The sequence below is a fragment of the Paenibacillus stellifer genome (assembly GCF_000758685.1).
Taxonomy (GTDB): Bacteria; Bacillota; Bacilli; order Paenibacillales; family Paenibacillaceae; genus Paenibacillus_AQ; species Paenibacillus_AQ stellifer.
The window spans coordinates 5,122,672-5,180,342 of sequence record NZ_CP009286.1 but is presented as its reverse complement, the minus strand read 5'-3'; the positions used below and the strand labels follow the sequence as shown (position 1 = coordinate 5,180,342).

The 57,671-nt window shown below is 53.5% G+C and carries 43 protein-coding genes and 2 riboswitches (1 of these 45 running past the window's edge); of the genes, 18 read left to right on the top strand and 25 right to left on the bottom strand.

The features are described from left to right. Nucleotides 1–11 precede the first annotated feature (11 nt). From PSTEL_RS23795 to PSTEL_RS23785, 3 genes are all read left to right on the top strand, one after another. The gene (locus PSTEL_RS23795; protein ID WP_038699195.1) at nucleotides 12–1,364 is read left to right on the top strand and encodes a murein hydrolase activator EnvC family protein; all 1,353 of its coding nucleotides are present in this window, start codon (nucleotides 12–14) and stop codon (nucleotides 1,362–1,364) included. A 116-nt stretch (nucleotides 1,365–1,480) separates the two neighbouring features. Next, a complete protein-coding gene (locus PSTEL_RS23790) occupies nucleotides 1,481–2,935 on the top strand; it encodes a S41 family peptidase (protein WP_038699194.1) in 1,455 nt (484 codons plus the stop codon). Between the two features lie 250 nt (nucleotides 2,936–3,185). Beyond that, nucleotides 3,186–4,589 (top strand): PDZ domain-containing protein, encoded by a 1,404-nt coding sequence (locus tag PSTEL_RS23785; protein ID WP_425415286.1) that lies wholly within the window; start codon nucleotides 3,186–3,188, stop codon nucleotides 4,587–4,589. Between the two features lie 387 nt (nucleotides 4,590–4,976). Here the strand turns inward: PSTEL_RS23785 and PSTEL_RS23780 are convergent, their stop codons facing one another. Next, nucleotides 4,977–5,951 carry an AraC family transcriptional regulator gene (locus PSTEL_RS23780; RefSeq protein WP_038699192.1) on the bottom strand — a complete coding sequence of 325 codons (975 nt, stop codon included), beginning with the start codon at nucleotides 5,949–5,951 and terminating at the stop codon, nucleotides 4,977–4,979. 184 nt (nucleotides 5,952–6,135) lie between these two features. On the opposite strand from PSTEL_RS23780, the gene PSTEL_RS23775 reads away from it, so the two are divergent. Beyond that, nucleotides 6,136–7,524, top strand: a complete 1,389-nt coding sequence (locus tag PSTEL_RS23775; protein ID WP_038699190.1) for an MFS transporter — start codon at nucleotides 6,136–6,138, stop codon at nucleotides 7,522–7,524. A gap of 98 nt (nucleotides 7,525–7,622) precedes the next feature. Here the strand turns inward: PSTEL_RS23775 and PSTEL_RS23770 are convergent, their stop codons facing one another. Together PSTEL_RS23770 and PSTEL_RS23765 are read right to left on the bottom strand one after the other, a co-directional pair. After that, nucleotides 7,623–8,270, bottom strand: a complete 648-nt coding sequence (locus tag PSTEL_RS23770; RefSeq protein ID WP_038699188.1) for a response regulator transcription factor — start codon at nucleotides 8,268–8,270, stop codon at nucleotides 7,623–7,625. A gap of 36 nt (nucleotides 8,271–8,306) precedes the next feature. Continuing rightward, the gene (locus tag PSTEL_RS23765) at nucleotides 8,307–9,464 is read right to left on the bottom strand and encodes a sensor histidine kinase (protein ID WP_052098917.1); all 1,158 of its coding nucleotides are present in this window, start codon (nucleotides 9,462–9,464) and stop codon (nucleotides 8,307–8,309) included. 261 nt (nucleotides 9,465–9,725) lie between these two features. Between PSTEL_RS23765 and PSTEL_RS23760 the strand changes: the two genes are divergently transcribed. Genes PSTEL_RS23760 through PSTEL_RS23750 form a run of 3 tightly spaced genes read left to right on the top strand, consistent with a single transcriptional unit; the run spans nucleotide 9,726 to nucleotide 12,985 of the window. Then, on the top strand, nucleotides 9,726–10,661 hold the full coding sequence (locus PSTEL_RS23760) for an ABC transporter ATP-binding protein (protein ID WP_038699186.1): 936 nt from the start codon (nucleotides 9,726–9,728) through the stop codon (nucleotides 10,659–10,661). A 13-nt stretch (nucleotides 10,662–10,674) separates the two neighbouring features. Then, nucleotides 10,675–11,844, top strand: a complete 1,170-nt coding sequence (locus PSTEL_RS23755) for an ABC transporter permease (RefSeq protein WP_038699184.1) — start codon at nucleotides 10,675–10,677, stop codon at nucleotides 11,842–11,844. Then, the gene (locus PSTEL_RS23750) at nucleotides 11,837–12,985 is read left to right on the top strand and encodes an ABC transporter permease (protein ID WP_038699182.1); all 1,149 of its coding nucleotides are present in this window, start codon (nucleotides 11,837–11,839) and stop codon (nucleotides 12,983–12,985) included. Before PSTEL_RS23755 ends, PSTEL_RS23750 begins: the two co-directional genes overlap by 8 nt. 24 nt (nucleotides 12,986–13,009) lie before the next feature. Here PSTEL_RS23750 and PSTEL_RS23745 read toward each other — a convergent pair whose 3' ends face one another. From PSTEL_RS23745 to PSTEL_RS23735, 3 genes are all read right to left on the bottom strand, one after another. Beyond that, nucleotides 13,010–13,675, bottom strand: a complete 666-nt coding sequence (locus tag PSTEL_RS23745) for a hypothetical protein (protein ID WP_038699180.1) — start codon at nucleotides 13,673–13,675, stop codon at nucleotides 13,010–13,012. A gap of 406 nt (nucleotides 13,676–14,081) precedes the next feature. Next, entirely contained in the window at nucleotides 14,082–15,377 is a 1,296-nt protein-coding gene (locus PSTEL_RS23740; protein WP_038692930.1) for an IS110 family RNA-guided transposase, read from the bottom strand. Between the two features lie 94 nt (nucleotides 15,378–15,471). Next, nucleotides 15,472–15,993, bottom strand: a complete 522-nt coding sequence (locus tag PSTEL_RS23735; protein ID WP_052098914.1) for a copper amine oxidase N-terminal domain-containing protein — start codon at nucleotides 15,991–15,993, stop codon at nucleotides 15,472–15,474. 396 nt (nucleotides 15,994–16,389) lie between these two features. Between PSTEL_RS23735 and PSTEL_RS23730 the strand changes: the two genes are divergently transcribed. Continuing rightward, on the top strand, nucleotides 16,390–17,223 hold the full coding sequence (locus PSTEL_RS23730) for a helix-turn-helix domain-containing protein (RefSeq protein ID WP_038699178.1): 834 nt from the start codon (nucleotides 16,390–16,392) through the stop codon (nucleotides 17,221–17,223). A 411-nt stretch (nucleotides 17,224–17,634) separates the two neighbouring features. Then, nucleotides 17,635–20,634, top strand: a complete 3,000-nt coding sequence (locus tag PSTEL_RS23725; RefSeq protein ID WP_038699176.1) for an efflux RND transporter permease subunit — start codon at nucleotides 17,635–17,637, stop codon at nucleotides 20,632–20,634. Nucleotides 20,635–20,799: 165 nt separating this feature from the next. On the opposite strand, the gene PSTEL_RS23720 is transcribed toward PSTEL_RS23725, so the two are convergent. Together PSTEL_RS23720 and PSTEL_RS23715 are read right to left on the bottom strand one after the other, a co-directional pair. After that, nucleotides 20,800–21,609: an alpha/beta fold hydrolase gene (locus PSTEL_RS23720; RefSeq protein WP_218917568.1), complete on the bottom strand. Its 810-nt coding sequence runs from the start codon at nucleotides 21,607–21,609 to the stop codon at nucleotides 20,800–20,802. Nucleotides 21,610–21,627: 18 nt separating this feature from the next. Continuing rightward, nucleotides 21,628–22,122: a DinB family protein gene (locus PSTEL_RS23715; RefSeq protein WP_038699174.1), complete on the bottom strand. Its 495-nt coding sequence runs from the start codon at nucleotides 22,120–22,122 to the stop codon at nucleotides 21,628–21,630. 144 nt (nucleotides 22,123–22,266) lie between these two features. Between PSTEL_RS23715 and PSTEL_RS23710 the strand changes: the two genes are divergently transcribed. Together PSTEL_RS23710 and PSTEL_RS27775 are read left to right on the top strand one after the other, a co-directional pair. After that, nucleotides 22,267–23,220: a helix-turn-helix transcriptional regulator gene (locus PSTEL_RS23710; protein ID WP_038701581.1), complete on the top strand. Its 954-nt coding sequence runs from the start codon at nucleotides 22,267–22,269 to the stop codon at nucleotides 23,218–23,220. A gap of 24 nt (nucleotides 23,221–23,244) precedes the next feature. After that, nucleotides 23,245–23,433: a VOC family protein gene (locus PSTEL_RS27775; RefSeq protein ID WP_156995949.1), complete on the top strand. Its 189-nt coding sequence runs from the start codon at nucleotides 23,245–23,247 to the stop codon at nucleotides 23,431–23,433. A gap of 233 nt (nucleotides 23,434–23,666) precedes the next feature. Here the strand turns inward: PSTEL_RS27775 and gcvPB are convergent, their stop codons facing one another. From gcvPB to gcvT, 3 genes are all read right to left on the bottom strand, one after another. Beyond that, nucleotides 23,667–25,124 (bottom strand): aminomethyl-transferring glycine dehydrogenase subunit GcvPB, encoded by a 1,458-nt coding sequence (gcvPB, locus tag PSTEL_RS23705; RefSeq protein ID WP_038699172.1) that lies wholly within the window; start codon nucleotides 25,122–25,124, stop codon nucleotides 23,667–23,669. Beyond that, nucleotides 25,121–26,473 (bottom strand): aminomethyl-transferring glycine dehydrogenase subunit GcvPA, encoded by a 1,353-nt coding sequence (gene gcvPA / locus PSTEL_RS23700; RefSeq protein WP_038699170.1) that lies wholly within the window; start codon nucleotides 26,471–26,473, stop codon nucleotides 25,121–25,123. The genes gcvPB and gcvPA overlap by 4 nt, the downstream gene beginning before the upstream one ends. Before the next feature lie 205 nt (nucleotides 26,474–26,678). After that, nucleotides 26,679–27,788 (bottom strand): glycine cleavage system aminomethyltransferase GcvT, encoded by a 1,110-nt coding sequence (gene gcvT, locus PSTEL_RS23695; protein ID WP_038699168.1) that lies wholly within the window; start codon nucleotides 27,786–27,788, stop codon nucleotides 26,679–26,681. Nucleotides 27,789–27,924: 136 nt separating this feature from the next. Then, nucleotides 27,925–28,023: riboswitch (glycine riboswitch) on the bottom strand. A gap of 3 nt (nucleotides 28,024–28,026) precedes the next feature. Then, nucleotides 28,027–28,132, bottom strand: a riboswitch (glycine riboswitch). A gap of 220 nt (nucleotides 28,133–28,352) precedes the next feature. On the opposite strand from gcvT, the gene gcvH reads away from it, so the two are divergent. Continuing rightward, complete coding sequence (gene gcvH / locus PSTEL_RS23690) at nucleotides 28,353–28,745, top strand: glycine cleavage system protein GcvH (protein ID WP_038699166.1); 393 nt, start codon at nucleotides 28,353–28,355, stop codon at nucleotides 28,743–28,745. Nucleotides 28,746–28,968: 223 nt separating this feature from the next. On the opposite strand, the gene PSTEL_RS23685 is transcribed toward gcvH, so the two are convergent. The 3 genes from PSTEL_RS23685 to PSTEL_RS23675 form a co-directional block, all read right to left on the bottom strand. Then, nucleotides 28,969–29,607 carry a hypothetical protein gene (locus PSTEL_RS23685; protein ID WP_038699164.1) on the bottom strand — a complete coding sequence of 213 codons (639 nt, stop codon included), beginning with the start codon at nucleotides 29,605–29,607 and terminating at the stop codon, nucleotides 28,969–28,971. Between the two features lie 210 nt (nucleotides 29,608–29,817). Then, complete coding sequence (locus PSTEL_RS23680; RefSeq protein ID WP_038699162.1) at nucleotides 29,818–30,666, bottom strand: flagellar motor protein MotB; 849 nt, start codon at nucleotides 30,664–30,666, stop codon at nucleotides 29,818–29,820. After that, nucleotides 30,663–31,442: a flagellar motor protein gene (locus PSTEL_RS23675; RefSeq protein ID WP_052098911.1), complete on the bottom strand. Its 780-nt coding sequence runs from the start codon at nucleotides 31,440–31,442 to the stop codon at nucleotides 30,663–30,665. The genes PSTEL_RS23680 and PSTEL_RS23675 overlap by 4 nt, the downstream gene beginning before the upstream one ends. Before the next feature lie 141 nt (nucleotides 31,443–31,583). Here PSTEL_RS23675 and uvrB point away from each other — a divergent pair, with 141 nt between their 5' ends. After that, entirely contained in the window at nucleotides 31,584–33,575 is a 1,992-nt protein-coding gene (gene uvrB / locus PSTEL_RS23670) for an excinuclease ABC subunit UvrB (RefSeq protein ID WP_038699160.1), read from the top strand. Nucleotides 33,576–33,718: 143 nt separating this feature from the next. On the opposite strand, the gene PSTEL_RS27770 is transcribed toward uvrB, so the two are convergent. After that, the gene (locus PSTEL_RS27770; RefSeq protein WP_156995948.1) at nucleotides 33,719–34,150 is read right to left on the bottom strand and encodes a hypothetical protein; all 432 of its coding nucleotides are present in this window, start codon (nucleotides 34,148–34,150) and stop codon (nucleotides 33,719–33,721) included. Nucleotides 34,151–34,525: 375 nt separating this feature from the next. On the opposite strand from PSTEL_RS27770, the gene uvrA reads away from it, so the two are divergent. Then, nucleotides 34,526–37,399: an excinuclease ABC subunit UvrA gene (gene uvrA / locus PSTEL_RS23665; RefSeq protein WP_038699158.1), complete on the top strand. Its 2,874-nt coding sequence runs from the start codon at nucleotides 34,526–34,528 to the stop codon at nucleotides 37,397–37,399. A gap of 226 nt (nucleotides 37,400–37,625) precedes the next feature. Here uvrA and PSTEL_RS23660 read toward each other — a convergent pair whose 3' ends face one another. The 3 genes from PSTEL_RS23660 to rfbA all read right to left on the bottom strand — a co-directional run bounded on the left by PSTEL_RS23660 (nucleotide 37,626) and on the right by rfbA (nucleotide 40,951). Then, nucleotides 37,626–39,257 (bottom strand): nitrite/sulfite reductase, encoded by a 1,632-nt coding sequence (locus PSTEL_RS23660; protein ID WP_038699156.1) that lies wholly within the window; start codon nucleotides 39,255–39,257, stop codon nucleotides 37,626–37,628. Between the two features lie 233 nt (nucleotides 39,258–39,490). Further along, nucleotides 39,491–40,051 (bottom strand): dTDP-4-dehydrorhamnose 3,5-epimerase, encoded by a 561-nt coding sequence (gene rfbC, locus PSTEL_RS23655; RefSeq protein WP_038699154.1) that lies wholly within the window; start codon nucleotides 40,049–40,051, stop codon nucleotides 39,491–39,493. A gap of 21 nt (nucleotides 40,052–40,072) precedes the next feature. Continuing rightward, nucleotides 40,073–40,951, bottom strand: a complete 879-nt coding sequence (gene rfbA, locus PSTEL_RS23650; protein WP_038699152.1) for a glucose-1-phosphate thymidylyltransferase RfbA — start codon at nucleotides 40,949–40,951, stop codon at nucleotides 40,073–40,075. A 296-nt stretch (nucleotides 40,952–41,247) separates the two neighbouring features. Between rfbA and PSTEL_RS23645 the strand changes: the two genes are divergently transcribed. The 3 genes from PSTEL_RS23645 to PSTEL_RS23635 all read left to right on the top strand — a co-directional run bounded on the left by PSTEL_RS23645 (nucleotide 41,248) and on the right by PSTEL_RS23635 (nucleotide 46,234). Continuing rightward, on the top strand, nucleotides 41,248–43,797 hold the full coding sequence (locus PSTEL_RS23645) for a U32 family peptidase (RefSeq protein WP_038699150.1): 2,550 nt from the start codon (nucleotides 41,248–41,250) through the stop codon (nucleotides 43,795–43,797). Between the two features lie 331 nt (nucleotides 43,798–44,128). Next, entirely contained in the window at nucleotides 44,129–45,028 is a 900-nt protein-coding gene (gene galU, locus PSTEL_RS23640; protein ID WP_038699148.1) for a UTP--glucose-1-phosphate uridylyltransferase GalU, read from the top strand. A 111-nt stretch (nucleotides 45,029–45,139) separates the two neighbouring features. Further along, nucleotides 45,140–46,234, top strand: coding sequence for a glycerol dehydrogenase (locus PSTEL_RS23635; RefSeq protein ID WP_038699146.1), 1,095 nt, complete (start codon nucleotides 45,140–45,142; stop codon nucleotides 46,232–46,234). A gap of 89 nt (nucleotides 46,235–46,323) precedes the next feature. Here PSTEL_RS23635 and PSTEL_RS23630 read toward each other — a convergent pair whose 3' ends face one another. From PSTEL_RS23630 to PSTEL_RS26515, 6 genes are read right to left on the bottom strand one after another with little or no spacing between them, the layout of a single operon-like run. Then, nucleotides 46,324–48,783 carry an O-antigen ligase family protein gene (locus PSTEL_RS23630; RefSeq protein WP_038699144.1) on the bottom strand — a complete coding sequence of 820 codons (2,460 nt, stop codon included), beginning with the start codon at nucleotides 48,781–48,783 and terminating at the stop codon, nucleotides 46,324–46,326. Between the two features lie 31 nt (nucleotides 48,784–48,814). After that, entirely contained in the window at nucleotides 48,815–49,786 is a 972-nt protein-coding gene (locus PSTEL_RS23625; RefSeq protein ID WP_038699142.1) for a glycosyltransferase, read from the bottom strand. A gap of 12 nt (nucleotides 49,787–49,798) precedes the next feature. Further along, entirely contained in the window at nucleotides 49,799–51,070 is a 1,272-nt protein-coding gene (locus PSTEL_RS23620) for an ABC transporter ATP-binding protein (RefSeq protein WP_038699140.1), read from the bottom strand. Between the two features lie 17 nt (nucleotides 51,071–51,087). Next, on the bottom strand, nucleotides 51,088–51,876 hold the full coding sequence (locus PSTEL_RS23615) for an ABC transporter permease (protein ID WP_038699138.1): 789 nt from the start codon (nucleotides 51,874–51,876) through the stop codon (nucleotides 51,088–51,090). A gap of 28 nt (nucleotides 51,877–51,904) precedes the next feature. Beyond that, on the bottom strand, nucleotides 51,905–55,159 hold the full coding sequence (locus tag PSTEL_RS23610) for a glycosyltransferase (protein WP_156995947.1): 3,255 nt from the start codon (nucleotides 55,157–55,159) through the stop codon (nucleotides 51,905–51,907). Continuing rightward, nucleotides 55,125–56,291, bottom strand: coding sequence for a class I SAM-dependent methyltransferase (locus PSTEL_RS26515; protein ID WP_156995946.1), 1,167 nt, complete (start codon nucleotides 56,289–56,291; stop codon nucleotides 55,125–55,127). Before PSTEL_RS26515 ends, PSTEL_RS23610 begins: the two co-directional genes overlap by 35 nt. A 201-nt stretch (nucleotides 56,292–56,492) precedes the next feature. On the opposite strand from PSTEL_RS26515, the gene PSTEL_RS28045 reads away from it, so the two are divergent. Next, a complete protein-coding gene (locus PSTEL_RS28045; RefSeq protein WP_169744624.1) occupies nucleotides 56,493–56,714 on the top strand; it encodes a hypothetical protein in 222 nt (73 codons plus the stop codon). A gap of 239 nt (nucleotides 56,715–56,953) precedes the next feature. Here the strand turns inward: PSTEL_RS28045 and PSTEL_RS23600 are convergent, their stop codons facing one another. Then, nucleotides 56,954–57,671, bottom strand: the 3' portion of a protein-coding gene (locus PSTEL_RS23600; protein WP_038693644.1) for an IS4 family transposase. It continues 635 nt past the right edge of the window; only the last 718 of its 1,353 coding nucleotides appear in the window; its start codon lies beyond the right edge, outside the window — the gene reads right to left on this strand; the stop codon is at nucleotides 56,954–56,956.

Genomic DNA, 57,671 nt, shown 5'->3' with positions numbered 1-57,671 from the left:
GGGAACGCGAGTTGAAAAAGATAGCCGCCGGATTAGCCTTACTGCTGTTGTCCGCCGTTATGTTCCAGCCCTCTGAAGGATATGCCAGCAAAACGAGCATCACCGAAATCGACAAGCAGCTGAAGGCGCTGCAGCAGAGTGCCAAGGACGCCAAAGCCCAGCAGGAAAAAGCAGCCGCCCAGGGCCAGGAGGCTCAGCATTACAAGAACAAGACCACACAGAATCTGCAGGTTGTGCTCGGCCAGATCGAGCTGGTGAAGGGTGAAATGACCCAGATCTCCACCAAGATTGACAATACCGAGAAATCGCTGAAGACGACGGCGGCCGAGCTGGACGCTGCGCAGGAACGGGTCGAATCCCGCCAGAAACTGATTGAGTCCCGGGTGCGTCTTATGTATACGGACGGTACGGTGTCCTATCTGGATGTCCTGCTCTCTTCGACAAGCTTCTCCGACTTTCTGACCCGCGCCGACTCTCTGAAGACGATCGTGGATCAGGACCAGGATCTGCTGGAGCAGCACAAGCGGGACGAAGCGACTGTAACAGCCAAGAAGAAGGAACTGGAAGGGCAGTACGCGCTGGCCAAGCAGCTGTACACCGATCTGGAATCCCAGCGCAGCGTCCTGAAGGATAAGGAAGCCGAGAAGCAGGAACTGATCGCTTACTACGATAAGGCGATCGATGACGCCGAGGATATCACTCAGGAGCAGAACGCCAAGCTTGTTCAGCTCGCGAGCCAGCGCGCGGCGCTTGAAGAGCAGAAGGACAAGATCAAAGCGGAGGAAGCGGCTCGCAGAGCGGCTGCTGCCAAAGCGGCAGCGGCCAAACGCGCGGCGGAAGAGGCCGCACGCAAGGAGGCCGCCGCCAAGGCAGCCGCTGCTAAGGCAGCGGAAGCGCAGACGGTGGCCAGTTCCTCCGATGATGAAGCGGAGCATGGCGGCGATGACAACAGCGGCACTTACGCAAGCGGCAGCGGCCCGCTGCTGCTGCCTGTCGGCCAGGCGCGGATTTCGTCGCCGTACGGCTACCGGATCCATCCGGTGACAGGCGTGCGCAAGCTGCATACCGGCGTCGACTTCGCCGTGCCGCAGGGCACGAATATCCACGCCGCGGAAGCCGGTACGGTTATCGTGGCGGAATGGTGGAGCGGCTACGGCTACACGGTGGTGATTGACCACGGAGGCGGCATGTGGACGCTGTACGGACATATCCGCGAAGGCGGCATCAAGGTCAGCGTGGGCGACCGCGTGGAACGCGGCCAGACCATTGCGGAATCGGGCGCGACCGGACGGGTGACGGGTCCGCATCTGCACTTTGAGGTGCGGATCGACGGAACGCCGGTCGACCCTATGGACTATCTGTAATTTGACGGCCCCATAAATATTATGGGGCCGTGCGGCATATACTGGAAGTCATACCGATCTCTGCGGGATTGACCTACAGACCGGCGGGATGGACAAGAAGGGACGGTGAAGGCTTCATGTTAAAGAAGAGTACGGCGGCCATCATGATTGTTGCCGCCCTCCTGTGCGGCAGCCTGCTGACGCTCGCTGCGACCGGCACAATCTTTACGGGACAAGCCGTTGGAGAGAGCGCGGCGCCGGCGGCAGCAGCCGGAGGCGGACTGAAGCAGAGCGAAGCGAACAAGCTGGGCACGGCGCTCACTCTGATTGAAGGGAATTATTACAAGGATGTGGACCGCAGCAAGCTGATCGACGGAGCCGTGAACGGCATGATGGAGGCGCTCGGCGATCCATATTCCAACTATATGGCCAAGGAGACGGCCCAGCAGTTTGAAGAGAGCATTGAAGGCTCCTTCAGCGGCATCGGCGCCGAGGTCGCCTCGGATAACGGCAAGGTAGTTGTCGTGTCGCCGATTAAAGGTTCTCCTGCGGAGAAGGCCGGCATTCAGGCGAAGGACGTTATCGTCTCGGTGAACGGGGAATCCTTGCAGGGGCTCGACCTGAACGATGCGGTCGCCAAGATCCGCGGACCGAAGGGCAGCACGGCAACGCTCGTCGTTCAGCGGTCCGGCTCATCGCAGCCAATGACCTTCAATATCAAGCGCGATGACGTCAAGCTGGAGACGGTGTATGCCAAGATGGAGAACGGAGGCGTTGGCGTCATCGAGATTACGCAGTTCTCGATGAACACAGCAGACCGTTTCAAGGAAGAACTGTCCAAGCTGGAGAAGCAGGGCATGAAAGGACTCGTGATCGACGTCCGCAACGATCCCGGCGGCGTGCTGCCGGTCGTAATTGAAATTGCCGAGCAGTTCGTGCCGAAGGGCAAGACCATCGTTCAGGTGGAGAACAAGGCGAAAGAGCGCGAGGAGACGAATTCCAAGGGCAGCGGCAAGGATTACCCGGTCGCTGTGCTCATGAACAAGGGCAGCGCCAGCGCTTCCGAAATTCTCGCAGGCGCCCTGCAGCAGTCGGCGGGAGCGAAGCTGATCGGCGAGAACTCCTTCGGCAAAGGCACGGTGCAGACGAGCTTTGAGAAGCAGCTCGGCGACGGCAGTCTGCTGAAGATCACGATTGCCAAGTGGCTGACACCGGACGGCAGCTGGATTCACGGCAAGGGCATCAAGCCGGATATCGCGGTGGCGCAGCCGGATTATTTCTCGGTGTCGCCGATCAACAAGAGCGTGACACTGCAGTATAACAGCAACAGCTCCGATGTGAAGAGCGCGCAGATCATGCTGGCGGGACTCGGCTACAAGCCGGGCCGCAAGGACGGATATTTCGACACCGCGACCAAGGAAGCGGTCAAGAAATTCCAGAGCGCGTCGAAGCTGACAGTTACCGGCGCTATTGACGCCAAGACGGCAGAAGCGCTGGAGACCGCTCTGATCAAGGCAATTCAGAGCCCGGTTAACGACAATCAGCGTAATCGGGGCATTGAAGAGATCCGCAAGGAAATCGCAGCGAAATAACGTTCAGGCTGCAGCAAGCCTGCGGCTTATAAGACGGCCTCCCCTTCTACAGGCAGAAGGGAGGCCGTCTTTTTTGCGCGGAAGGAAGGACATAGCGGTTCGCCCGGTGAATTGCTAGAGGGGAGAGAGTGGAAGAAAGCGCCTGTTTTTTTCTGACCGGGAGGCCTGTCTTTGTTCTCCCGATTCCTTTAGAATAGATAAAGAACCCGCACTTCAAGGTGCGGCAGCCCAAAGGAGCGTGACGATCGGTTTGAATGATCTGCTGGATCTGCTGGCAAGCTTGGGGAATGCCGCGTTGCATATGCTGACGCAGCCTTTTTATTATATCGCCGTGTTGTTTCTGTTTCTGTATTACCGCAGACAGACGCTGCAGGAGCGCAGGCTTATTCATGTGAAGCTGCATGCGGCGGGCAGCGAAGTATGGCGCGCACTCTGGAGCGGCCTGGTTGTGGGCCTTGCGGTGTCGGCGGCCGCCATTGCGCTTGGCGTTTCGGTATCCACTCCGGGGGTTCTCTGCATTTGGGCGGTAAGCCTGCTGCTGCTCCTGATTCGGGTGCGGTATTTCTGCTTCGCATATACGATCGGACTTCTCGGGGTCCTTCAATACATACTCTCCTGGCTGCCGGATTTCCGTCCTGCCGGATTTTGGGGCGAGACCATCATGGCGGTCAGAGGTCTGGATATTCCCGCCCTGCTCGTGCTGGCAGGCATCCTGCATCTGGCGGAAGCGCTTCTCGCCAGATGGCAGGGCCGGGGGCTGGCGACGCCGCTCTTTCTGGACGGCAAGCGCGGCCGGGTTGTGGGCGGCTACCGGTTGGAGGCGTTCTGGCCGCTTCCGCTGTTCCTGCTGATTCCGGCAGGCGGTCATGCGGCAGCGCTGCCTTGGCACAGCCTTCTGGGCGGCGGCCTCGGCATCGTATCGCTGCCCGTGGTCATCGGGTTCAGCGAGTGGACAACGAGCATGCTGCCGGGCCGCAAGAGCGCCCGCGTCTCAGGACGGCTGCTGCTGTATGCCGCCGTCCTGACCGGTCTCGCGCTGCTCGCGGACTGGTGGAGCCCGCTCACGCTCCCGGCGGCGCTCGCCGCTCTGCTGCTGCACGAAGGCCTGGTCTGGTACGGCGCTCTTGAGGAGCGCCGGGGCAGTCCCTTCTTCGTGCATCCGGATGCCGGCCTCATGGTGATGGCCGTGCTGCCGGGCAGTCCCGCGCATGAGCTGGGCATTCTGCCCGGCGAGGTGCTGCTCAAGGTCAACGGTCAGGCGTTGACCGGACAGGCGCAGCAGCTGCATGAGGCGCTGCGCCGGAGTCCCGCGTTCTGCAAGCTGGAGGTGCAGAACGCGGCGGGCGAGAGCAAATATTTGCAGCGCGCCATTTACGACGGCGACCATCATCTGCTGGGCGTCATTCTGGCTCCCCAGCCGGATGAGGACACGACCGTGCCGGAGAAGCCGGCGGGACTCATCGGCATCGCGGGCCTGAAGACGGGCGCGCGCCGGAAGCGGCAGGGGGCGGAAGAGCTTCCGCCCCGGATGCACTCGGCGGCCCGGATGCTGGAGCCGGTGCAAGCTCCTCCGCCCGAGCCGGAGCTGCCTGCTGCGGGTGAGCGCCAAGGCCCGGCACCCGGAGCGGGCAGCCCGGAATCGGCGAAGGGCTGAAGGCTAAGGGCTGCCGAGCGGCAAGAGCGGCAGGCCGGAGCCACTGGCCAGTCACTAGCCGAGTCACTAGCCGCCCGGAGTCGCTATCCGTGCCGTCTCAGGCTCGTCCTAAGCCGCAAGCAGAGACTTCATTCTCAGAACCAATCCTCAGATTAAATTGGCCAAGGTACTGGCTCCGATACTAGCTCCGATACGATCACAAGAAAGCCCGGATTTCCGTATCCACTTACGGAAATCCGGGCTTTCTGCCGCGCAGACAGGGCCGTGCCTCAACATGAACGTCTCAAGCAGCGCCGGAATTGCATTGGCCTCCGTAGCACGGATGCATGGATGCAGCGGGGAATGCCAGTGAGGAAGGCAGCGAGGAGTACATGTGCGTTTCCCCGCCTATGAATCCATCAGGTTCGTGACGGGATACTGCCTTTGCCTAATCTCCCGAATGTCTCTAAGGGGAGGCAGGCCGAACAGCCGCCGGTATTCACGGTTGAACTGGGTCGGGCTTTCATAGCCGACCTCCCGCGCTGCGCTCGTGGCATCCATCGCTTCGCTAAGCATCAGGCGCCTGGCTTCCTGCAGGCGAATGCTTTTTTGATATTGCAGCGGCCCCAGTGTTGTGACCTCTTTAAATTTATGGTGAAGTCCCGAGATGCTCATGTTGCTCATCCTGGCCAATTCGGCAACCGTGAACGAGCTGGCGTAATTGTCCCTGATCCAGCCGATTGCTTTGCCAATTCCGTCTCTCTGCTGAGTGAAGAAGGTCATCTGTAGAAAAAGATGGCCGCTGCATCCCGTCAACAGATGGTAGATCATTTCACGTTTAATCAGATTCCCCAGAAAGACAGCGTCTTGATGCCGGTCGGGCAGTTTCATCAAACGGATGAACGCATCGAGCAGAGCGGAGTTGCTCTTGCCGACAAATGCCGCTTTATGCGCCTGGGTTCGCTTGGGCTTGTCAGCGATTCCGGCCTCCATAATTACCGAAGCAATCTCCTGTGTGGACAGATCGACGCGAAGACCGATGTAGGGGGACTCTGATGTGGCGTGAACGGTCTGTCCGGATGCAGGCATATCGATCAATGAGGTCACATAATCTCCCGCATGATAATAGATGATATCCTGGCCCAGATAGAGTTTCTTGCTTCCTTGCAGAATAAGGCAAAAGGAAGGTGTCAATACGCCATGTCTCAGCATGGTTGGACTGCTGCGCTTCACAATCGAAAGAAAAGGCAGCATCGTCGAATTATGGCCTTCTCTGATTTCCTTTTTTATCACCATGTTGAGCAAATCACCTAGCTTCTCCTGATCCGCCAGATCAGTCCCGGCATCTTCGCCTCCGGCAGGTCTCCCCTTGTTCTCCGGCAATGGTTCCACCCCGCTCTCATTAGCCCCACTATTTAATATCTGAAGCATAACATGTGCAATGAATGATAATATACCTTTTTGCAGTTCCAGGCAATAATCGGGCAGGAATGGCCTACTTCGCACGGGGGATGGCAGAGATAATAGGACTTGAGTCTTTGAGTCATAACCCGAAAGGAAGATTGAGATGCAGTCCACTAAATCGATCATGTTAACCATCATTGTTGCTTGCCAGCTTATGGTTGTGCTGGATTCGTCCGTTATGGTTACCGCGCTGCCCGAAATTGGCCGGACCCTTCATCTGACGACCGCCAACCTGACCTGGGTGCAGAACGCCTATATTTTAGCCTATGGAGGCTTCATGCTGCTGGGTGCCAGGGCGGGGGACATCATGGGCAGAAGAAGGATATTCCGTGCAGGAATTGCGTTATTTACGGTTGCTTCCCTGCTCGCAGGGATGGCACAATCCGCCGAATTTCTCCTGGCAGCAAGAGCTCTGCAAGGACTGGCGGCAGCGATGGCGACCCCGTCCACATTGGCCCTGCTGTCTGTGAGCTTTGTGGAGACGAAAGAACGGTCACGAGCCATCGCCATCTACAGCGCGGTGTCCGGGGGAGGCGGCAGCGTCGGCTTGATTCTGGGTGGAATGCTGACCGAGTGGATTTCCTGGCGGGTTGGAATGTTTATCAACGTCCCCATAGGAATTGCCCTGCTGATCATCATCCCGAAATATTTGCAGGAGACGCAGAAGAGAACAGGACATTTCGATTTGCTCGGTGCCGTACTGTCCGTTACCGGCATGACTTCTTTGGTATTTGGATTTGTTCAGGCGGCCGCCGCCGGATGGCATCATACCGTCACTTTGGCGCCTTTGGCAGCAGGCATCGTCTTGATGGCAGGATTTGTTGCGGTGGAAGCCCGGGCGAAAGAGCCGATCATACCGCTTCGTCTATTTAGCAGCCGTGAGCGCTCCGGGGCTTATCTTGGAAGATTTTTGTTCATATGCGGCAATTTCTCGTTATTCTTCTTTATCCCGCAATTCCTGCAGAACGTTCTCGGTTTCAGCTCCTTTGAATCCGGCCTTGCCTTTGTGCCTTTCACGGGTGTGCAGTTCGGGATGATGTATGTGATGCCATGGCTGGTGTCCAGATTCGGAAGTGTAAAAATACTCATATCCGGGCTGGTCATCGCCATTCTCGGTACAATATGGTGCAGCCAAATTTCAACCGGAACTTCATTCTTCCCGAATATGTTCCTCCCGTTAATCTTGATGGGCATCGGTGCGGGAATGGTATTTCAGCCGCTTACCGCCTTTGGCCTGACAGACGTAGATCCGGGCGACTCGGGCGCGGCTTCCGGCTTAATCAATGTTGCGCACCAAATCGGGGCTTCGATGGGACTGGCTGTCCTGAGTACGGTCTTTGAATCTGTATACCGGTCCTCATCGCCTTCTGCGGAGCAGTTCGCCCACGCCGCTTCGATTGCTGTAACCGGTTCGGCAGTCTTTTTGACAACGGCTCTGCTTGTAACTCTTCTCATGCTGTTCCGGCCCGCCGCGAAGCTGCGGAGCGAATGACCGTTCCCCAAGCATGAGGCTGCGCCGGCCGGTCCATGTATTCTCTATTGCGGTGAAAAAGGGCGCGTCGCCGCTTCCCATTTTTCCGATAACCCGCCTCAACGCCCGTTCTTCAAATAAAAAATCGCGATCTGCGTCCGGTCCCGCAGCTCCAGCTTGCTCAAAATTTCGGTTATGTAGTTCTTGACCGTTCCTTCGCTCAGAAACAGGGAGGCGGCGATTTCTTTGTTGGTATGCCCTTCCGCGATCAGCGACACGACCGCCTGCTCCGTCTGCGTCAGGCCATAGGATTCCAGCGGGCGGGCAGGCGCCGCGGCGGGCGCCGGCGGCTGCAGAAGGCCGGTCAGCTTGCGCGCGATGTCGGGATGGATCAGCATGCTGCCGGCATGCACTGTCTTGATTCCCTGGATGATCCGGTCCGGGGGAATATTCTTGAGCAGATAGCCGCTGGCTCCGCCTCTCAGCGCTTCGATGATATATTCGTCGTCGTCGAAGGTGGTCAGCATCAGCACCGAGGTCTGGGGAAATTGCGCGCGGATCTGCCGGGTTCCCTCTACGCCATCCACGCCGGGCATCCGAATGTCCATCAGCACCACATCCGCTTCCGTTCCGTCGCCAAGCAGCTTCAGCGCTTCGCCTCCGTCGCCGGCCGTTCCGGTCACCTCAAGCTCCCCGTCAAGGCCCAGCAGCACCTTCAGGCTCTCCCGGATGAACGAATCGTCATCGACAATCATGACTTTAATCAAGCAAGCCACACTCCTTTATGTAGAACTCTTATAGCATTACATCACTTCATTCTGCTTATAGACCGGAATCCGCGTGATGACGGTGAACGGATAGGCCGCCACGATTTCGAGACTGCCGCCGATAAGGCGGGTGCGCTCGTCCATGCCCTGGAGTCCCATTCCGCCGTTCGGCCGGGAATCGCAGGGGGCTCCGGTCTCCGGCACGCTGCCGTTATTCCAGACTTCCAGGACGACTTCGGCCTCCCGGTAAAAAAGCCGGATGCCAACCTCGGTTGCATGTCCGTGCCGCAGCCCGTTCGTTATGGCTTCCTTTGCATTTTTGTACAGGACGACCTGCTGGCTCGGATAGAGCGGATACGGCGTACCTTCCACATCGTAAGAGGTGCGGATGCCGGTGTCGCGTCCCGTTACTTCAAGCAGGAGGTCCAGGGCATATGCGCCTTCAAGACGGGGCTCCCGGCCGATGCGCCTTACTGCGGTCCGCAGTTCGTCCATGGCCTCCGCCAACTGGTCGCGCACCTGGTACATCATCGACAGGCCTGCTTCCGGTGCGGACGGAAAGGTATGCAGCGCGGCTTCCATCATCATTTTGACCCGGATCAGCCGGTGTCCGATGTCGTCGTGAATTTGCCGGCCGATGCGCACCCGCTCTTCGGACTGGGCGGCGGTTTCGACCTGGGCGGTGAACTGGAGCAGCCGGCTGCGCGCTTCATCCAGCTCGAAATGCTTCCTGCGCAGCTCATCGTAGAGCATCATCATCTCCTCCTGCCCCCGGCTGGCGGCAGCGAGCTGCAGACACAGCACAGCGGAAGTCAGGAAGCCCAGGTTGATCCAGGCGCGTTCCAGCGGATCAGCATGCAGGAATACTGCGTTTAGGGCGGCCAGATGAGCGGCGCCAAGCAGCAAATACACCGGCCGGAAGCGCATGCGGGAGTAGACGAGCAGCGAGGACAGGGAAGGGAACACCATCAGGCTGCCGTAGCGGCTGCACAGCCAGACGGAATACAGCATTTCCGCTGCGGCGGCTGCCGGGACGAAGCGTTCCGGCAGCCGGCCCCCCATTGTCGCAATAAGCAGAAGGATCAGCAAATGCAGTGTAAAGAGTCCATAGTCGGTATACTCTCCGATATACATGAAGAGAAAAGCGGGCACGACGATCAGGCCGTACCGGAGAAAGCTAAGAGGTTTGTTCAAATCTCAATCTCCCACCCTTTTTGAACGACAAGAATAAATAAGCTGTCCGCTTCATCAAGTCTTCTTCGCCAAACGCACGGCGTTTACCCGAACGAGCAGGCTAGTGAGCCATGACTTGCTGCTCTTTATAGCATACCATGACCCGGCCTTTTGCGAAGAGATGACTTAAGTCACCTCCCCTTCATGACCTTCCGTACCTTCGCGGCAGAACGCGGTGTCGTACAATACAGACATGAAGCATATGAGATGGGAGAGTTGACAATGGCACTTGCAGAACTGACCGATGTGGTGAAACGATATGACAGCAAGCTGACGGTGGATCATGTGAACCTGAGCATTCAGGAAGGAGAAATTTTCGGGCTTCTCGGTCCGAACGGTGCGGGCAAGAGCACCACGATCAGCATGCTCTGCGGCCTGCTGAAGCTGGATGGAGGCAGCATTGCCGTCGATGGAGTTTCGGTGGAGAAGCAGCCGCTTGAGGTGAAGAAGAGAATCGGGCTGGTCCCGCAGGACCTGGCCCTGTATGAGAATATGACAGCGGAGGAGAACGCCATGTTCTTCGGCAAGCTGTACGGCCTTCGCGGCAGGCTGCTGAAGGAGCGGGTCTACGAGGCGCTGGCTTTTACCGGTCTGTCGGACCGGGCGAAGGATAAGCCGTCCACCTTCTCCGGGGGGATGAAGCGTCGCCTGAATATCGCCTGCGCGATCATGCACCGCCCTAAGCTGATCATCATGGATGAGCCGACTGTCGGAATTGATCCTCAATCGCGGAATCATATTCTCGAATCGGTCAAGACGCTGAACAAGATGGGATCGACCGTCATCTATACAAGCCACTATATGGAGGAAGTCGAAGCGATCTGCGACCGGGTGGCGATTATGGATAAAGGCCATATTATCGCTTGCGGAACGGAGGGGGAGCTTAGAGAACGGGTATCCCATGTGGAGAGAATCGTCATCAGAGCCGGCAATATCACACCCGAACTGCTCGGTGAGCTTGGGCGGCATCCCCGTATCACCCGGGTGGAGACGGAGGATGATAAGGTCAGCCTGTCCTTGCCTTCCTCTCAAAGCGAGCTGCAGGATATTCTGTATATTTTCGCCAAGCACGAGGGCGTCATTCAATCGCTGCAGATCGAAGAGCCCGACCTTGAGACGCTGTTCCTCAGCCTGACGGGCCGGACGCTGCGGGATTAGGAGGAGAAGAAGAATGTCAAATATATGGACGATTGCCAAGTTCGAGCTTCAGCGGCAGTTCCGCTCCCGGGCGATGGTTATCAATCAGTTTCTGCTGCCGATCATCTTGATCTTCCTGCTCGGAACGGCGCTGTCGGGCGTGGTCGGACAGGGGAAGGACATCACGATTGATCCGGTGCATGTCGCCATTGTCGACGCCGCCGGGTCCCAGGCCGTGCAGTCACAGCTTGTGGCTGAACTGCTGAAAGCGCCGGAAGCGGCGAAGGTGATTATTCCCGAAACGGTGAAGAGCCGTTCGGAGGCGGAAGAGGCGGTGCGTGCGGGCAAATACGGATACGCCGTTGTGGTGCCGGCCGGATTCGATCAGCAGGTGAAGAGCGGGAAGGATGCCAAACTTGAATATATCCTGGGCAAGGACCGGACCGACAATATGGTAGCAGGAACTGTATTCGACAACTTCCTGAGCCAGATCAACTACTCCCAGGCGGCGGCCCTCACACTTGGACCGGCAGCTGTCCCGGCTTCTGCGGCAGACGGCGGAGCGGAGTCCGCGGTCGTCGGAAAATTGAATGATAAAGGGCGGTCTTATACCGCCTCGCAATATTACGCGGCCTCAATGCTGATCATGTTCCTGCTGACCTGCGGACAGACAATGATCAGCAGCTTATACAGCGAGAAGGATAACCATACGCTGTTCAGACTGAATTCCATGCCGTTGAAGGGCAGCGAGCTGTTCATGGGCAAAATGCTGGGCATGGGTCTGATCTCGGTGGTGCAGAGTGCGGTAATCATTATCGCGACCCATTTTTTGTTCGGCGTCTATTGGGGCAACCGTCCGCTCGCGCTGGCGCTGGTCTGCCTGCTCGTCATCCTGATTTCCCTGATGCTGTCGGTGGTTATTGCGATGACGGCTTCCAATGCGGCGACGGCCCGCAACATCTCCATGATCCTGACGGTGCTGATGACCTTCATCAGCGGCGGCATGACCCAGCTTCCGGATTCCTGGGTGAATACGGGCGGTGCTTTTTCCGTCAATCATTGGGGCATGAAGGGAATTCTGAAAATGATGCTGGAGTCTCCCTGGGCGCAAATATCGGGCAGCATCGGCATGCTGGCGGCTATAAGCGGCGGGCTTCTGTGCATTGCCTTCATCTCTTATCGAAAGGTGGGTTATCATGCGTAACATTTGGACGATAGCTGTAAATCTGGTGAGACGGATGATCGGCCAGCGCAGAGGTCTGATGACATATCTGATTATTCCATGCATTATTATATCCGTCATTATCTCCCTGACCGGCAATGACGGCTCTGGCAAGGATGCGGTGCTGTACAGCAATCTCGATACCGGACCGGCGGGCGCCCATGTCATTGCGGAGCTGGAGAAGACAGGGGATTATCGCCTCGTGAAGCAGAACGGCGGGCAGGAGGTCAAGCAAGGGATTATCGACGAAAAGGGGCAGGCGGGCCTCATCATCCCGGCCGATTATACGGCGAAGCTGCTTGCCGGCGGGCAGTCCCAGATTCAGATCTATGAGCTCAAGGCATCCGAAACGTCCGTTACGCTGAAAATGAAAGCCTCGGAGCTGGGGGACCGCCTCCGCGTACTCGCCTCCGCCGCAAGCCAGGCTTCGGGAGGCACGGCGGAAGTCCGCCTGGCGTCGGTGCTTGAGCAGGCCGGCAAACATCAGGTGGGCAGCGTCCGTACCGACTACAATTTGTATCCGCGCACCGGAATGGATACGGTGACCGGGTTTATGCTGATGTTCCTCATGGCGATGGTTACCAGCTCCGTATCCTTCATCATGGATGACCGCAAGCAGCGGACCATGATGCGCATGTACAGCGCTCCGGTCCGCTCCTATGAAATTGCGATCGGCAATTTCCTGGGCAGCCTCACGGTCGGTATCATCCAGGTCGCAGCAGTGCTTGCAATTGCCCGCTTCGGACTGGGGTACAATTTCGGCGTGCCGATGTCGATCTATTTCCTGGCCCTTGCCGGATTCATGCTGGTGTCCATGGGACTCGCCAGCACGGCGGCCGGACTGATCCGCAACCCGAACAACACGGGCATGCTCAACGCGCTGATTCTGACGCCGACCTGCATGCTGGGCGGCTGCTTCTGGCCGATCTCGATCATGCCCGATTACATGCAGAAAGCCGCGAATTTCGTCCCCCAGAAATGGGCGATCGAAGCCGCCGAGCTGGCCGCGACGGGCAGCGGCTGGAGCGAGCTGTGGCTGCCCTTCGCCGTGCTCGGTCTGATGGCTGCCGTTCTGCTGGCCATCGGCTCGGCCATCCTGCGTCCCAGCGAGGCAGCCATTTGACGACAGATGCTCAGGCGGCTCCCGTTACAGCTTCTCCGCCGTGAGCAGATACGTAACTTCAATCTTCCAGGCGCCATCCTGCAGCTTATGCAGGACGGTAACGGAGGTGGAGCGGTTGTCCTGGAAATCAGGCCCCTTCACCTTCTTCGTCGTCTGAGCGGCATACACGACGGCTTCGTCTGCGGAATATTTAATGATTTTGGCGGAATCCAGCGTGTAGGACAGATCGTAGAGCTTGAAGACCTGGCTGTAGGATTCCTTGGACATTTCATATGCCGGGGAGTCCGGATCGACATCTGCCAGCACGGCATCCAGGTTCTCGGCATTGCTGTTCTTGAAGTTGTTCCGGATTACCGTCATGATGGCGTCAGCGTCCCCTTGCGGCACCGCCGGAGCCGCGTTCAGCTCATCCTGGGCAAGCTGGTACTTCACACCGGTAATTTGCAGGCTGCTGATCTTCCAGCTGCCTCCGGCCTTCTTCAGTTGATACACATATTCAGCCGTTTCATCCGGCAGGAACGGTCCATCTGTTGTATGGCAGGATTCGACAGTCTGCACCGTCGCTTCATCCGCGCCCAGCTTCACAATATCCAGCTTATCGACAGACAGGCTCTGATCATAGGTCGCCATCTGTTTCTTGATCTGCGGACCGATGGAGGCCAGCGGCGAATCCGAAGCGATCAGGCTCATAATTCCGTCGTAATCCTCCCACTATAAATTAATAAAATCTCTTGTTTACTCACTCTTTCTCGGATTTTCACTCATTGACAGATCGAGAGATGGAGAAGTCATGTAAGGATGACATTATTTTCTGGAGGAGCCGGTGGCGGGAATAGAGGTCGGGGGATTATTTCCAACCCTTAGATAATTCCTCTGATCGCACCTTGGATATCCACACCTTCTTTTGACGGCTTACCCTCCCATGTCACGCTGGGTCTTAGCCCTTACATTCCTTCGTTCTGCCTCTCAAAAGGTGGACGCCGTTTCTTGCTCCTTTACAGGGTCGTTGCCCTTATGGAATAATTCCTACGGCTGCTCCGTGCTTCCGTTGTCTTGGCTCATTCCGGTCCGGCGGTAAACATGAATTCGGTTTGGCTTAAGCTGCCATCTGTAACTGAGCCTGACGCACCGGCCCTAACACGTCGTTTGCGTTGTACGGAACCTGCTTGGTTCCGAGCGTATGAAGCACGCGAATGAGCTTCCCACACAAGGCTACAAGGGATTGCTTTTTCTTGAGCGGATTTTGACTTCGCTTGGTGAAATACTGGTGCAGTGCCTTAAACTCGGCGTTCTTTGCCACCATGGGCATCACCGCCCGGAACAGCAGCGCCCTTAGGCGTGCGCGTCCACGTTTAGTAATACTGGATTTGCCCTTTTTCTTTCCCGAACTGTTCTCCTTGAGGTTTAGTCCGGCGAGCCGAATAATCTGCTGTCCATGCTCGTAACCGCTCAGATCCCCGACTTCGGCGAGAAACCCTGCCAACGTAACTACGGCTACGCCCGGAACGGTAAGCATCTCTTTCGTTCCCGGAATTTGAGCAAGGAGACGTTCCACCTCGGCCAGAATCTCTTCGAGTTGTCTGGCGAACATCTCATACTGCTCCAGAAGCGTCTTGATCTCCACTTTCGCTCCGGGAAGTCCTTCCGTAAGCCCGATGGAACGCCTCGCCGTTTCCATGAGGTGCAGCGCTCGTTTCGCCCCTACGGCTCGTTTTACGTCTTTTTTCCACCGCTGGACAATGGCCTCTGTGCCCATCTCTACGATTTCTCCTGGCGTTGGAAACTCGCTAAGCGTAATGCGTGATGCCTTGCCTTCCCAGTCTTTGAAGACCTGCGTGTACTCCGGAAAAAAGCGGTCCAGCCAGTTCTGCACCCGTCTTTGCACCTGCCCGAAGTTCACCATGATCTTCTCCCGAAGATTCATGAGAATCCGCAGGTCGGCGTAAACGCTCGTTGGCAGTTTGGGCTCGCTGTACTTCCCGTTTCGCACCAAATCGGCAATGACCTTGGCATCTTTATAGTCATTTTTCGTGGGTGAATTGTCTTCCAGTTCTTTGCTTTTGTGTACGTGATGCGGATTCACAATGACCAAAGGAATGCCCTGCCGCCCTAAATATTCCGCCAGCGTAAACCAGTAGTGTCCGGTGGGCTCAATACCGAAGAGGACGTCACTCTTGGCATGCTCCTGCTGAAGCTCCTTCATCCACTGAACCAGTTGCTCGAGTCCGGCACGGGTATTAGAGAACACACAATCCTTACCCAGTTCGATCCCTCGAAAGTCTATGGCGCGAGCCACATGGGTATCTTTGGCGATATCTGCGCCGACCACGAGGGTATTTTCGGAAATTCGGGTGATTCGTTGATTCTGTTTCTTCGATTGTTTATACTTCATGATAGAGTGCCTCCTATGCTGAAATTGTTCTTTGGTCGGAACGTTTCCCAGTATACAGAAGGCGCTTTTTTCATTCAAACCTCAGATTAATTCATTACAGGAATGGCTCCTTGTTGGAATAGTCCTCATACTGCTTGAAGAAAGCGGTGATTTCCTTCTCCCCGTCAACCTGAACTGAGTTCTGACTGCCGGGGAGAATGGAGACAAGGCCTTGCTTGGCGTCCCACGTTACGGAACCGCCTGCGGCTTCTCCGATGAAGCGCAGCGGCACATAGACGGTGCCGTCGATCATTTTCGGGGCAGAGGTTAGAGTCCGGGCCACGCCGTTCAGGCTGGCTTTTTTACTTCCCAATTGCAGCTTGATCAGGAGTCCGTCTTTGGTGCCGGTAATGGAGCCTGATTTCGCGTCAAAGACGACCTGCAGGCCAAGCTTCTCGAACACGGGCCGCAGCGGAACGAGGATCGAGCCGTGATCCTGTACCGGAGCATGGCCTTTCAGGTCCAGGGTCTGCTGGTCCACTTTGACGGTAATGGAAGCAGGGGCGGCTGCCGCGCTGAGACTGATCATTCCGGACAGCATGACTGTTGACAATAAGACGGGCAAAGTCTTTTTCATGCATCATTTCTCCTTGTTTCGGCTGCCCCGGAGGGAGCCGTGATATTATTGGCAGAGCCAAGCTTACTGCAAGTGTCAGCTGGCTACTATATCCAGCACTGCATATTTACATTCCGTTAAATATGCGCTATGATGATTCATTTGTCTTTATTTGGGAATGAGGCTTTATGGACAGCGATGTCGCCGTCACTGAAACATCATTGAAAAGTAAAAGTGGGGATGTTATATTTTCGATTAGGAAATGCTGGAATTAGACTTTTTATGTCGCTTTTTGGGATATTATCAGATGATAAAATGTAAGGAAGGACCGGGATTTGGCTTCGCTAAATTCGGAGATTCCAAATTGTAGCGGATTCAAGGGATACGGTTAGATCAGGATAGATGAGGGATATATAGATGAGCGCTGGGATCTGGAGCGGCAAGAAGGGGTACTGGTATACGGTTGATGAAATGACGGAAGAGGAGAGACGCTCGTTCGGGCATGCGGTAACGGATGAGACACACCCCGCCGGAACCCTGCACCGGCTTGCGGATGCGCTGTGCAGCCCGTTCAGGCTGCCCCCTGACAGGATGGTGGAGACGCTGCGGGATGAAATCGGTGGAATCGCCTCGTTTATCCCGATCCCCTTTGCCGCTTTTTTGACGGATGAGCACGGGTTCATTCTGGATGTGATTTCGCATTCCCTGCCGTTTCGGGTCTCGGGCCTTGAGGTGGGGTACAACCTGGCCAAAGGCAGCTGCGGGCTTAATGCCGTTTCGCTCTCTATGGAGAAGAACGGTATCGGAGTCGTCCGGGGCGATGAGCACACCCTGCCGATCTTCCGGAACTGGAATTGTGTGAGTGCGCCGCTGGAATGGAACGGGGACATCCGCGGGTACATCGATCTGTCATTTGAGAGCGACTGCCGGGTCGAATTTGCCATTCCCTTCGTCAAGCTGCTGTCGCTCAATGCGGCCTCCCGCCTTATGGTAGAGGAACGCGTCCTGCATGAACGCCGAAAGGAGCATCTGGAGCCCCTGTTTGAGGAGTTCCGGCTGTCTCCCCGGGAGAAGGAAATAGCCCAGGCCTGGATGGCCCGCAAAAGCGCCCTGTATATCGCCAATGAACTCGGGATCGCCGAAGGGACAGTCCGAAATATGGTCCGCAGTATTTATACGAAAATGAATGTAGGCGACCGCTGGCAGTTCATGAGCAAGCTGGCGCCGCCGAGAAGCGAATACCGCAATTAACCGCCGAAAGGCGGTTTTTTTAAAATATAAGACTGTATAAGTTGATGCTTACAATAGGTCTTCTATTTCTCGGTAAATGCACGGCGCCAAAAGGACGCCGTCAGGCGTTTATCCTTGGTAGGTATGGGTCGGCCGGAAGAGTTCCGGTTGGTCCTCCGCCTCCCCCTCGATATGGCGAAATAATCGCTACAGAAGGCCTCGGCAGCTGCGTTTTTGCAGCTGTCTGCCGGGCGGCTAGTCTTTGGCAGGGGAAAGGCTCAGTCTGGAGGCTGAGTGCCAAACCATGCGCAGGGCCGTTTTTCCAGTCGGCAAAAGACACTAAACTGAATCCGTAAAGAAGCGAATCGTACACAAGATATTCAGACAGATCAGCTTCGCAAAATACCGGGGAGTGGAAGGAGCAATCAGTATATGGAAAGGTTAACCAAATGGGCTTTTGGCAACAAGGCGGCCGCAGGGCTGCTGATCGTCATGGCGCTCGTCGTGGGAGTGATGAGTTACACTTCGCTGCCGATGGAATTTATGCCGGAGGCGGATAATCCGCAGGTGACGATTACGACGCTTGCACCGGGGCAGAACGCCCAGGCTATGGAGGAGAATGTGACGAAGCCGATCGAGGCCGCTGTCAATTCGGTAAAGGGCAAAACGGAAATGACGTCTTCATCCGGAGACGGCTATCAGCAGGTTAACATTAACTTTGATTCCAAGACAAATATGAAGGATGCTACGCAGGAGGTGCAGAAGGCGATAGATGCCCTGCAGTTCCCGCAGGGAGTGATGCGGCCCTTCGTGCTGCAGCTGAACACCTCCATGATTCCGGTATCCGAAATCACGCTGTCCTTTAAGGACGGAATCAACGAGGATACGCTGAATAAGGCGGAGACGGTCATCATTCCAGAGCTTCAGAAGATTGAGGGAGTCTCCAGCGTCTCGCTGTACGGCAAAACCTCGCCGCAGGTGTCGGTGAAGCTTGATCCGACGCGCATGGCGGCCAAGGGAGTCAGCATCGCCCAGGTAACGGGCCTTCTGCAGGGCCGCAGCGTCTCGGCTACCATCGGGGAGCAGACGATCGGCGGACAGACAGGAAACGTGGGCATCGTCTCCCAGATCGACAGCGTCGATACGCTGAAGGCTCTGCCTGTCACGGCGGGAGTGAAGCTTGCCGATATCGCATCGGTGCAGGTAAGTGCCGATCAGGAAAGCGTCAGCCGCTCGAACGGCAAGGATGTGCTGTTCGCGATCGTCATGAAGGAAGCGAACGCCAACGCGGTCGATGTCGGGAATAAGGTTGAGGATACCGTCGACAAGATCAACAAAGACGTGGAAGGCGCGACGGCGGAAGTGGTATTCAGCACGTCGGGCATGGTCGTCGATTCCGTCAACAGCATGATGCGCGAGGTGCTGCTCGGAGCGCTGTTCGCCACAATTGTCATCCTGATCTTCCTGCGCAACTTCCGCGCGACGCTGGTTACGATCATTTCCATTCCGTTGTCGCTGGCCGTTACGCTGTATCTTCTCGATGTTTCCGGCATCACGCTGAACATCATTACGCTTGGCGGTGTGGCCGTGGCGGTCGGACGCCTCGTGGACGACAGTATCGTGGTTATCGAGAACATCTACCGCAGATTGCAAAAAGAGCCGTTCTCCATCGAGATGATGATCTCCGCAACGAAGGAAGTGGCAGGCGCGATTACAGCTTCCACCATCGCAACGGTGGCGGTGTTCCTGCCGATGGGTCTGCTTCGGGGCAGCCTGCAGGCGTTCCTGCTGCCCTTCGCCCTGACGGTTACCTATTCGCTGCTGACCTCGCTGGTCGTGGCCTTGACCGTCGTTCCGCTGCTCAGCTCCCGGCTGTTGCGGAATACGTCCATGAAGGAGCATGAGCCTTCAAGATGGTTCAGCCGGTTCCTGGAATGGAACCTGAACCGCAAGTGGGTGTCGCTGTCCATCGGACTCATCGTGCTGATCGGCTCGATCGCTGCCTATGTGAACATGCCGAAAGGCGCGCTGGACGCGTCCGACGCCAGCTTCATATCGGTTGAACTGAAATATCCAAACGACACTCCGGTCTCCGAGGTGCTGGCACAGGGCAAGAAGCTGGAGCAGGCACTGATGAAGCAGTCCCAGGCCGAGACCGTGCTGATGCAATCGGGGAACAGCTCCGACGCCGCCAAATGGGGAAATGTCAGCTCGGTGACGGCTGTTGATTTCACAGTAGCGATGAAGAAGAACGCTGACTCTGAAGCCTTTGTCAACACAGTCCGGGGACTTCAGAGCTCATATCCCGGGGCTACGCTTACCGCCAGCGCGCAGAGCATGATGGGCTCAAGCTCTACAAGTGAATATGTTGACATCACCGGCGATGATCTGACCAAGATTACAGCGGTGGCGGATCAGGTCATGACCAAGGTCAAAACCATCGACGGCGTCCGCAAAATATCCAGCAACATGGAGGATACGAAGCCGGTCTTCTCCTTCCGCGTCGATCCGGCCCAGGCCAACGCGCAGGAAATCGCCATGCAGCTGTCTGCGGTGCTGAATCCCGTGCCGCTCGGCCAGATGGAGCTGAACGGAGCCCCCGCGGCGGTCGTCATGGCGCCGATTGCACAGCCTGCTTCTCAGCAGGATCTGGAGAAGCTGACCATCATGACTTCGGAAGGGCCGAAGGCTCTGTCTTCCCTGGCGAAGCTGGAAGTCAAGGATGAGCCGGCCATGCTGTACCACAAGGAAGGCAAGCCTTATGTGCGGATTACGGCTGATGTCGATCCGAAGAAGGTATCCGAGATCGGCGCCTCCATCAAGAAGGAGACGGACGCCATCACGCTGCCTACCGGCGTGAACCTCTATGCAGGCGGCGCCTCCGCCGACCAGTCAGGCGACTTCAAGGATCTCGGCATGACCGCCCTGATCTCCATCGGCCTCGTCTATCTGATCATGGTGGTTACCTTCAAGACGCTGCGTGCTCCGCTTGCCATCATGTTCTCGCTGCCGCTCGCTGCTATCGGCGCCGTGGTCGGCCTGCTGATCTCGGGCGTTACGCCGGACTTCACCGCTCTGTTCGGCGCATTGATGCTGATCGGCATCGTGGTCACGAACGCCATCGTGCTGATCGACCGCGTCAAGCATAACGAGGCGCATATGACGATCCGGGAAGCGCTGCTGGAAGCGGCCGGAACGCGGATGCGGCCGATTCTGATGACGGCCATCGCCACGATCTGCGCCATGCTGCCGCTCTTGTTCGGCCATTCCGAGCAGGGCAGCATCGTCTCCCAGAGCCTCGCGATCGTCGTGGTCGGCGGTCTCACCGCCGCCACCGTGCTGACGCTGATCGTCGTTCCGGCGATCTACGAGCTGTTCTACTTCCGCCGGTCGGCCCGCCAGCGCAGACAGGCGCTGAAACAGGCCGCATAATAAAAACCGGTGTAACCATAATGGTCACAACCAGAACCGATGCAACCAGAACTGACGCAGCTAGAGTCGGTGCAACCAGAACTGACGCAGCTAGAATCGGTGCAACCAGAACCAAACCGGCATAATGTTAAAGCCCGGTCCCTTGAAGGGGCCGGGCTTTAACATTTAGTCCGCCGTCCCGAGGGATTGCAGGAAGCGGGTCACTTCCTCCAAATAGCGGACCGGATTGTCGAAATGGATGGCATGGCCGGCTTCGATATGAACCAGCTTCGTGTTCGGTCTTCTCGCAGCCATGTCCTCCGCCATTTCGAAGCTGAGGCATGAACTTGACGTGCCGTGGAGCAGCAGGGCGGGGCAGTCCGTCGCCAGCCAGTCCTTCCAGTGGTCGCCGTTCAGGAGCTTCTGCGACGTCACCATGTCTTCGGGGACAAATGGCAGTCCCCAGCCGTCTTCATACTCTCTCATGGAGTATGCAAAAGCCGGTCCGAGCCGGCCCATCGCCTCCACCAATGCCTCCTTGGTCGGCATCCGCTGCGGCCAGTTCAGCACAAAGCTTAAATCGTCATTTACCGCCGCGCCGATATCTTCAATGATCAACGCCGTCACTAACTCGGGGCGGCGGGCGGCCATCCGGTAGGCGACGACGCCGCCGAGCGAGTGGCCGAGCAGGATGACCCGGTCGAGCCCCAGATGCTTCAGCAGCGCGAGAAGATCGTCGACATACCGGTCATTCTCGTAGCCGGCCGGCTGCTCCGACTCGCCGTGGCCACGCTGGTCAAGGGCAATGATGCGATACTCCCCGGCAAGGGAGGAGGCGAGCCCCCGGGCGAACAGGCCTTCATTCATATGGCCGTGCAGCGCGATCAGCGGCTCGCCGCTTCCGCCGAAATCGAGGTAGGACAGCACGGTGTCCGGACGTTTCAAGTATTTTCGGGTATACACCATGCCGGGGGGCGCCGCCAAATGCTCATTCATGGGGAATCCTCCTTTGGTTCAATACAGATGGGACATGTTCACCTCATAGCCCAATTCCTTCATATAATTAAACAGCTGGGCCCGGTGATGCTGGGCATGGGTGACAATCTCAATCAGCCATTTGGCCTGGGCCGTGCCATGCTCCAGATAGAAAGGTTTCGTCGTCTTGTACAGAAAATCCTCGTCGCTCAAGCCCTCCATGTACGCTTTCAGGTCTGACAAACCTTTGCTCATCCATGCCGAGAGAGGCTCAGCCGTGCGCTCCCGATCGATCTCCGCTTCGGCCTGCTGGATATCGTTATGAGGGTGCTCCTGCAGAATCAGCAGATCCACATAAGGAATGGCGACCAGATGCTGCGCGAGCTCAAGCAGCGTCCGCATATTATCCCGGGGGCGATATTCCCAGTGTTCCGGCGCAACCAGACGGAGCAGGGCTCCGGTTGTTCTTGCGATCAATTCCAATTCTTCGAACAGCAGCTTCTTCATTTCTGTGACGGCTTGCGAATCCTGCATGCTTGCTCACACCTTCCTAATTCATTGTTCTTCCTGACTCCCATTGTAGCGTATAATAGTGACAATAACTGTCATAGTTAAAAAGATTTTGTCCACAGTGAAAGGAGCGCCTCCGATATGCCGAATCCAGCCGGAGAAGACCGCATCTCCAAATCCAAACGCCTGCTGGAGCTTATGCAGACCGTGAACCGGAAGAAAAAGTTCACCGTAGGAGAGTTGGCCCGGGAATTCGGGGTCTCGCGGCGGACGATTTTGCGGGATCTGCAAGAGCTTGGTGAGCTTGGCGTCCCCCTTTATTCGGAGGTCGGTCCGAGCGGAGGGTATCAGGTGCTGAATGAGCGGATTCTTCCGCCGATCGCCTTCCGGGAGGAGGAGGCGGTCGCGCTGTTCTTCGCCAGCCACGCCCTGCGGCATTATTCCAATCTCCCCTTCGAGGGGGAAGCTCAAACCGCACTGCAGAAATTCTATCATTATATGTCGGGGGAAGTGCGCGACCGGATCGACGAGATGAAGAACCGGGTCGACTTCGTCATACCGGAGCGGACGGCGGGAGCGCCTTATCTGCAAGCGCTGCTGGATGCTTCGGTTCTTCAGAAGGTTATCCGCATTGGATACCGGACGGCGGGCGGCGTGTCGGAGCGCGACATCCAGCCGATCGGCATTTATGCGAGCAGCGGACTGTGGTACTGCCCGGCTTACTGCTTCCTGCGGGGAAGCGTCAGGCTGTTCCGGTGCGACCGGATCGCCAGCGTAAGCGACCAGGCGCCGAACCGGCAGGCTCTTGATTTGAGCCAGATTCATCTGGGGAATTGGGAGGGGGCTTTTCCGGAAACGGAGAAATACATCCCCTGCCGCGTCGCACTGACCGAGGAAGGCGTCCGGGTATGCCAGGCGGAGCTGGGACGGCGGACGCTGATTCAGATCAGAGAAGATGGATCGGGAGCCGTCGACGGGACCATTCCAGTCAGCGAGCTTCCGTATTTCGCCACTCTGTTCATCGGACTCGGGAACGACGCCGAGGTGCTGGAGCCGCCGGAGCTGATCGAGCTGATGAAGAAGAAGCTGCAGGCGCTGCTGGAGAAGTATTCCGCCAAGTGAGAAGCTTCCCGCGTGTGTGCGGAAATGCATTACAGAAATGGCATACAGGCAGCTTACGGATTTACTGTTGACGAGGATATTCCAACACTCTATGGGCAGCTCCGGGACAAGGGGATCAGGGTTGGGGAATTGACCGATTATCAGGGATTATCCTTCAAGTTTTTTGATCCGGACGGAAATGCCATTGAACTGTGGGGAGATTACCCGGTATAGCTTTTGGTCAAAAAAATCGGCGGCCGCCAGGATTTCATTCATGTCCTGGCGGCCGCCGTTATTTGAGTCGGCGTTGTGCGTCATTTCGAATATACACTTGGTGGTGCGGGATATTGACCAGCATTTGTATCATTCGTTGCTGGACGTTTGATTGGTTGGGTTTGATATCGCTGTATGGTGATTGGATGCCGAATGCTCGATTGTAAAATGCCGGACTATCGCCGCATGTTCTTTTAGCTGCAGGCGCAGTTCAGCACCGGCTTACGGGCAGCCTGCGTCTCATCCAATCGGCTGATTTCCGTTGTATGCGGCGCTTTCAGTACGATCTCCGGCGTCTCCTCGGCCTCGCGTACGATCTGGATCATCGTCTCGATGAAGCCGTCGAGCGTCTCCTTGCTCTCCGTCTCGGTCGGCTCGATCATGAGGCATTCCTCGACCGTAAGCGGGAAGTAGACAGTCGGCGGATGGTAGCCGAAATCGAGCAGGCGCTTGGCGACATCCAGCGTGCGGACGCCGTACTGCTTCAGATTTTTGCCGGACAGGACGAATTCATGCTTGCAGATGCCCGGATAAGGAACCTCGAAATAAGGCGCCAGCCGGCTCAGCATGTAATTGGCGTTCAGCACGGCGTTCTCCGATACCTCGCGCAGACCATCCGGCCCGTAGGTCCGGATATAGGTGTACGCGCGGACCAGGATGCCGAAGTTGCCGTAGTAGGCCTTCACCCGTCCGATCGACTGCGGGCCGCTGTCCTTCAGGGAGAAGCTGCCGTCCTCGTTCTTTGCCACGGTCGGCGAAGGGAGGAACGGAATCAGCTTCGCCTTCACGCCGACTGGACCTGCTCCGGGACCGCCGCCGCCATGCGGTGTGCTCATCGTCTTGTGCAAATTCAGATGCACGACGTCGAAGCCCATATCGCCGGGGCGCGTAATGCCCATGATGGCGTTCGAGTTGGCTCCATCGTAGTAGAGCAGGCCGCCGGCTTCATGAACGATCTCGGCGATCTCCACGATCTGGGTCTCGAACAGGCCGAGCGTGCTCGGGTTCGTCAGCATGAGCGCAGCGGTGTCGGAACCGACCGCCGCTTTCAAGGCATCCAGATCGACCATGCCCTGCGGCGTCGAAGGAATCGTAACCGTGGTGAGACCGGCTGCCGATGCGCTCGCCGGGTTCGTGCCGTGGGAAGAGTCAGGGACGATGACCTTCGTCCGTTCCTCGCCGCGGGCTTCGTGGTAGGCCTTGATCATCATCAGGCCAGTCCACTCGCCATGGGCGCCGGCCGCCGGCTGAAGCGATACGGCGTCCATGCCGGTCAGGGCGGCGATGTCGCTTTGCAGCGTATGCAGCAGCTCCAGAGCGCCCTGAATGCTCTCTTCCGGCTGGTACGGATGAATCTTGGCGAAGCCGGAGAAGCGGGCGACATCCTCATTGATTTTCGGATTGTATTTCATCGTACAGGAGCCGAGCGGATAGAAGCCGTTGTCTACGCCGAAGTTGCGGCGGGACAGGGCGGTGTAGTGGCGGATGACATCCACCTCGGACACCTCCGGCAGAGCCGCAGGCTCTTCCCGCAGCAGACCGGCGGGCAGAAGGTCCTCCAGCTTCTCTTCCGGCACATCGCATTCCGGCAGGGAATAGGCCGAACGGCCAGGGCGGCTCAGTTCAAAGATCAGGCTCTGTTCCGGTTTCATAAGCAGCCCTCCAATACGCTTGCGAATTCGTCGATCTCGCTCTTGCTTCGTTTCTCGGTTACGGCGACCAGCATGCAGCCGGCCAGCTCAGGGTATTCCCGGCCCAGATCATACCCGCCAAGGAAGCCCTCCGAGAGCAGCTTCCGGTTGACTTCCTGCACTTCGGTTCCCTCCGGCAGCTTCAGCACGAACTCATTGAAGTAAGGGGAAGCGAAGGCCAGCGATACACCGGCAATGCCGGCCAGCTTGGCGGCGGCATAATGGCTCTTGCGGATGTTCAGTCCGCCGACATCCTTCATGCCCTCTTTGCCCATAACGGACAAATACACGGAAGCGCACAGCGCGAGCAGCGCCTGGTTGGAGCAAATGTTCGACGTTGCCTTCTCGCGGCGGATATGCTGCTCGCGGGCCTGCAGCGTCAGCACGAAGCCGCGCTTGCCGCTGCGGTCGACCGTCTGGCCGACGATCCGGCCAGGGATGCGGCGCATCAGCGGCTCGGCGACCGCGAAGTAGCCGCAGGTCGGCCCGCCCAGCGAGGCGTTGATGCCGAGCGGCTGCGCGTCGCCGACGACGATGTCGGCGCCCAGCTTGCCCGGCGTCTCCAGCACGCCAAGGGCGAGCGGATTGGCGCTGACGACGAGCAGCGCCTTGGCGTCATGCGCGAGCTTCGCTATCGCGCCAATATCCTCGATGCATCCGAAGAAATTCGGATACTGGGCCAGCACGGCGGCGGTATCGCCGTCGACCGCCTGCGCCAGCAGGGCGAGGTCGGTCACGCCGTCCTCGCAGCCGACCAGGACGACCTCAAGGCCGAGTCCGGCTGCAGAGGTCGCCAGCACCTGCCGCGCTTCGGGATGAACCGCGCGGGAGACCACGATTTTCTTCCGCTTCGTATGCGCGGAAGCCAGCACCGCCGCTTCGGCCAGAGCCGTCGCGCCGTCGTACATGCTGGCGTTGGCAACCTTCATGCCGGTCAGCTCGCAGATGTAGGACTGGAATTCAAAGATGGCCTGAAGCTCGCCCTGGCTGATCTCGGGCTGATACGGCGTGTAGGCCGTATAGAATTCCGAACGGGAAATGACATGGTTGATGACGACGGGAACGTGATGGTCATAGAGGCCGGCTCCCAGAAAGCTGGTGTGGCTGTCAAAATCGGCGTTCTTGTCCGCCAGCCGTTTCATATGCCGCAGCAGGGCGTATTCGTCCAGCGCCTCCGACATTGGCAGGCGGCCCTTGTAGCGGACCGCTTCGGGAATATCGGCGAACAGCTCTTCAACGGACTGAATCCCGATCTCCGCCAGCATTTCGCTGCGGTCCTGCTCGGTCATCGGCAGATAACGATGCTTCATGTTTCGGATTCACTCCTTGGCTAAATGGGATGGATAACGCATGGTTGGGCTTATCATATGTCAGGCTTATCATGTGGTCAGGCTTATCGTGACCGGTCTTGTGCGAGCGGCGCGTCTCCGTGTTCCATGTCCGGCTTATTCCGGGGGGCCGGGCACGGCCGCTGCCTTTCGGCGTGTTGATCCTACGTGTTGATCCTATAGATAATTATCCCTGGCGCTCCCGCTTGTAAAAAGGAGCCTTCACGACAACGGCCTTCAGCCGCTTGCCACGGATTTCGACTTCAAGCTCAGCACCGATTTCGCTGTACTTCGCTTCGACCAGCGCAAGCCCCAGATTCCGCTTCAGCGTCGGGGACTGCGTGCCGGTTGTGATCTCGCCGATTTGCCTTCCGTCTGCATAGACGGGATAGTGTGTGCGCGGAATGCCGCGGTCGATCATTTCAATGCCGACCAGCCGGCGCGGAATGCCTTGGTCCTTCTGCGCCTTCAGCGCGTCACGGCCGATGAAATCGCCTTTATCCAGCTTCACGAAGAAGCCGATACCCGCCTCCAGAGGCGAAATGTCCTGCGACAGCTCCTGCCCGTACAGCGGCAGCTTCGCCTCGAAGCGAAGCGTATCCCGCGCCCCCAGTCCCGCCGGGGTGAGACCATGCGCGCTGCCGACTTCCAGCAGCCGGTTCCACAGCTGCACGGCCGCCCATGTCGGCGCATAGATCTCGAAGCCGTCCTCGCCGGTGTAGCCGGTGCGCGACAGCAGCACCTCTGTGCCGCAGACGGACGCTTTTTCCACAAAATGAAACGGCTTAAGCTCAGCCAGCGGGAGATTGGTCACCTCGCTCAAAATCTGCTGGGCATGCGGTCCCTGAACCGCCAGAAGCAGCGTCTCCTCGGAGACATCTTTCAGCTCCACGCCGCTCGCCGGCAGGTGATCCTCCAGCCACTGGTAATCCTTGCCAATGTTCGAGGCGTTGACGACCAGCATGTAGCGCCCCTCTCCAAGCCGATAGACGAGCAGATCGTCCACCGTTCCGCCATTCGGATAGCAGAGCAGGGAATACTGGGCCTGGCCGTCGCTCAGATTGCGGACATCATTGGTGGTCATGAACTGCAGGAAATCCTCGGCCCCGCTTCCGGTGACCATAAATTCGCCCATATGCGAAACGTCGAACAAGCCGGCACGGGTACGTACCGCCTCATGCTCCTTCTGGATGCCCGTGAACTGCACCGGCAGCTCCCAGCCGCCGAAATCAATGCTTCTGGAATCCGGGAAAGCCGCGTACAGGTCGTAAAAAGGCGTTCTTTTCAAAGTCTCCAAAGGCCGTGCCTCCTATCGAATTTTTGCTTGTCTTATCATTCCAAAATGAATGGTTCGGATTCCAAAATCCCCTGCTGATGCGCAAAAAAGGACAGAGCAAAGACGAATGCAGCCGCAGCGCTGTTCTTCGTCTTCGCTCTGTCCCTTGTACCTGAGAGTTACCCCGCGATTTTGTGTCAAAAGCAGGTTTCCCCGTTGGTGACCGTCCGCCGTAAGCGTCCGGTGCTCTCCAGAGATGCGTCCGGCAGAGGTCCTTTTGCCTGAGAGATTCACCGCCGGGGCCTCCCCGGGGCTTACTCCTTCGGCGCCGTCCTATTCGGAACGGTCTCTCCCTACACCATCATCCGCCATTTCGTATGTGATTCTTCTCACTCCATTAATACTTGAAACGGGGAACCGTGTCAACAGGAAATGGCCAAAAACGCCGGATGAAATTTAATTGCTGTTAGATATATTGACACTGGATAAGGGCATAACTTAGTCTATAGCTATCTGAAAATTCATAACCCAATTCGAATCATTCCCAAATGAGTGGTTCCGGACGAAAAGAGGCGGCAACCGAAAATGAGTGAAATTCTGGACAATCTCCGGTACAGTGAAGAGCATGAATGGGCGCAGCAGGGGGAAGGTCGCACCGTGCGCATCGGCATTACCGACCATGCCCAGCATCTGCTGGGAGATATCGTATTCGTCGAATTTCCGGAAATCGGAACGGCGGTTACGGCAGGCGAAAGTGTGGGCAGCATCGAATCGGTCAAGACGGTATCCGAATTATATTCGCCGGTCTCGGGAACGGTTACTCGGGTCAATGAAGCGCTGGAGGACAGCCCGGAGCTGCTGAACGGGCAGCCTTACGGGGACGGCTGGATTTACGAAGTGGAAGTGGACGGAGACTATGCCGAAGTGACTGCAGGACTGCTGGATGCGGCGGCATACCGCGAACTGGTCGGTGAATAAGTAAACGGTTGGAGATAAGTGAAAAAGACGGCAGGCTCCCCTCCGGCAAATTCGTTTTCGCATGATTCGATTGCGGGTGGACATGGGGCCTGCTTTGCTATGTTTTGCGGAACGTGATGCTTCTTGAAATACGTGATGTCTCTTGAAATATGTAATGTTTCTTGAAATACATGATGTCTGCTGAAATTCATGATATTTGCCGAGGCTGGTGTGCCGAAACCGATTATTTGACGGGAAAGCCGGCGATTCCGGGGAAAATCTCGGGAGCCAGCCTCCAGAATACCGGGAACAACCAAAGGGCGGCGGCTGCGAACAAGGCCCAGATTGCCAGAAGTCTCGTGCCTTTGCGGATTCTTTTTGCCGGGCGGACGATCAGAAGGCCATAGACTGCGGCGGAGTAGAAGGGGAAGAGAGCGGCTGCGATCATGGCGAGAGCCAGTTTAAAAGTGACCTCGCCCTGCGAGATGGGGATCATAGCATCCGGGTTGCTAGCGGGATTCGCCCAGAATACGATAGCGATCAGCGGCAGCCAGGCCGCCAGCACATGGACGATATAAGCCGTGATGCGATTGGAACTGTTCAGCTCCGCAGCAATCAGCCAATAGCCGCACCAGACGAGCGCATAGACGAAGCCGAAGGCCAGCATCCAGATCCGCATTTCAATCAGGGTGCTTCCAGTCGGCAGGCCAGACGGCAGTTCCCAGAATAAGCGGGGCGAGCTCCACAGCAGGAATGTCCCGAAGGTGTATATGAACAGCAGCAGGATGACCTGAAAGATGATACCGATCCAGGGCAGAATGGCGATATTCATAAGATATTTCCACAGCTTCGAGCTGGATAGCGGGCGGAATGGGGAAGACATGGCTTCATCAGCTCCTTTCCTCTTTCAATTTCCGCATTCTGCAAGTTTTTCCTGCTATGAGGCATTGCGGGTCAACGTAAAAAGACGGATTTCAAAGCGTAGTCCAATCCGGTACTACCTGGAATCCGTCTTTCTTTTGTGGCTTTTTGGGTCTGCCGGAGGTCTACTTTGGTGAGTTCCGGCCGATACTAGCAGTATGTATTTACCACTCTATTCGCTCTGCAGCTGACGCAGCACAATGATCTCCACGCGCCGGTTCTTCTGGCGTCCGCTGGCGGTACTGTTGTCGGCAGCCGGCCGCGTATCGGCATAACCCGCGTACTGGAACCGGCTGGCACTGAGTCTTTCTTTTTCAAGGAAAAAGCGGAGCACAGACTGGGCGCGTTCACCCGACAGCTGCCAATTGTCCCGGTATGGAGAGGAGGGCAGCACCGGCGTGTTGTCGGTGTGTCCCTCAATGCTGATCACCGCAGAGATGTCCCGAAACAGGCCTGACAGCTGGTGCAATGCGGGCTGCGCGTCAGGCTTCAGGTCGGCCCTGCCGACATCGAACAGAAAGCGGTCGCTGAGCGTGATGGTGATGCCCTGGGGCTTGTCCGCGACAAAGATCTGATCGCCAAGATTATTGTCCGCTACATATTGGGTAATGACGTTCATCAGCTGGGCCAGCTTGGCTTCCTGCTGGCGGAAGGCCAGTTCGCGCTGCGAGGGGGAAGCCGTAGCTTCCGGCGCGGCGGTTGGTGATGCACCGCTCTTGCTTCCATCCGGTGTGGCGGAAGGCTGGGCCGAGGACAGGGCCTCGGAGCCTTGTCCGTTGTCCTTTCCCTTTTGGCCGCTCAGCAGTCCATTCCCGCCGTCCAGAAGGCCGCTTCCAGTTTGGAACGAGCGCTGAAGCGAGGAGATGACGTTCCCGTATTTTTCCTGATCGAGGCTGCTCATCGCAAACAGAATCACAAAGAAAATTAGCAGAAGCGTGATCAAATCAGCGTATGTAATCATCCAGCGGTTATGGCCATCCCGTCCCTCCCGTCCCCGGGTGACGCTTCTTCGCTGTCTCATAGCCGCGCCTCTGCAGGCGTCCGGCCCGGGGTTTCGCGGTTCAGGAAGGTGGAGAGCTTCTTGCGGACGAGATTGGGGTGATCGCCATTCTGTACGGAAAGGATGCCGATGAGCAGCATTTCCATCTCCTGTACCCGCAGCTGCCCGCGCGCTCTGATCTTGGAGGCGATGGGAAGGAACAGAAGATTGGCGCTGGCAACGCCGTACAGGGTGGCCGTGAAGGCCACCGCGATCGAGGGGCCGAGATGCGAAGGATCAGTCAGATTCCCGAGCACGCGGATAAGTCCCATGACGGTGCCGATGATTCCCATGGTCGGCGCATAGCCGCCCGCGGCTTCGAACAGCTTGGCGCCGCTCTCATGCTTCTGCTCCTCCGAGTCCATCTCGAACTCCAGGATTTGCCGAACCTGTTCGGGATCGGTGCCGTCGACGATTAGCCGCAGCCCTTCACTGGTAAAAGGGTCGGGGTGGCTGTCCGCCCTTGGCTCCAGAGCCAGCATACCGTTACGGCGGGAAAGGGTCGCCATTTCGACCATTTCCTCTACCAGCTCCTCGAGGCGGTCCGGGCTGCGTCTGAAAGCCATGCCAAGCGCCGCCGGGATGCCGCGAAGGGTCCGGGCGGGAAAGCTGATCATAACGGCCGCGACGGTTCCTCCGATGACGATCAGAGCGGCGTTCCATTGCAGAAGGCCGGTAATCCGTCCGCCTTCCCAAAAAAAGCCGCCGACCAGTGCGGCGATTCCGGCCAGAATGCCGATGATAGAGGTGAGATCCATGAAAGTTTCTCCTTTATAATTAGGTTTGCATGATAGACGGAAGGCATGTATAATTGACGGGAACAAACATTCTTATATTGCTGATATGATCCAGCATTTGACGCTTTCATATATTTTAGACGATTAGGGGGAGACGGGCAAATGAATGATATTGTCGTCAGTACAAAGACCTTCAATCTGGAGTCCGAGTACACACCCCAAGGCGACCAGCCCCGCGCCATTGCCGAGCTGGTGGAAGGGCTGAAGCAGGGCAAGAAGCATCAGACACTGCTGGGCGCCACGGGAACGGGCAAGACGTTCACCATTGCGCAGATGATCGCCAAAGTGAACAGACCGACGCTGGTCATCGCGCACAACAAGACGCTGGCCGCGCAGCTGGCGAGCGAGTTCAAGGAGTTTTTTCCGCAGAACTCGGTCGATTATTTTGTCAGCTACTATGATTACTATCAGCCGGAGGCTTACATCCCTTCTTCGGATACTTATATAGAGAAGGATTCCAGCATCAACGAAGAGATCGATAAGCTGCGCCACTCCGCGACGAGCTCGCTGTTCGAGCGGAGGGACGTCATCATCGTGGCGAGCGTATCCTGTATTTACGGCCTCGGATCGCCGCAGGAATACGGCAGCCTGCTGCTCTCTCTCTGGGTTGGCATGGAGAAGCCGCGGAATCAGATTTTGAGCCGGCTGGTCGATATCCAGTATCAGCGGAATGATCTCAATTTCGTCCGCGGCACCTTCCGGGTGCGCGGCGATGTCATTGAGATTTTCCCCGCTTCCCAAGGGGAGCACGCCATCCGCGTAGAGCTGTTCGGCGACGAGATCGAGCGGATCACCGAGATCGACGTGCTGACCGGCGAGCTGATCGGCGAGCGTGATCATGTCGCCATCTTCCCGGCGTCTCACTTCGTGACGCAGGAAGAGACGATGCGCGTTGCGCTTAAGAATATCGAGCGCGAGCTGGAGGAACGGCTGGCAGCGCTGCGTGGGGCCGGGAAGCTGCTGGAAGCCCAGCGGCTGGAGCAGCGGACCCGGTATGACATCGAGATGATGAACGAGGTCGGCTTCTGCTCCGGAATCGAGAACTATTCCGGACCGCTGACCTTTCGCGAACGCGGCGCGACGCCATACACGCTGCTGGATTATTTCCCGGACGATATGCTGATCGTCATCGACGAGTCGCATGTCACGCTGCCGCAGATCCGGGCGATGTACAACGGCGACCAGGCGCGGAAGACCGTGCTGGTCGAGCATGGCTTCCGCCTGCCGTCGGCGCTCGATAACCGCCCGCTGAGATTCGAGGAGTTCGAGGACAAGGTGAAGCAGATCGTCTATGTATCCGCTACTCCTGGACCTTACGAGCTGGAGCACTGCGATACGATGGTCGAGCAGATTATCCGGCCGACAGGTCTATTGGACCCGATTATCGAGGTTCGTCCCACAGAGGGACAGATCGACGATCTCATCGGCGAAATCCGCGAGCGCATCGACCGCGACGAACGCGTTCTCGTTACGACGCTGACGAAGAAGATGGCGGAGGATCTTACCGATTACCTTAAGGATATCGGCATCAAGGTCCGTTACCTTCACTCCGACATCAAGACGCTGGAGCGGATCGCAATTTTGCGCGATCTGCGCCTTGGCACATTTCATGTCCTCGTCGGCATTAACTTGCTGAGAGAGGGCCTCGACCTGCCGGAGGTATCGCTCGTTACGATACTGGATGCCGATAAGGAGGGCTTCCTCCGTTCCGAACGATCGCTGATCCAGACGATCGGCCGGGCGGCGCGGAACTCCGAAGGCAAGGTCATCATGTACGGCGACAACATTACCGAATCGATGGATAAGGCGATCACCGAAACCCAGCGCCGCCGCTCCATCCAGACCGCCTACAATGAAGAGCATGGCATTACGCCGCAGACGATCCACAAGAAGGTACGCGACGTCATCGAGGCAACGAAGGTAGCCGAGTCCAAGGCCGACTATCTGACCGGCGCTTCCGGCAAGATGAACAAGAAGGAACGCCAGACGCTGATGCAGCGCCTGGAGGCCGAAATGAAAGAGGCCGCCAAGAACCTTCAGTTCGAACGCGCCGCCGAGCTCCGCGACGCGCTGCTGGAGCTGCGCGCCGAATAATAACGCTGACTACATCGCGATAGATTCCCTGCATGATATGAACGGCGCTGTTATCAGGCCGTTCTTCGTGCTTTTGTCACAACGTCCAGCGCATCCCGAAGGGACAGCGGGTCACAGCAGGAAGTAGCAGGAATCGCGCCGCCTCAAGAGACGTCCAGCGCATCCCGAAGGGACAGCGGGTCACAGCAGGGAGTAGCAGAAAGCGCGCCGTCCCAAGAGACGTCCAGCGCATCCCGAAGGGACAGCGGGTCACAGCAGGAAGTAGCAGAAACTGCGCCGCCCCAAGAGACGTCTAGCACATCCCGCAGGGACAGCGGGTCACAGCAGGAAGTAGCAGAAACTGCGCCGCCCCAAGAGACGTCTAGCACATCCCGCAGGGACAGCGGGTCACTGCAGGAAGTAGCAGAAACTGCGCCGCCCCAAGAGATGCCCAGCGCATCCCGAAGGGACAGCGGGTCACGGCAGGTAGTAGCATAAACCGCGCTACCCCAAGAGACGTCCAGCGCATCCCGAAGGGACAGCGGGTCACAGCAGGAAGTAGCAGAAACTGCGCCGCCCCGTGAGACGTCCAGCACATCCCGCAGGGACAGCGGGTCACAGCAGGCAGCAGCAGAAAGCGCGCCACCCCGTGAGACGTCCAGCGCATCCCGAAGGGACAGCGGGTCACAGCAGGAAGTAGCATAAAGCGCGCCGCCCCGTGAGACGTCCAGCGCATCCCGAAGGGACAGCGGGTCACAGCAGGCAGCAGCCCCAATGCGTCGATCTCGCGAGCGCCGTCGTTCGAGCGGTCCCGCAGGGATAAGCGGCTCATTCCATACACGTAACTAAACAGCGCCGCCCTCCCGCACCACGCCAATAAATTTGCGGGTGTCCAGAGGGCGGAGCCCTTGGGGCCCTCCCGCCGGGAGGGTTTGGGAGGGTGAGTCACAATTACAGAGGAGAGATAACCGTTGGCGAACGAGAATATTGTAATCAAGGGCGCGAGAGCCCATAATCTCAAGAACATCGACGTTACGATACCCCGCGACCGCTTTGTCGTGCTGACGGGGCTGAGCGGTTCCGGCAAATCGTCGCTGGCGTTCGACACGATTTACGCAGAAGGCCAGCGGCGGTATGTGGAGTCGCTCTCGGCTTATGCCCGCCAGTTCCTGGGCCAGATGGAGAAGCCTGATGTCGATTCGATCGACGGTCTGTCTCCGGCCATTTCCATCGACCAGAAGACGACGAGCCGCAACCCCCGGTCTACCGTCGGTACGGTGACCGAGATTTATGACTATTTGCGGCTGCTGTTCGCCCGGATTGGTCATCCGCACTGCCCGGACCACGGCATTGAGATTACGTCACAGACCGTGGAGCAAATGGTGGACCGGATCTTGCAGTATCCCGAAAAGACGCGGCTGCAGATCCTGGCACCGGTTATATCCGGACGCAAAGGCGAGCACAAGGGCTTGTTCACCGATATCTCGAAGCAGGGTTTTGTCCGTGTCCGTGTGGACGGCGAGCTGCGTGACCTGTCCGAGGAGATTGAGCTGGAGAAGAACAAGAAGCACACGATAGAAGTCGTGGTCGACCGGATTGTCATCAAAGAGGATATCGAGTCCCGATTGACGGACTCCATCGAGACGGCGCTGAAGCTGTCCGGAGGCAAAATACTGGTCGATATTATTGGACAGGAAGAGCTGCTGTTCAGCTCCAGCTTCGCCTGCCCAATCTGCGGGTTCAGCATGGAAGAGCTGGCGCCCCGCATGTTCTCGTTCAACAGCCCGTTCGGCGCGTGCCCGGAATGCGACGGACTCGGCGCCCAGATGATCGTCGATCCCGACCTGCTGATTCCGGATATGGGCAAGTCGATCGAGGACGGGGCTTTCCTGGCCTGGACCGGAAGCACCTCCAACTATTATCCGCAATTTCTCAAGTCGGTGTGCCAGCACTTTCATATTCCGCAGGATGTGCCGGTTAGCGAGCTGACCCCCGAGCAGATGAACAAGCTGCTTCACGGTACAGGCACCGAACGCATTCGTTTCAAGTATGAGAATGACTTCGGCCAGAGCAAGGAGGCCATGGTTCCCTTTGAGGGCATCATTCCCAATCTGGAACGGCGATACCGCGAGACGGCGTCGGAGGGCATTCGGGAATTTATCGAAGGCTTTATGAGCGCCAAGCCTTGCCCGACCTGCAAGGGCAAACGTCTGAAGCGGGAAATCCTGGCGGTAACAGTTGGCGACAAGAACATTGCTGATGTAACGGATTTGTCGATCGGCGACGGCCAGAAGTTCTTTGGCGAGCTAAGTCTGACCGAGAAAGAAGCAGCCATTGCCAATCTGATTCTCAAAGAAATCAGCAGCCGTCTCGGCTTCCTCGTCAATGTCGGTCTCAATTACTTGACTCTCAGCCGTTCGGCCGGATCGCTGTCGGGCGGCGAGGCGCAGCGCATCAGGCTTGCTACGCAGATTGGCTCGAGCCTGATGGGCGTACTCTATATCCTGGACGAGCCCAGCATTGGCCTGCATCAGCGTGACAACGACCGGCTGATTTCAACGCTGGCGCATATGCGAGACCTCGGCAACACTCTGATCGTCGTCGAGCATGACGAGGATACGATGCTGGCCTGTGATTATATCATCGATATCGGTCCGGGAGCGGGCATTCACGGCGGCCAGGTGATTGCTCAAGGGACACCGCAGGAGATCATGAACGATCCGAACTCTTTGACCGGCGAATATCTTAGCGGACGCAAGTTTATCCCGGTCCCTCTCAAACGTCGCGTTACGGACGGACGCTGGCTGGAAGTCCGGGGAGCCAGGGAGAACAACCTGAAGAACGTCAATGTCAAAATTCCGCTTGGTGTCTTCACGGCGGTAACCGGCGTTTCGGGCTCCGGCAAATCGTCGCTCGTCAACGAGATTCTGTACAAGAGCCTGGCGAGAGAACTGAACAGGGCCGTTAAGGTGCGTCCCGGACTTCACAAGGAAATCCGTGGTCTGGACCATCTGGACAAGGTCATCGATATCGACCAGTCTCCGATCGGCCGGACCCCGCGCTCCAACCCGGCTACCTATACCGGCGTATTCGATGATATCCGCGATCTGTTCGCCAAGACAAACGAAGCGAAGGTCCGGGGCTTCCAGAAGGGCCGCTTCAGCTTTAACGTCAAAGGCGGGCGCTGCGAAGCATGCCGGGGTGACGGTATCATCAAGATCGAAATGCACTTCCTGCCCGACGTCTACGTGCCTTGCGAGGTCTGCAAAGGCAAACGCTACAACCGGGAGACGCTGGAAGTGAAATATAAAGGCAAGAGCATTGCAGACGTCCTAGAAATGACGGTGGAAGACGGAACGGAGTTCTTCCAGAACATCCCGAAGATTCACCGCAAGCTGCAAACCTTGCTGGATGTAGGCCTAGGATATATCAAGCTAGGTCAGCCGGGAACGACGCTTTCCGGCGGGGAGGCCCAGCGCGTCAAGCTTGCTTCGGAGCTGTACCGCAGAAGCACAGGCAAGACGCTGTACATTCTGGACGAGCCGACGACCGGCCTGCATGTAGATGACATCGGCCGCCTGCTTGAAGTGCTGCATCGGCTGGTGGAATCCGGCGAATCCGTTCTGGTCATCGAGCATAACCTCGATGTGATCAAGACGGCGGATTATCTTATTGACATGGGGCCGGAAGGCGGAAGTGGCGGCGGAACGGTGATTGCGACCGGTACACCGGAGCAGATTATCGAGGTTCCGGACTCGTATACCGGAAAATATTTGAAGCCGGTGCTGCTGCGGGATACGGAGCGGACGGAAGCCTTGGATCTTCAGACAGCCGAGGCGAAATAAGCGACCGGTCAACCGGACCAAGGAACTGCGCGCTTGGGCTACCGCTATCCTGGTCGCCAGGGTGGCATAGCCTTGAAGCGCCGGGTGGATAAACCCATCCAGCTCAGTTACTCCAAACCCAAATAGGCCAACCAGAAGTTTCTGGCTGACCTAGCAATACGAACAGCTTCAATCCTGAAGAGCATTAGCCGGGATTGGAGCTGTTTTTTGTATCACTTCCTGTTCTTTATGCCCGAACGGCAAGAATCTCGTTCAGCTTTTCCTGGAATACCGGAACGCCAACCCGCTCAGTTAAGGCGTGGAAGCCTTCGTCTTCCTGCCGCTCATTCTTGTAGAACAGCAGCAGTTGTTCCAGCACGCCTGCAATCTCGCTCGCAGGTACGCGGCCTTTCAGCGGCAGCGCGAATTTGGCCGCCGGTCCGGCATCCCCGCCGCCCAGCGTTCCGCCAATGGCAAGGTCAAACGCCTCCGCCATGCCCTCCGGCGTCTTGACCAGCGCGCCCTGCAGGCCGATATCCGCAATCTGCTTCTGACCGCAGGCATTGGGGCAGCCGATCACGTGCAGCCGGATTTTCTCGTCGAGCTCGAGGTGCTCATCCAGGTATTCAGCGATGGAGACGGCTCGTTTCTTCGTCTCAACCAGGGCCAGATTGCAGAATTCATTGCCGGTGCAGGCGACGGTCCGGCTGATGAACGGCTTCGCAGAAGGGGACAGGCGTTGAAGCAGCGGAGCTGCCAGCAACTCATCTACCTTATCGTCCGGCACGCCGCTCAAAATCGCATTCTGAGACATGGTGGTACGGACAGTACCATCGCCGAAAGCATCGGCAAGCTCCGCAAGCCCGGCCAGCTCATCCGCACTGAGCCGTCCAACCGGCACATTCAGGCCGACATAATTCAGGCCAGGCTGCGGCTGCGGATGCACACCATCGAAAAAAGCGGCCTGCCAGCCGGCCGTCTTATCTTCGCCGCGGGGAGGCAGATCTCCGATCAGCTCAATCAGCCTGTCCTTGAACTTCTCGGCTCCCCAATCGGCGATGAGAAATTTCAACCGGGCATGGTTCCGCTTCTCGCGGTAGCCGAAATCGCGGAAGATCGTGGCGACGCCTTCAGCTACACGCAGTACCTTGTCCGGCACAACAAAGATATCAAGCTTCTGCGCTAAATGGGGCTTGGCTGACAGCCCGCCGCCTACCATAACGTGGAAGCCGACGACTTCCTGTCCATCGATCACCTTGACCGCTGGAGTGAAAGCCAAATCATTAATCTCCGCATGGGCGTTGTTGTATGGATTGGCCGAGATGGACATTTTCAGCTTGCGCGGAAGATTAGAGAAATCACGGTTCAGCACGAAGAAGCTGTTCACTTCGTCAACCAGCGCTTTAGTGTCCAGCAGCTCGTCTTTATCGATCCCGGCCAGCGGGTTGCCGACAATCGTGCGCGGGCAATCGCCGCAAGCTTCAAAAGAATATAATCCGACCTCTTCCAGCCGTTTGAAAATATCAGGGAAATTCTCGACCGTCAGCCAGTGGAACTGGACAGCCTGCCGCGTCGTAATATCGGCCAGCCCTCTGCCGTATAGTCGCGAAATCTCCGCCAGGGTCCGGGCCTGATCGGAGGTCATAATTCCGGTATTGATGCGGACCCGCATCATGAAATGGCCGGTCTTCGGCTTCTGTTGATACACGCCAGCCCATTTGAACAGATCCAGGTCATCCGCAGGAATCGAGTCAAAACCCTGATGTGCGTAGCGTTCAATGATGGCGCGGATCATGTCCAGACCGTCCTTTTGCAGCTTGACCTTCTCAAATGCCGACAGCTTGTCGCTGTCCTCTTTCCAAAATGCTTCATACGCCATAGTAAACTCTCCTTTTTCTCGGTCAAATCCGACGGCTCTGCTGTGTTATTGTTGATCGTACCAGACGGAACCGTATGCGTATGTGAGGTAAGGTATATTTGCTATAAGGGTTGCTGATGGGTTGTAAAACCTCTGCTAATAGATCGTCATAAAAAGAATAAAGACCTCCGGGCCGCATCGAGCGGAGCGAAGGTCATCTGGCTTCTTGGCTGTGCTATTTTTCAAAAAAACGACTATCCGTTATATACAAAATTAAGCTTGGCGTCCTTCAGCAGCGGGGCGTTCTCGTCCTTTGCAGACAGCACAGGGACGACATCGATCGGCCACTCAATGCCAATGTCGGGATCATTCCACAGAATGCCGCCGTCGCACTCGGGCGCGTACAGCTCGTCGCATTTGTACTGAACCTCCACGTCCTCCGTCAGCGTCATAAATCCATGGGCGAAGCCTTTTGGAATGAGCAGCTGTTTCTTGTTCTCAGCGGAGAGTTCCAGGCCGAACCATTTGCCGTAGCTCGGGCTGCCCTGACGGATGTCAACGGCCACATCAAAAATGCTGCCGCGCGTACACCGTACCAGCTTGCTCTGCGCTTTGGGGTTCAGCTGGAAATGCAGGCCGCGAAGCGTGCCTTTTACCGCCGAATAAGACTGATTATCCTGCACAAAATCCTGGTCAATGCCATGCTCGAGAAATTTGGATTTGGTGTACGTCTCCATAAACCATCCGCGATGGTCGCCAAATACGGCGGGTTCGACGATCAGAACGCCCTCGAGATTAGTCTTCATCACTTTCATCTTGATTCACTCTTTCCGCAATTAATAGATGATCTTCCCTTTGGCTACCTTGATCAAGTACTGACCGTATCCGGTCTTGCTCAGCTTCTCACCGCAGCTCAGGAGCTGCGTCTCCGTGATCCATCCGTTAATATATGCAATCTCCTCGGGAGCTGCGATTTTGATGCCCTGGTGATCCTCGATCGTCCGTACAAAATTCGTGGCATCCACGAGACTTTGATGCGTTCCGGTATCGAGCCAGGTGTATCCGCGACCCAGAAGTTCCACATCAAGTTCGCCCATCCGCAAATATTCTTCATTGATGGACGTAATTTCAAGCTCTCCGCGCGCCGACGGCCGCACGTTTTTCGCGATAGAGATAACCCGGTTATCGTAAAAATAAAGCCCCGTAACCGCGTAATTCGATTTCGGGTAAGCCGGCTTCTCCTCGATGCTGAGGACTTTGCCGTCCTCGGCGAACTCCACGACACCGAACCGCTCAGGGTCCTGAACGTGATAGCCGAAGATGGTGGCGCCGCTCGGCTTCTCGGAAGTGCGCTTCAAAATTTGGCGCATACCGGCGCCATAGTAAATATTGTCTCCCAGCACCATGGCGACCGAGTCGTTCCCGATGAAATCCTCGCCCAGAATAAAAGCCTGAGCAAGGCCGTCCGGGCTCGGCTGCACCTTGTATTGAAAAGAGACGCCGAACTGCGAACCGTCTCCAAGCAGACTCTCAAATCTTGGTGTATCTTCCGGAGTGGAGATAATCAGGATCTCCCGAATTCCCGCCAGCATAAGGGTGGATAAGGGATAGTAAATCATCGGCTTGTCATAAATCGGCAGCAGTTGTTTGCTTGTGACCATCGTCAAGGGATAAAGGCGGGTGCCGCTGCCGCCTGCAAGAATAATACCTTTCATTTTAGAGTCAGCTCTCCCTTTTAGGATATATAAATGAATTCAGATAGTTCCATTTTACGCAAAAGATCGGCTGGCTGTCCAACCAAGTTTCCTCTTTTTTGTATCGGTTTCGATTGAAACCCAGAAAAAGTAAAGTTTAACAGGTCATGTTCAAGGTGTTCATATAGCAGGCGAGTGTGATATTTGCTATAATAGATAAGTTATAGAAGTCGTTGTTTACTTTAGTTTTTAGACGGATTGGATTGGACAGAGCTTGATATTCAAGATCCGCCGCAGGGCGGTTTGGGAGGATATAAATGATAGAGCAAGAGCGGGAAATCCGCAGAGAAGATGTCGAGCTGCTCGCTCCGGCGGGCGATTGGGACTGCATGCGCGCCGCAGTGGCGAACGGTGCTGATGCCGTGTATTTTGGGGTGGAGAAGTTCAACGCCCGGGCAAGAGCAAATAATTTCCGGATGGACGAGCTGCCGGAGATTATGGGATTTTTGCATAGTTACGGAGTCAAAGGATTTCTGACCTTTAATATTCTGGTATTTGAAAATGAGCTTCAAGATGCCAAAGAGCTTATCGACGCTTGCATTGACGCCGGTGTGGATGCCGTTATTGTGCAGGATCTCGGGCTTGTGAAGCTGATACGTGAAATATCGCCGGACTTTCCGATTCACGGATCGACCCAGATGACGATTACCTCGCCGGAAGCGGTCGAATTCACGAAGCCATTTGATATGGAACGCGTCGTTCTGGGCCGTGAGAACAACCTGAAGCAAATCCGGGCGATCGGCGATCAGGCACGTCTACCGATGGAGGTGTTCGTACACGGTGCGCTATGCGTCTCTTATTCGGGTCAGTGTCTGACTTCGGAAATGTGGGGTGGACGTTCCGCCAACCGTGGCGAATGTGCCCAGGCCTGCCGGTTGCCGTATGATCTGGTGGTTGACGGCGAGGTGAAACCGATGGGCGATGTCGCCTATCTGCTGTCACCGAAGGACTTGGCGGCCATTGACCTGATTCCGGAATTGATCGAAGCAGGTGTCACCTCCTTCAAGATTGAAGGACGACTGAAAAGTCCGGAGTATGTAGCCAATGTGGTGGGCAAATACCGCAGGGCAATTGACCGGCATTTTGACGGCGTATGGTCCGCTCCTTCGACTGAGGAAATGCGGGAGCTGCAGCAGAGCTTCTCGCGCGGATTCACGCATGGTTTCCTGGAAGGCACCAACAACAAGAAGCTTGTTGACGGGACGTTCCCCAAGAGCCGCGGCGTGTATGTCGGTACGGTAGAGCAGATTCTGCGCGACGGCGTGGTCTGCAAAATCGAGGCGCCGATCAAACGCGGCGACGGTATTGTATTTGATGCGGGTGATCCAACCAAGAAGGAAGAAGGCGGCCGTATCTACGACCTTCGCCGTAAAGGCGTCAAGCTGGAAGGCGAAGCGGAGGAAGGCTGGATCGTCGATATCATTCCGGGGCGCAGTGATGTCGCCCTGAACCGTCTCCATGTCGGCGACCGGATCTGGAAGACGAATGATCCGGCGCTGGACAAGAGCCTGCGCCAGACCTTTGAGACCGAGAAGCCCTACCGGGTGTTCCCGGTTCATGTGAAGGCATCGGGCCGGGCCGGCGAGCCGCTCGCGACCTGGTGGACCGACGTCCAGAAGGGCGTCACGGTCCGCGTCGATTCCGAGCTGCTGCTGGAGACGGCGAACAAGCGCCCGATGGACGCCGCGCTGCTGGAAGAGCAGTTCGGCCGACTGGGCGGGACGCTCTTCCAGCTGGAGGCGCTGGACGCCGAGCTGGAAGGCGGCGTCATTGTGCCGATGCGCGAGCTGAATGGCATCCGCCGCCGTGCGGTGGAGCTCCTTGCGGGCGAGCGCCCGAAGCCGCCCGTCTATGTGAAACGGGCGGCAGAGGTGTACGGCGACGCGGCTGTGCGCGGCGCCGGTTTAGCCGCCCCGCTAGGCGCGGGCGGTACGGGCCTGCGCGGTGGAGCGCAGCTCACCGCGCTGTGCCGCAGCCTCCCGCAGGTGGAGGCTGCGCTGAAGGCCGGCGTAGGCTTCATCTACGCCGACTTCGAATTCATCAAGCAGTTCCCGGCAGCGGTGGAGGCCGTTCGGGCGGCGGGTGCGAAGATTGCGCTGGCTACCCCGCGCATCCATATGCCCGGCGAGAACGGCTATCATGCCAACATTTTGCGGCTTCAGCCCGATGCGGTGCTGGTCCGCAATACCGGCGCGCTGTATTATTATCTGCGCCGCCGCCGGGAAGAGCCGGACGCCGTGCATCCGGTGCTGATCGGTGACTTCTCGCTAAATATTGCGAATCATAAAGCGGTGGATTTGTTCCTGGAAGCAGGCTGTGATATCGTTACGCCATCCTATGACCTTAACATCCAGCAGATGGTCGACCTGCTGGAGCGCAGCCGCACATCGAAGGTGGAAGTGGTGATCCATCAGCATCTCCCGATGTTCCATACGGAGCACTGCGTGTACTGCACTTTCATGAGCGAAGGAACGGACTACACGAACTGCGGTCGTCCTTGCGAGAGCCACCGTGCATCCTTGCAGGACCGGATCGGCATGTCCCATCCGGTACGGGTTGACGAGGGCTGCCGGAACACTGTCTATAACGCCATTGAACAGTCCGGCGCCGAATATTTGAGCAACTTCCGCGAGCTTGGCGTATCATCCTTCCGGGTAGAGTTCCTGGAAGAGACGCCTGAGCAGGTCGAAGAGGTTATTGACTTGTACAGCCGGGCGCTGCGCGGCGAAATTTCTGGCACGAAGGTCTGGAAGACGCTGAAAGCGACGAACCAGCTCGGAGTTACCCGGGGCCAATTGGTGAAATAGGAAACTAAAGAAACCGTTAGAAGCCGTTTCAGAGGCAGTCCTGCCGCTTGGAACGGCTTTTTTTCAAAATAGAAGAATGTATAAGCTGAGCGCCTATCACAGACTTCTATTTCTCGGTAAACACATGGCGTCAAAGGACGCCACCGGGTGTTTATCCTTGTGAAAATGAATGAAGACTGTATCGGATCAGTGGGGAATACATAATCTGGGTTGAGGGGGATTCAATCTGACAATCCACTGTGTAAGCTGATATAATAGGTCTATGAGTGCCAAGCGAGAGGGTTTGGCTTTGTACAGATACATAATATGTTTTGACTAAAGGAGTTCGACCATGGCCAAAATTCGCAAAGCGATTATACCGGCTGCGGGTCTCGGCACCCGCTTTCTGCCGGCAACGAAGGCAATGCCCAAGGAAATGCTCCCCATCGTGGATAAGCCGACCATCCAGTACATTGTGGAGGAAGCGGTCGCTTCCGGAATTGAAGATATTATCATCGTAACCGGTAAAGGGAAGCGGGCGATTGAGGACCACTTCGACAACTCGTTTGAGCTGGAGTTCAATCTGGCGGAGAAGCAGAAATGGGAGCTCTTGAATTCGGTCCGCAAGTCGTCCGAGATGGCAGACATTCACTATATCCGGCAAAAAGAGCCCAAAGGTCTCGGACACGCGATCTGGTGCGCGCGCAAATTTATTGGCAACGAGCCGTTTGCCGTTCTTCTCGGGGATGATATCGTCGAGTCTGATAAGCCATGCCTTAAGCAGATGATGGAGGTCTTTGATGAATATAAGTCCTCAATCGTTGGTGTACAGCCAGTGCCGTGGGAAGAAGTCTCCCGCTACGGCGTCGTGGACGGCACAGAACTTGCTGAGCGCGTGTACCGGGCCAACCGGCTTGTGGAGAAGCCTAAGAAGGAAGAAGCACCTTCCAATCTGGCAATTCTCGGCCGATACATTTTGACGCCGCGGATTTTCGACCTGTTGGGTGAGCAGCAGGCTGGCGTCGGAGGAGAGATTCAGCTTACGGATGCGATCTCCAAACTGAGCGAGGCGGAACGGATTTTGGCCTATCACTTTGAAGGGGATCGTCATGATGTCGGAGAGAAACTGGGCTTTATTCAGACCACAATCCATTATGCTCTGCAGTATGAAGAGTTGAAAGAAGATCTCCTGGTTTATCTCAAAGATGTGATTGAGCAAGAAGAGCACAAGAAGTCCGGCAAGACTCCATAATTTTGTTAGCTTACCATCACGATACGGCAGCCCGGGAAAGTGTCCCGGACTGCCTTTTTGCTTGGACAATCCATACATATGATCATACGATTCTGTAAGGAGTGAATACTGATGAGTAGAAGCATCATGTCGCCGGCAAAATACATACAGGGAAGAGGCGAAATCCGGCGTCTTTCCCGTTACTGCGGCGAGGCGGGGGGCACCAGAGCTTACGTTATTGCCGATGCCTTTGTTGTATCAAATTATGAGAACAACATTATTTCGGGTTTCCTGGAAAATGATTTTCCTTACCAACTGCATCCATTTACCGGCGAGTGCAGTCAGCGCGAAGTTCAGGCGATAGCAGATACGATGCGGGAGATTGGATCGGATATAATCGTCGGTATCGGCGGGGGTAAAACACTGGATGTTGCCAAAGCTGTTGGTTATTATGCCGGGCTTCCGCTCATCGTTGTACCAACCGTCGCTTCAACAGATGCCCCTTGCAGTGCGATTTCCGTCCTGTACACGGATGATGGACGGATGGACCGCTATTTGCAGCTAAGGACCAATCCAAACCTCGTCGTCGTTGACACCGAGCTGGTGGCCAAAGCGCCGGTTCGCCTGCTTGTCGCCGGCATGGGTGATGCGTTATCAACCTTCTATGAGGCAAGAGCCTGCCGGAGAGCAGCCGAAGCTCAGAAGAAGGACACAAGCGCAATTGCGGCTTACGCTTTGGCACAGGCCTGCCGTGATACGTTGCTCTCCTATGGCCTGCAGGCCAAGCTGGATGCCGAGAACGGCGTTCTGTCCGAAGCCGTGGAGAATATCATTGAGGCAAATATCTACCTCAGCGGAATTGGATTTGAGAGCGGAGGATTGGCCGCCGCGCATGCGATTCATAACGCAATGACAGGTCTGGAAGAGACGCGTCCGATTCTGCATGGCGAAAAGGTCGCTTTCGGAACACTAGTCCAGCTTGTGCTTGAGAAAGCGGAAACTGCTGAAATTCAGGAAGCGATTGCCTTCTGCCAGAGAGTCGGACTTCCGACGACGCTGAAACAGCTGCACTTGGATAGAGCCGATATGGGCCGTTTACGTCTTCTGGCTGAAGGAAGCTGCGCTGAAACGGAGCCTATGCATAACATGCCCTTTCAGGTTAAACCGGAGGGTGTGCTGGAGGCACTTCTGGAAGCCGACCGTTTGGGAACGGTGATTACAGACTGATTCGATTTGCTATGAACAGCACAGAAAGAGCGCCGCGTTTTTCGCAGGCGCTCTTTTCTATGACTAAACTTTATTCAGGTTACATTAATTTAGTATTGCGTTGCCGCAATCTCGTCAATTTTTGCCTTTTCCGAGGCATCAGACTGGATTAACTTGTCATACACAGCCTGATCCTGCTGTCCCTGTTTTTGCAGGGCGGCAAGATAATTCCGAGCGACTTCCTTGTTGGTCGCATCCGAGAAGTCTTCTGTAAGTCCTTGCTTGAAAGTGGTGGCAGCCTCCGCTGTCTTGCCTGTCATGAGCTGCATTTTTCCAGCGCTCAGGGCGATCAGCGGCGTCACCGAGAACGGTCTGCCCTGGAGCTGTCCGGGAGGCAGAGTCTTCAAAAATGCAACTCCATCCACGACATGCTCATAAGCGGCAAGCCCGGTCTGGAAATACTGCTGCTCCTTGGTCGTATCCTTTTGCTGATAGGCGGCGTTGCCCAAATTGAAGGAGCGTGTAATCAGTGGCTCATACCACTCAATATCCCAGATATATTTGCCTGCATTATCCCGGTATACGGCGTAAGACTCCTCGCTCTTGCCTTGGAGATCATACAGCGTGATCAGCTGCTGCTGCATCTGCTTGTTGTTAGGCTCGTCCTTCAAGCCGCGCTGCAGCACCGCCAGGGATTCGGCAGCAAATTGTTCATTTTTCGTCTGCTTGTATACCTGGTTATCCAGGGAGGCCAGCAGAATGACCGATTCGGGATGCCCCGGACGGTTCTTCAGTGCCTTCGCCAGAGGAGTCTTTATCTCCTCATAGGATGTGCTGATCTGTACGACAGCCTTGGCTTCAGCAGCCGCGTTGGCTGAGCTGATATTGCGAATCGACACGAAGAACACAGCAATCGCGGCGATACACACTACTGCTAAATATCCAAAGCGTAATCCGCTTGCGGTCCATTTATTAGAGAGAGGCTTACGGTCCATCGCTTCAGCCATTCCCGCAAGTCCGATAAACACTAGCAATCCCATGAATGCGTAGCTCATATTGAAGTCCAGTACACTATGCAGCAGAATGGACAGAGCAATAATCAGATAGAAGAACCCATTGTTGAAATCATCCTGATCCTTATTCCGGATGTATCCCTTGATGTATTTGTAGAATACGAACAAAATGAATCCCATAAATACGATGAAGCCCAAAATTCCGACTTCAATCAAATATTGAAGGAAAAAGTTATGCGCCTGACGGCTAGTATAAGGGTTGTTCTGGTACTTCTCATAGAGGGCAGCCCAGCCGCCGCCGCCCGCACCCAGTATTGGGTAGTCTTTTGCTACCTTGACTGCATCCTTATAGAAGGTGAAGCGTTCCAGAACGCTATGCTGTTGGAAGTTGATATTTTCGAGACGAGTCTCGATATTGGCAGGCAAAATGCTGCGAACGCTGGTGCCGATCAGCAGAAATGCAGCAATAGCTACCAGCACGGTTGCCCCTATCGGCAGCCACAGATTGGATAATTTACGTGTGCTCCAGCCTTCCAGCCGCTTGTCAAGCCAAGGGGCCGCGAAGCGCTGCACAGCCCAGCTTATAGCCGCTGTTATAGCAGAGGCTATAAGCAGCCAAGCCCAGCCTTCAACTGCCGCAGATGCATCGGGAACTGCCGCCAGACGTTCGCCTATAGACGTTACCTTGTTGATGACAGCCAGCGACACTACAGCAGCTACAATAAGATGAATAATCCACAAAATTTGTCGAGACGGCTTTTGGAAGAGAAGCAGCAGAACGAATACCACCGGCAGCATAACCAGACCGCCCCGGGATAGCGTCAGGAGCAGTGATACAATAATCGGAACAAGCATAAAGCCGTGAGTCACCGTACCGTACCATTTTTTTGCCCGGATTAAGGCGAATACGGCCACGAACAGGAAAGCCATCAGGAACGCGGCGTATGTATTGGCATACTGAAATATCGAAGTCAGGCGCAGACCGTTAGAGTCTGTCATTACTGCATCCAGATATTTGCCCGCCTTGACCGTGTTGGAGAACCAGCCAACCACTCCGCCAGCCACGTTCCAGGCGCCCAGCCAGTTCATCAGACCGAACCAGACTGTCAGGTAAGCCACTGTTAATATGGCGGTTTGTATGATACCATTAACTTGTTTTTGTCTAAGAAGGTAGAGACTTACAATAAATAGTGCAGCGTACATACACTGGATTAGGAGCATATTGACCGCCATATAGTGAGAAGAGGCGACAAAGAGCGACAAGAAGTACGTCAGCGGAAGCAGGAGCACGGCAAGCGCGAGAAGGTCCCGCTGATCCTCCAGCTTGAATCTTTTGTAGTAGATAGCGGCCCACACAATGACCATGAGACTGCCAATAATGGCCGAGATATAGAGGGGCTTCTCGAAATCAACCTGCTGTCCGTTAAATAATCCCACTTGAAATGGGGCCCATACCAAAAATAGAATAAAACCAATAACCAACACCCATAGCGAGTCGGGTATCTTTTCGGCATTTCTCGACTGAGCCGCCTTTTTACCGTATACTGGATTAGCCAACTTTTTGATCTCCTTTGTTGGAATATAGAAATTATTCTACAATATACTTAAAAAGCGATTCCCTTAATTCCTTGTTCTCTAAAAAAGCGAGTTCATAATCTTTAACTCCTCTTTTTTGGCTTGCGTTAAATGAAGATCGAAGAATCCATAATAATTTATCATTGCCTTGCAAATTTATAGACTCAGCTAATTGTTCCAATTCTTCTTTTGAACTTTCTTGTAAGATTAAGTGACTTTCAAATCGGGGAAGATTAGCTGCGTAGATCCAACAAATTTCAAACAGCATATGTTTCCGGTTAGAACTGATTGTATTTGTTTCATGAATTCTATATTTAATTAACGCCTCCTCAAGAATTGAACACTCCCCATACTCAGCTGCGCGTAGGGCAAAATCCCAATCATGGGCAAATCTTAAGTTTCGCATTCCGCCAATCTCTTGATAGAGTTTTTTAGTAAATACCATATTGCTTGTAGTCGATATAAAATTTGAGACTAATAAATTTCTGGAAAAATTATTACTGCCAGCATAAGATTTACTCTTGTTAGGGATGGGCCAAGGCTCCATGTTCTTCCATCCCTCTTTAATTCCAAGTGTTTTACCTGAATGATCAATAATTTTAATATATGTGCAAACCAAATGAACATGAGGATGTTGAATTAAATATCCTACGCACTTTTCAATGCGATTTTTCTCGTATATGTCATCCGAATTAAGTATGGTTAGAAAGTCGCCTGTTGCAAGTTCCAGGCCACGATTGATTGTATAATGGGCGCCTTGGTTCTGTTGAGTCAGTACTTGAATTCTATCATCTTCAAAAGATTTTGCTATCGCTAGAGAATTGTCTCGAGATCCATCATCAATAACAATTAGTTCAATGTTTTTATAGGTTTGGTTTAAAACACTAGTGATAGCTTCTTTAATGAAATTTTCGTGGTTATATAAAGGAATAATTACCGACACTTTTAAGTCCTGGTTAATTTTTGCCTTCGTCTTGAAAAACATATGGGTGCACCTCTATAAGATTTGATTGATTTCTATTCCTTGCGGCACAAGATAGCCACGGCCCTCTTGATATGGACGAGGGTCTCTTACGACGATTATCAATGCATCGTTAATCCATTGTACTTGTTCATGAGCTTGATAAGTACCATTTGCAAAAGCGATATCAAGCGAGTATTTCCCACTCCGTAGATAAGGGAAGCTCATTGAGAATTGGAAATGATAAACTTGACCACCCTTGAAAGGTTGAAGTGATTTTTTTTCAAAATGAGAGTTAGTTACAATAACGGGACTTCCAAGAGCATCCTTTAAGGTGAAACCTAGAATTGGCATATCGATATCTTTTTTAATATTTAATGAAAAATCTATAAGAACTTGATCACCGCCAGTCACGGTGGTGGCAACATGGCCACTCTCATAGTTTAACAAACGTATAGATTGAAAAAAACCGTCTCCATTTCCAAAAGCTTGTGCTTTTGAATTTGAAAATGAACTGTTACTTTCTCCAGATATTTCATTATCAATTTCGGCTGAATAACTGGTGACAGCTTGCATTTCTTTAATATCATAGCTCATGAATGCCTGATATTCATCAAGTATTTTGTCAGGTCGACCCTCTTTAAAAATTCGGCCGCCATCCATCCATATAATACGATCACAAAAGCTTGCAAGTACCCCAGTATCATGACTGACGAACAATACTGTCCCGTTTTTTTTGATTTCTCTTATTTTGCGATAACATTTTTGTTGAAATCTCATATCACCTACACTTAACGCTTCGTCGACAATGAGAATTTCTGGATTAATATTTATTGCTATTGCAAAAGCAAGTCTTACAAACATGCCGCTTGAGTATGTCTTGACTGGCTGATGAATGAATTCACCAATATCAGCAAATTCAAGAATGGCATCAAGACTTTTCTCTACATATTCTTTAGAATAGCCCAGTAATGTTCCATTAAGATAAATGTTTTCAAGACCAGAGAGATCACCGTTGAAGCCCGCTCCCAACTCAAGAAGAGCAGATATATTTCCCTTAACATCAATACTTCCACTCGTTGGGGTAAGAACGCCAGTAATCATTTTAAGAAGAGTAGACTTTCCGGAACCGTTTTTACCTATAATGCCAACAGTTTCACCTCGTTTTACATTTAGGGACATATTATCAACGGCGTGAAATTTTCGGTGATATTTTTTTTTGGAAAATACTTCCTTGACGCGATCCATGGGATGATTATAAAGCTTGTAAACTTTTGACACACTGTTAACCTCAATTAAGGTATCCAAATATTTCTACCTCCGTTTTACAACACATCTGCAAAATGTGGCTTCATTTTCTTGAAAAAACTGATTCCGATCCATCCAATAACAATTACAACGAACCAAAAGTAAAAGGTTTGTCTTGGATGAGCAAAAAACCAATTGTGATTGATTAAGGCTTCTCTATATCCATTAACAATGTAATAAATTGGGTTTAACTTAATAAACCAACGATATTTCTCAGGAATCACCGATTCTTCCCACATAATTGGTGTAAGCCATATGCCGAACTGAAGCAATATACCTATGATTTGCGAAGTATCTCTGAAGAAAACATTAAGTGTTGAAATGAAATAAGCAACTACTGTTACAAGCATAAAAATACAAATATTATAGTATAGGATATCAATCAAGTGAATACCTGGGAAATATCCATATATTGAAAATATAATAATCAGTAGAAGGTTAAATGCTAAATTTAGGAAAAATGAGGCGATTATTTTGACAAGTGGTAGTAAGCTAACTTTGAAGACAAGTTTTTTTACAACAAAAGAATAGCTTGTAAACGCACCAGTTGAATTGATAATCGCATCACTGAAAAAGTTCCAAGGAATCATGGCAGCACACAGCCAAAGTATAAAAGGTGCATTTGATATGGGTTGTGCTCGAAATCCAACTTGGAAAACAAACCAAAAAATTAAAATGGTCATCAAAGGTTGAATGATTGCCCAAAAAACACCAAAATATGAACCAGAGAATCTACTCTTAAAATCTGACTTTGACATATTATAGAGAATACCTTTGTTGTTCCACAAATCCTTAATTGAACTCAATTTGTATCTCTCATCCTTTCAAGACTTTCTATTGTTTATATTTACTCATAGCTCTTTCAAATGAATGTTTCATTGAAAGAGAAGCTCTCTCCGATGAAAAAAATTCAATGTTTTCTTTTGCACGACTCTCCGCATTTTGTTTGTAGACGCCAAGATTAGTATAAAAGGTGTCGAAAGCTGCCTTTAGGTCTTTAATATCATGGCTATTCGATATGATCCCTATCTCTTTATCCCTGACGAATAATGCGATATCACCAACATCGGTAGATAGAATAGGAGTCCCAACACACATAGCCTCGATAGTCACAATTGGCAACCCCTCGAATATTGAAGCAATCACAAGGCCATCTATTGATTTTATAAATTTGGAGATTTCGGCGATGTAGGAAATTCTGTGGATACGATTCTTCCAAATAGGGGTTTTCGCAATTTCGATCTCGATCTCTTTTGCGAGTTCTCCGTCGCCGACCATAACAAAATTCGCATTATTGTAATTTTCAACTATATACCGTGCCAGTTCCAACATTTTGAGTGGCTGCTTTTGTTCAGTAAAACGACCCACAAAAGCAAAATATATTTTATTGGGGTCTAAGCCATATGATCTCAAAGTTTTCTCTCTAGAAAAATGCTCGGTGGATGCTTTTGCGATTTTTTGAGTATCAACAGCCGAGTATACCAGATCAATGTCTAATGGATTTAGTCCATATGTGTGGATAAACTTTTCTTTAATCTTTTGGTTGATTGCGATAAAACGATCATATGAATGTATAGAAGGCCGATCGTAATATTGTATCCATCCATATTCATAATCATATACATCTTGAGTCACAATCGGACAGTTATTAAAGATTCTTCTGATATTACTGCTGTTATCCATTGTCCAAGGAGAACTATTACATATCCACACAAGATCGGGTTGATAAACATTCTTAAGGCCTTCTAACAAATAGAGATAAGTCTCAAATGATGTTATTTCTGCAAAATCAAAATATTTAATATCTAACTCCGCGATTTGATAATACAGGCTGCCTTGTTCTGTTCGATGAGATTCAAAAGTAACAACTATAAATTCATAATCCTTTTGAAGTCTTTCCATAATTTCGATAGTGTTTCGCTCTACTCCTCCAACAGCCATGAAAACCGGGAGAACAATTATTGTGGGTTTAACCTTTTGCTTGGATGCAAAAATTATTGAATTATTCCATTCGACCGGTTCTTGTTTCTTTGTGAATAAATTCTTACCATCAGAAGATTGTATAGAAGGGCACACCAAACTTAAATCAATTTGTTGATCGGTTCGTTTGCTTCCGGGAATTCGAAGAAATCTGCCGATTCCATCGGGATTCTTAATGAAATTATCACAGCTGCCAAAGCTTTTTTTGATAATAAGTGAGTCTTTATAATTAATGCTATGTAGAAGCGGGAAATTGCTTAACCCGTCTGAAATGAAAATAAAGTCATAATTATGCTCTAAAAGACAAAGTGCAGCATTAGCAAACTGGCTTTTTTCAATTACATGAAGTGAATCAGTAAATTCATAGATATACTCCATATACTCAGATGAAGTGCAGAAATTCACATCAACATGGATATCTGGAGAAAGGATGCAGGATTCCCGGTATGCATTAAGAATTAATGTAGGAACCTGTCCGCTAGAACTTTTCAAGGTAATCCAAATCCGTCTGCGTTGTTCAGAAGAATGTGATGGGCTGTTCAATTGATAAGAGACACTGACTTTATATTTGTTCCGTTTCTTTGCGATATAGTGGATAACCTTTTTTAATAGTTTGAAAGTCATGCGAAAGGAAGTCCTTGCAGCAGATAGGCTTCTTTTAAACATCAAATAGTTTAAGGAAAATTCAATTTCCACTTTTGAAGTATCTGTCGGCAACATTTCGCTGATTAATATCGGATCGATCTCACTAGAGAAATCGTACTTATTGACTGCTGAATGCATCGCATTGTTAAATTCAAAACGAATGGGAGTTCTCGACGAATGGAGTGAGACAGCATCCGCTCTTCTAATCTTGACTTTACATCGGTCATCTAAGGGGTCAAATCGGATTCTGCCGTTAGAATCGCTCGGAACTTCGAGCGATATTTTTATCTTCTTCTCTCCAGCAGTATGGTATTTTACCGAATTTTCTTCAGTAAAGTTATTGTCCCGATCATAGAAAACTTGCGACGAGCCGAAGAAAAGATATCTCAAAACGAATCTTTCTGAAGTTTTTCTGGACGGCTTATAATCCGCATATCCTATAGCCAGACCTAGATACATATAATAACTAAAAATAATAGAGTAAAATTTCGAACATAATTTCCTTATTTTGGAAGAGTCTTTTTTTCTCAAGCCCTTTTCCAACAACTTGGTCATTAGGGTTAGAAGACGTATAGTAACTCTACCCAAATCACCGACAAAGTCAATTCTCTTTTTGACAGAGTACGAGGACTGATAAAGTTCATAAAACTCATCGATATCAAATTTAATTTCTTCATTTCCAATTTCGGGATGTAATCGTTTTAGCGTATTTAATTCTTCACCTGCTGATAGCTGACGATTGCAAAATTTTTCAACACTGTTATATATATGATCATGATATCCAAGTGCGTTAGGAACATAGATAATTGATACTCCCAACTGATGCAAACGATATCCTAGATCTACATCTTCAAATCCATATTTTTTAAAAGCAGGGCTAAACAATACGTCTAGTTGCAGCAATTTGGACCGTGCAACACTAACGTTAGAGGTATAAAAATGACGAAAATCAATGACTTCAAAAGGCCTCATTCCGACAAATCCGAATTGTTCACAGCCAATATCGGTAATGTGCTTCATCAAATGGTTCATCTCGATTCCTTCTCGCCATTCAATACAGCCTAATGTCGCATAATTTTCTCCATTTTTTAAGTAAGATTCGTAGTGTTCATTTAGGAAATTGGGAGTCGGGAAAATATCATCCCCTGTAAAGAGAACGATTTCTCCGGTTGCATATTGATATGCATGATTTCTGGCTTGTGCGGCACCTCCATGCTTATTTGTCAGCACTCTTATAGGAAGATCTGTACATTCCTTCAGAATAGCAACGGATTGATCAGAAGATTCATCATCTGAGAAGATAAGTTCATATTCATATTTGGTATATTTATCAACAATTCTCCAATGGTCTAATAAATCTCTTAATAGTGAGGACCTATTGTATACGGCAATAATTACACTAATTTGCATTTGTACACCACCATAAATTTTAAGTTGATTTTGAGTTGGAACCTTTGTGCTCAAGTGCTTCAATCATTTGTTTATAAATCTGATCAACAATCTCGCTTATTTCGACCTGTGTCAAAATTTTGAGGTATCCTTTAATTGTTAGGAAGGTAGCACTCGTAAAATCCCCAACAATCTCAAATTGAGGATCGATATTCATAAAAAGGAAACCCCATTTGTGGAAATTTAGAGCATTGAGGGGAACATGTGAAGTTACAGCCCCGTCAGTAATTACTTTTTCAATATTACAAATGCAGAATTGATTCTCGATGGGATCAAATCTGAATCTGGTGCCTCCAGCATAAGTGGAGAGGTCGAACGTTATCGAAAATTCGTTGTTTTCATTTGTATAAATAGTCGTACTTTGCTTCTTATCTTGCTGGTAGATTCCTTCATTTGAAGGATATAAGGTTGAGATATGAAGACTGATCTGGGAATCATATTTATAAATTGAAGCAATATCAAAAACAGAAATTGATCCTGATTCATTGGAGCATATGGCTATAAGATATTTCCCCTCTAAGTCGATGCTTGAGTTCTGTAAATTTTTCACTCTACGTTCTTTTAAAGCAAGATCAGTAATGCTGGAAACCGCGTATAAGGATTGATTGTATATTTTCACAGTGGAAAACGCCTGTTCTAAGTATGTTTGAAATCCATCAAGGTAAAACTCTGAAACATGGTAAGGGTTATGGTATCCACTTTTGTCAGTGTAGACTGTCTTGTTTGGAGTCGACATCACGAGTATGCCGTCTGGTTTAAGGACACGTTTTGCCTCGAGAAGAAATTTGTTTTGTATATCCTTTTCAACATGTTCTATGACTTCAAAAATAACGATACAATCAAACGAGGAATCTTCGAACGGAAGACTTTCCAGCGAGGATTGGATAAAATTGAGGTTTTGTTGATTCGCATAATGCTCCTTACACCACTCTATGGTTTCATGAGATATATCAATACCAGTAACTTCTGAGGCAAACTGTGATAAAGACAAGGAACCATATCCGGTTCCACACCCTGCATCTAGAACCTTCATATTTTTAAGGCAGGGCGCAACGGCACTATACCTATGAACATGCTCAGCCTCAATTTCTAATCCATCATTGTCTGGTATAAAGCGTTCTCCTGTGTACTCCATTTTGTTTTCCAATGCCTCCCAAAAATGCTCGTGTTAACCTGGAATTTACTTCGCAGCTAAACTAGAACAATGTTATCATTAAGGCCGTGTTCTAGCAAGCAACAAGCCTGTGGCCGAATAGAGCAATACAACAGACATTACCTATAAATGAACAAATTTACTCCCAGTAAACTGTAGAATCAAAAAGAATAGAGACAAAGCGTGCTCCTTGTGGTGAAAAAAGTCACCACAACCCCATTCACACCAGGAGAACTCGCTATGTCTCTTACCGTTTTCGCACCTGATCATGCGACCTTTCGCAACTATTTGTTGCAGTATCGGCTGTCGCTATATTTTTTTAAAACCGGTTTTGAAAAATATAGTGCGACGTATATGGCATCCGCGAAAGGATTTCGCCGCAAGGTGGTAAACCTAGCGGAATACATTCCCCAATGACGACGTTCGGTCATATACCTAATTTATTGTGGGTCGCTTAATAAGAATTTTTTTACAGAGTTACTTAATTTATTTGAGTACTTATACAAGTTGAATGAAAAAAACGCCAGTATGATGCAGTTGATCAAAAAAAGAGAGTAGGTTTCTATAGGAGTTATTATTCGTCCTGTGAATCGTTCAAGTACCTGTTCAATAATTACATGATGTACTAAGAATATAGCAAATGAATACTTACTAACTCAACTTTCGCAGCTCAAATCTCCAAACAAACCCTTGATATAGCTGGGTAAACCGGAGATCCATTCCTGTAGTTGACAAAAAACAGCTATTTTGTTCTTCTTGGTTTTCGCCTGGGACATTTCGAGAAATAAACTCATGAGCTGCTGGAGCGCGGTCTGGTAGTCCAGATCGCGGACCTCGTCGGCAAAGAGAAAGAAGAGCCCTCCCAAGGTTCGGTCATCACTCGATTGACGCCGTTCGTATTCCATTGCCAAATATCGGCTGAATACAATCGTCGTATGGCTAATCAGCCCGTCAAAGGAACGGCCCTGAAATTCAGTTCCCAGTTTCAAATAGCTTTTGGTGACTTTGAAAAAGGTCTCTATGCTCCAGCGCATGCCATAGATTCGTACGATTTCAGCTGCATCCAGCGTCACATCGGTACTTAAAATGGCCAGCCACTCCCGTTTTTTATTCCGGTTGCGGACAAACACAAGCTTCACAGGCAAACCGCAGGCGGTGTGCACGATGACCGAGCCTTTAATGTCTTTCGCGTTCGATGCGGGAAGGCTTTGAAACACCTCGCCGAGTGTCATTCGCTTACCTTGAACCAGGTAGCGTTGTTTCATTTCCTTCACCATACCAATCACGGGAAGCCCTTTGGCGGCGAGCTCACGGAGCAGTGGAGCTTGAGTAAACCAGCTATCCATAAGCACGTAGTCGGCGGCCAATCCGGCA

What these genes read in the sequence shown, in the direction of transcription:
- PSTEL_RS23735 (WP_052098914.1), bottom strand. Translation starts at nt 15,993, where the DNA reads ATGAAAAAGACTTTGCCCGTCTTATTGTCAACAGTCATGCTGTCCGGA.
- PSTEL_RS27775 (WP_156995949.1), top strand. Translation starts at nt 23,245, where the DNA reads ATGCATTACAGAAATGGCATACAGGCAGCTTACGGATTTACTGTTGAC.
- PSTEL_RS23635 (WP_038699146.1), top strand. Translation starts at nt 45,140, where the DNA reads ATGAGTAGAAGCATCATGTCGCCGGCAAAATACATACAGGGAAGAGGC.
- PSTEL_RS23645 (WP_038699150.1), top strand. Translation starts at nt 41,248, where the DNA reads ATGATAGAGCAAGAGCGGGAAATCCGCAGAGAAGATGTCGAGCTGCTC.
- PSTEL_RS23715 (WP_038699174.1), bottom strand. Translation starts at nt 22,122, where the DNA reads ATGCAGGATTCGCAAGCCGTCACAGAAATGAAGAAGCTGCTGTTCGAA.
- gcvH (WP_038699166.1), top strand. Translation starts at nt 28,353, where the DNA reads ATGAGTGAAATTCTGGACAATCTCCGGTACAGTGAAGAGCATGAATGG.
- PSTEL_RS23745 (WP_038699180.1), bottom strand. Translation starts at nt 13,675, where the DNA reads ATGAGCCTGATCGCTTCGGATTCGCCGCTGGCCTCCATCGGTCCGCAG.
- PSTEL_RS23685 (WP_038699164.1), bottom strand. Translation starts at nt 29,607, where the DNA reads ATGTCTTCCCCATTCCGCCCGCTATCCAGCTCGAAGCTGTGGAAATAT.
- PSTEL_RS23660 (WP_038699156.1), bottom strand. Translation starts at nt 39,257, where the DNA reads ATGGCGTATGAAGCATTTTGGAAAGAGGACAGCGACAAGCTGTCGGCA.
- PSTEL_RS23680 (WP_038699162.1), bottom strand. Translation starts at nt 30,666, where the DNA reads ATGAGACAGCGAAGAAGCGTCACCCGGGGACGGGAGGGACGGGATGGC.
- PSTEL_RS23730 (WP_038699178.1), top strand. Translation starts at nt 16,390, where the DNA reads ATGAGCGCTGGGATCTGGAGCGGCAAGAAGGGGTACTGGTATACGGTT.
- PSTEL_RS23750 (WP_038699182.1), top strand. Translation starts at nt 11,837, where the DNA reads ATGCGTAACATTTGGACGATAGCTGTAAATCTGGTGAGACGGATGATC.
- PSTEL_RS23725 (WP_038699176.1), top strand. Translation starts at nt 17,635, where the DNA reads ATGGAAAGGTTAACCAAATGGGCTTTTGGCAACAAGGCGGCCGCAGGG.
- rfbC (WP_038699154.1), bottom strand. Translation starts at nt 40,051, where the DNA reads ATGAAAGTGATGAAGACTAATCTCGAGGGCGTTCTGATCGTCGAACCC.
- PSTEL_RS23740 (WP_038692930.1), bottom strand. Translation starts at nt 15,377, where the DNA reads ATGAAGTATAAACAATCGAAGAAACAGAATCAACGAATCACCCGAATT.
- uvrB (WP_038699160.1), top strand. Translation starts at nt 31,584, where the DNA reads ATGAATGATATTGTCGTCAGTACAAAGACCTTCAATCTGGAGTCCGAG.
- PSTEL_RS23720 (WP_218917568.1), bottom strand. Translation starts at nt 21,609, where the DNA reads ATGAATGAGCATTTGGCGGCGCCCCCCGGCATGGTGTATACCCGAAAA.
- PSTEL_RS23760 (WP_038699186.1), top strand. Translation starts at nt 9,726, where the DNA reads ATGGCACTTGCAGAACTGACCGATGTGGTGAAACGATATGACAGCAAG.
- rfbA (WP_038699152.1), bottom strand. Translation starts at nt 40,951, where the DNA reads ATGAAAGGTATTATTCTTGCAGGCGGCAGCGGCACCCGCCTTTATCCC.
- PSTEL_RS23675 (WP_052098911.1), bottom strand. Translation starts at nt 31,442, where the DNA reads ATGGATCTCACCTCTATCATCGGCATTCTGGCCGGAATCGCCGCACTG.
- PSTEL_RS23790 (WP_038699194.1), top strand. Translation starts at nt 1,481, where the DNA reads ATGTTAAAGAAGAGTACGGCGGCCATCATGATTGTTGCCGCCCTCCTG.
- PSTEL_RS23775 (WP_038699190.1), top strand. Translation starts at nt 6,136, where the DNA reads ATGCAGTCCACTAAATCGATCATGTTAACCATCATTGTTGCTTGCCAG.
- galU (WP_038699148.1), top strand. Translation starts at nt 44,129, where the DNA reads ATGGCCAAAATTCGCAAAGCGATTATACCGGCTGCGGGTCTCGGCACC.
- gcvPB (WP_038699172.1), bottom strand. Translation starts at nt 25,124, where the DNA reads ATGAAACCGGAACAGAGCCTGATCTTTGAACTGAGCCGCCCTGGCCGT.
- gcvPA (WP_038699170.1), bottom strand. Translation starts at nt 26,473, where the DNA reads ATGAAGCATCGTTATCTGCCGATGACCGAGCAGGACCGCAGCGAAATG.
- PSTEL_RS23755 (WP_038699184.1), top strand. Translation starts at nt 10,675, where the DNA reads ATGTCAAATATATGGACGATTGCCAAGTTCGAGCTTCAGCGGCAGTTC.
- PSTEL_RS23625 (WP_038699142.1), bottom strand. Translation starts at nt 49,786, where the DNA reads ATGTTTTTCAAGACGAAGGCAAAAATTAACCAGGACTTAAAAGTGTCG.